The sequence below is a fragment of the Streptomyces sp. NPDC006193 genome (assembly GCF_040613915.1).
Taxonomy (GTDB): domain Bacteria; phylum Actinomycetota; class Actinomycetes; order Streptomycetales; family Streptomycetaceae; genus Streptomyces.
Genome location: NZ_JBEXTB010000013.1, coordinates 114,373 through 164,387 on the forward strand (window position 1 = coordinate 114,373; position 50,015 = coordinate 164,387).

A 50,015-nucleotide genomic window follows, 5' to 3' on the forward strand; every position below is an offset into this window, starting at 1 on the left:
CGCCGACGGCGATCTGCATCCCGGGGCGCGAGGCCTTCTTCGGCGCGAGCCGGCCGAGGTTGCCGTACAGCCGGTTGTCGGCGTTCTCCCGGACCGCGCAGGTGTTGAAGACGACGACGTCCGCGTCCCCGTCCGATCCCTCGGGGGCCCGTACGTAACCGGCTTCCTCGAGCAGTCCGGCCAAGCGCTCGGAGTCGTGGACGTTCATCTGGCACCCGTAGGTGCGGACCTCGTATGTTCGCGTGACGCCCACAGGCTGGCTCCGGTCGATGCTGCTCATGCCATAAGGGTAGGCGCTCCGCCGGACAGCCTCCGCCGCCTCGGCCGCCTCCCTGGACGGGCCCCGGGAGGGACCGGCGAGGACGGGAGGCCGCCTGTCCGCCGGGCCCCGCCACGCTGCCGCCGGCCGGTCGTGCGGCCGGGCGGCATCCGGTCGTGCGGCCGGGGCGGAGGCCGTTCCGGTGCCGGGAAGCGGGCCGTGTGCCCGGCCGGTGCGGCCCGTAGGATCGGTGATCTCGTGGGGGAGGTGGTCATGGGCAGGCGACGCCCTGGCACGCCGACGCTGGAGGAGGTGGCCGCCCACGCCGGGGTGGGGCGGGGCACGGTCTCCCGCGTCGTCAACAACGCGGCGGGTGTGAAGGAGTCCACGCGCCGGGCCGTCCAGCGGGCGATCGAGGAACTGGGCTACGTGCCCAATCTCGCGGCCCGTTCGCTGGCCGGGCGGCGCGCCGACGCGGTCGCCCTGGTCATGACGGAGCCGGACTGGCGGCTGTTCGCGGAGCCCTTCTTCTCCGAGATCGTCCGTTCGCTCGGGGACGCACTGGCGGACACCGGGCTGCAGTTGCTGCTGACCCTGGTCCGCTCGGACGCCGAGCGGCGGCGCTTCCTCGAGTACGCGCGCGGCGGCCGCGTCGACGGTGTTCTGCTGATGTCCGTGCACGGCGGCGACCCGCTGCCCGACATGCTCGCCGAGGCCCGGTTGCCGACCGTGCTGCTGGGACGCCGCTCGGGTGACGAGTACGTCAGCTACGTCGACGCGGACAACGTCGGAGGGGCCCGTGACGCCGTCGCCCACCTGCTGGCGCGGGGGCGCAGGGCCATCGCCACCATCACCGGACCGCTCGACATGTACGTCGCCCAGTGCCGGCTGCGCGGCTACCGGGAGGCGCTGGCGGGCGTGGAAGGCGAGCGGCTCCGGGTCGCCGAGGGCGACTTCACCGCGGAGAGCGGACGCCGCGCCATGACCGAGCTCCTCGCCCGGCATCCGGAGATCGACGGCGTCCTGGCCGCGTCGGACACCACGGCCGCGGGGGCGCTGGAGGCGCTGCGGGCGGCGGGACGGCGGGTACCCGAGGACGTCGCCGTGATCGGCTTCGACGACTTCCCGCTGGCGCAGCGCACGGAGCCGCCGCTGACCACGGTCCGCCAGCCGCTGGAGGAGATCGGGCGGGCCATGGTGCGGCTGCTCCTGGAGGAGATACGGGAGCCGGCCGTCGCGTGGCGTCACGTCATCCTGCGCACCGAGTTGGTGGTGCGCGAGTCGGCCTGACCGCCGTCGGTCGTCGCCCGGACCCGTTTCGGGAGCGCTCCCAGCGTCAGTCGCCGCCGGGCAGGGGCATCGTGCTCCGACTCGCCGGACGCACCGAGCCGGACGTTCGCGACCGCTCGGAAGGCGTCCGGTTCCTTCTCTTGTCAGGAACATGATCCTTCCCTACAGTCCCTGCCAGACCGAGGAGATGGGAGCGCTCCCACGACCCCCGTGGGCGAGAGGGCTCCCGCAACCACTCCCCCTCCCTTCGGAGAGGATCCGCATGCGACCGTCACCCCACCCCGCCCGCACCGCGCGCGGCCTGCTCGGAGCGCTGCTCACCTCGCTCGTCTCGCTGGCCGCGCTGCTCACCACCGCTCCGGCGGCGCACGCCGACACCACGATCTGCGAAACGTACGGGTCGACGACGATCCAGGGCCGCTACGTCGTCCAGAACAACCGCTGGGGCACCAGCGACGAGCAGTGCGTCACCGTCACCGACTCGGGCTTCCGCATCAGCCGGGCCGACGGCTCGGTGCCCACGAACGGCGCCCCGAAGTCGTACCCGTCCGTCTACAACGGCTGTCACTACACCAACTGTTCGCCCGGCACCGCCCTTCCGGCCCGGCTCAGCACCATCTCCCGCGCGCCCACCAGCATCTCCTACAGCTATGTGAGCAACGCGGTGTACGACGCCGCGTACGACATCTGGCTCGACCCCACGCCCCGCACCGACGGCGTCAACCGGACCGAGATCATGATCTGGTTCAACAAGGTCGGCCCCATCCAGCCCGTGGGGTCCCAGGTCGGCACCGCCACCGTGGCCGGGCGCCAGTGGCAGGTGTGGGCGGGCAGCAACGGCACCAACGACGTGCTGTCCTTCGTCGCGCCCTCGGCGATCACCAGCTGGAGCTTCGACGTCATGGACTTCGTCCGGCAGGCCGTCTCCCGCGGGCTGGCGCAGGACAGCTGGTACCTGACCAGCGTGCAGGCCGGTTTCGAGCCCTGGGAGAACGGCACGGGCCTCGCCGTGACCTCCTTCTCCTCGACGGTCGACACGGGCTCCTCCGGTGACCCCGGCGGCTCCTCGGCCTGCGCGGTGGCGTACACGGCCAACGTCTGGCAGGGCGGCTACACCGCCGACGTCACCGTCACCAACACCGGCACCTCCCCCGTGAACGGCTGGAAGCTGGCGTTCACCCTGCCCGCCGGGCAGCGGATCACCAGTGCCTGGGGCGCGGACGTGGCCCCGTCGTCGGGGGCCGTCACCGCGGGCAGCCTGGCCTACAACGCGCAGATCGCGCCGGGCGCCAAGGTGTCCTTCGGCTTCCAGGGCACCTACAGCGGCACATTCACCCGGCCCGCCGGCTTCACCTTGAACGGCGCCGCCTGCACCGCCTCGTGAGACATCCGGAGCCCGTCCGGCCCCGCACACCGGACGGACCCCGGATGCCATCCGGCACCCCTCGGCGTGTCGGGCAGGCCCGCACGCGGCCGGACGTACCGGCGCCCGCTCGGGCGTCCCGCCCGTCCGATCGTCCCGCCCGTCCGATCGACCCGCACCGGTTCGCGTTCGTGATTCGGAAGGAGAGAACGTGGCTCGACGCAGCAGACTCCTGTCGGTGGCAGCCGTGCTGTCCACCCTCGCGGCAGCGCTCGGCCTGGCCCTCCTGGGGCAGGGCAGCGCGCAGGCGCACGGGGTGGCGATGCTGCCCGGTTCCCGCACCTACCTGTGTTACCTGGACGCCCGCACCGCGACCGGCTCGCTGGACCCGACCAACCCGGCCTGCCGGGACGCGCTGGGCAAGAGCGGCCCGAACGCGTTGTACAACTGGTTCGCCGTACTCGACTCCCGCGCCGGAGGGCGGGGGGCCGGCTATGTGCCGGACGGCACCCTGTGCAGTGCCGGCGACCGGTCGCCCTACGACTTCTCCGCCTACAACGCGGCCCGCTCCGACTGGCCGCGGACCCATCTGACCAGCGGGGCGACGATCCAGGCGCAGTACAGCAACTGGGCCGCCCACCCGGGTGAGTTCCGCGTCTATCTCACCAAGCCCGGCTGGTCGCCCGCCTCAGCGCTGCGCTGGAGCGACCTCGATCTGATCCAGACGGTCAGCAATCCGCCGCAGCAGGGCTCGCCGGGCACCGAGGGAGGCCACTACCAGTGGAACCTTCCGCTGCCCTCCGGCCGCTCCGGTGACGCCCTGCTGTTCATCCAGTGGGTCCGTTCGGACAGCCAGGAGAACTTCTTCTCCTGCTCCGACATCGTCTTCGACGGCGGCCACGGAGAGGTGACCGGCATCCGCACCTCGGGCGGCTCGCCGACGCCGACCCCCACCCCCACGCCGACCGACCCGCACACCGGTTCCTGCATGGCCGCGTACTCCGTGGTGAACTCCTGGAACGGCGGCTTCCAAGCCTCCGTCGAGGTGATGAACCACGGCACCGCGGCGCTCGACGGCTGGGCCGTGGCCTGGAAGCCCGGTGCGGGCACCAGGATCAGCAGTGTGTGGAACGGTGCGCTGAGCACCGGCGACGACGGCACGGTCACGGTGCGCAGCGTCGACCACAACCGGGTCGTGCCGGCCGACGGCAGCACCACCTTCGGCTTCACGGCCACCTCGACCGGCAATGACGTTCCCGTGGGCTCGATCGGCTGCGTGACGCCTTAGACCGCGGAAGGCTCCACGCGATCCGGCGCCGCCCCGCGCCACGGCTTCCGCGGGGCGGCGCCGGACATGGGCGGTCTCCCCCGTCTCCTGGCGGCTCAGTCCTCCCCGGCCAGCCGGTGCAGCGCGGTGACCGTCCTCCAGTTGCGGGTGGTGGCGGGGATGCCGAGGCGGCGCTCGATGTAGGCGTTGTCGAGCTTGGTCCTGCCGTAGCCGTCCGGGACGTGCAGGTGGATCTCGTCGCCGACCAGGGTGAAGACGGCGGTCTCGCCGGCCGGCGTCTCCAGACGGGCGGCCTGCTCGGCGGCCGGCTCCCGGGCGAGGAAGGTGACGTGCAGCTTGGCCGGGTCGTCCTCGCGGGCGAGGTACGGGTTCCGGGCGACGGTGCGGGCCAGGGACTCGGCGGTGCGCAGCAGCACGGTGACGGACACACCGAGGTCGTCGGCGATCCGCTTCTCGACGGCGGCGGCGAGAGCGGCGGCGGGCCGGGGCCCGGGGGCGTCGAACAGCACGTTCCCGCTCTGCAGGTAGGTCCGGACGGCCTCGAAGCCCATGCCGGTGAACAGGTCGCGCAGGTCCTTCATGGCGATCCTGGTCCTGCCGCCGACGTTGACCCCGCGCAGCAGTGCGATGTGCTTCGTCATGACCTCAACCTCTCACAGCGCCACGGCCGGGACCGGCCCGCCGGCCTTCCGGGGCGGACCCGCTCCGGGCCCCGGGCCACGGGCCGCCTCGACCCCGGCCTCGGGCATCGGCCTCAAGCATCGCCCCCGCGCCCCGGCCCGGCCGGAGGGCGATGCGAAATCCGGTGGAGGACGTTCCCCGGCTGTGTCTAAGGTCGCGCAATGAGTACGCGAACCTTCCGGGTCACCGTCCGCGGCGCCTTCGACGCCCTCACCGAGGCGCAGCGCGCCGCGCTGCTCGCCGACGCCGCCGAACACGACGTCCTGCGGGCCGCCTTCACCCCCGAGGGCACCCTCACCCACGACATCGCCGTCCGGCCCGCCTTCACCTTCCGCTTCCTGGCCACCGGCGAGAAGGAGGAGGACATCCTCGAGGCGACGGAACGGGCCGAGGCGGCCGCGAAGGCGTGGCTGACCGAACGCGGGTACGGCTTCAAGCATCTGCGCAGCACCGCCGAGGACCTGTCCCAGGCGCCCCTGGGCAAGCGGCAGCGCCGCATCGCACGGTCCCACGGCGCATGAACTTGAGCACTCAAGGACAGGGCAAGGGATGGCGGAGGGACGCCGGTCATGAGTGAGGCCCTGGACGCCGCGCTGCGACTGGTACGGGCCCAGGCGGCGCTCGTACGGCGCCTCGACGCGAGGCTGGGCGGACTGCACGGCGTCAGCCTCGCCGACTTCACCCTGCTGCTGCGGCTGGGGGAGGCGCCCGGCGGCCGGATGCGCCGGGTGGATCTCGCCGAGGCGCTGGGACTGACCGCCTCCGGGGTCACGCGCGGTCTGGCCCCGCTGGAGCGGATCGGGCTGGTGAGCCGTGAGCCGGACGCCCGGGACGCGCGGGTGGCGTACGCGTCGCTCACGGGGACGGGCCGGCAGCGGCTCGCGGAGATGCGTGCGACGGCCGAGGAGACCGCCGAGGAGATCTTCGCCGGCTCCGCCTGGCCCCCCGAGGACATCGCCCGGCTGGCGGACCTGCTGTCCCGCCTCGGCGGGACCGGTCTGCGGTGAGGCTGGGCGCCGGACACCCCGGCGGGGCTCCGGTCGCCGGGGTGTCCGGCGCAACCGCCGTCCTGCGGCCGGCGGCTCGCCGTCGCCGCTGGACCCCGCGCGGTCGTCAGGCCGCGCCGCCGGGCGTCCAGCCCTGCCGACGCAGGACGGCCGACACGTCCGGCGCCCGGTAGTGCTCCCCCTTGAGCACCTTCCCGTCGGCCCGGCGGGCGACCTGCCCGCCGGGCCCGAGCTTGCTCATGTTGGCGCGGTGTATCTCGGCGATCACCTCGTCCAGGTCGATGCCGTGGACCAGGGCCGTGCCGTACGCCACGTAGACCACGTCGGCCAGTTCGTGCGCGAGCCGGTCCAGCGGGCCTCCGACGGCGACCTCGGCCACCTCCGCGGCCTCCTCCGCGAGCAGTCGCGCCCGGTGGGCGGCGAGATCGGGGTCCACCTCCGTCGGCGTGCTGCGGGCGTCCAGGCCGAAGGCGCGGTGGAACTCACGGACGAGGTCGGCGGGCGAAGTGCTCATGCGGCGACTGTAACGGCCGCCGCTGACAACGCCCTCCGGCCGCGGCGGCCGCCGCAGGGGACCGTCGGCCGCGTGCGCCGCAGGGTGACCCCGGCCGTGTGCGCCGCAGGGTGACCCCGGCCCTGGTCAGCGGCGTGCGTGTCCTGGCAGGATCGCCGCATGTCCAAGGTGTTCCCCCCGATCGGCAGGCGCCGGGTGCTGCAGGGCGCGGCCGCCGGCGTCGTGACCCTCGGGCTGCTGCTGTGGTGGCTGCTGCCGCTGGGCGAGAAGCCGCCGAGCGGGACGATCGTGTTCAGCACCGGTACGCCCCGCGGGGTCTACCAGGAGTACGGCGAGCGGCTGCGCACCGAGCTGGGCCGTGACATGCCCGGCCTGAAGGTGAAGCTGCTCCGCAGCGCCGGCTCGCAGGAGAACATCCAGCGGGTGGCGACCGGGCAGGCCGACTTCACGATCGCCGCCGCCGACGCCGTGGCCGCGTACGGGCTGCGCAACGGCACCGGGGCCGGACGGCTGCGCGGAGTGGCCCGGCTCTACGACGACTACGTGCACCTCATCGTGCGCCGCGACTCGGACATCACGAGCGTCGCGGACCTGCGGCACAAGCGCGTGGCGACCGGGCTGCCCGACTCCGGGGTGCGGCTGATCGCGGACCGTGTGCTGCGGGCCGCCGGCATCGATCCGCGCAAGGACCTCACGCCGGTGTCGGAAGGCATCGACACGGGCCCCGGCCGGCTGCAGCAGAGGAAGATCGACGCCTTCTTCTGGTCGGGCGGCCTGCCCACGAAGGGGCTGGTCGCGCTGGCGGAGCAGGCCGCGTTCCGCTTCGTGCCGATCGACGACGGGCTCGTCACCCGGTTGCACGGCGCGGGCGAGGGGGCGCGCTACTACCGGTCCACCAACATCCCCGAGTCGGCCTACCCGGCCGTGCAGCAGGGCGCCCAGGTGCCGACGGTCGCGGTGTCCAACCTGCTGATGACCCGTTCGGACATGGACCCCCGGCTGACCGAATGGGTGACCCGTACGGTGATCAAGAGCCGGGACGGCATCGGCGCCCACGTCCACTCCGCCCAGCTGGTGGACCTGCGCACCGCCATCTACACGGACCCCCTGCCCCTGCAGGCGGGCGCCCGGCGCTACTACCGGTCGATGAAACCCTAGGGAGAAGCCGGAGGAGCCCAAGGAGCCCGAGGAGCCGGGAGCCCAAGGAGCCCGGGGAGTTCTGGGGAGGCGGCCCGGGAGCCTCAGGGGACACCGGCCGTGTGCTCCTGCGGCTCCGCGTGCCGCGGCACCGTGACCGTCACCTTCAGCCCCCGCGGCTCGTGATGGGCGAAGTCGATCGAGCCGCCGCCGGCGGCCAACAGGGCCCGGGTGATGGACAGGCCCAGCCCCGAGCCGTTCACGTTCTGGTGCCGGCCGCTGCGCCAGAACCGGTCGCCCACGCGCGCGAGTTCCTCGTCGGTGAGACCGGGCCCGGTGTCCGTGACGACGATCGTCGAGGTGTCGCCGTCGGCGGAGACGGTCACCGTCACCGTGCCGTCCTCGGGGGTGAACTTCACGGCGTTGTCGATCACCGCGTCCAGGGCGCTGGACAGGGCGATCGGATCGGCCCAGGCGGTGGTCGGCGGGCAGTCGCCGGTCAGCCGGACGCCCTTGGCCCGGGCGGCCGGCGACCAGGCGGCCACCCGCTCCCCGGTCAGCGCGCCGACGTCGGTCAGCCGCAGGTCGGCCTCGGCGTGCTCGGCGAGCGCCAGGTCGAGCAGGTCGTCCAGGACCTGGGCCAGGCGCTTGCCCTCGGCCTGGACCGAGGCGATCTCCTCGTTGCCCTCGGGGAGTTCGAGGGCGAGCAGTTCGATGCGCAGCAGCAGCGCCGAGAGCGGGTTGCGCAGCTGGTGCGAGGCGTCCGCGACGAAGGCGCGCTGCTGCTCCAGCACGGCCTCGACGTTGTCGGCCATCTCGTTGAACGAGCGGGCCAGCCGCCTGAGTTCCGGCGGGCCGCCGGCGGCCGCGACCCGGGACTTCAGACGTCCGGTGGCGATGTCGTGGGTGGTGGCGTCCAGGATCCGGACCGGTCGGAGCACCCAGCCGGTCAGCCGGAGCGCCGCGCCCACGGCGAGCAGCATGGCCGCGATCTCACCGGTCCCGATGAACAGCCAGCCGCGCAGGATCCGGGAACGCATCGGCCCGGTGGGCGAGTCGGTCACGACGACCGCGACGACGTCCCCGTCCCGGATCACCGGCGAGGCGACGACGAGCCGGCTGCGCTGCCATGGCCACACCTGCCGGGGGTCGTGGCTGCGCCGGCTGAGCAGCGCCTCGTCGACCGCTTTGCGGACCTCCCCGGTCTTCGGCACGAACCAGTCGGCGGGTGCGTTGGCCATCGCCGAGCCGTTGCGGTAGAAGACGCCCGCGCGGATGCCGTAGACGCCGTAGTAGCTCTCCAGCTCGCTGCGCAGACTCTCCCGGCGCTCGTCCACGGTGATCCGGCGGGATCCGCCGGGCCCGTCGGTGACGAACTGCGCGAGCGCCGCGAAGCGGGCCGTGTCGTCGATCCGGTCGACCACGACCCGCTGCTGCTGGGCGGCGGCCACGCTGCCGGCGAGCGGGACGCCGAGCGCGAGCAGCACCGCCGCGAGCAGCACGATGAGCAGCGGGAGGAGCCGTGTGCGCACCCGTGCCCGCTAGGCGGCCGGGGCGACGAGCCGGTAGCCGACGCCGCGTACGGTCTCGATCAGCGCGGGCATGCGCAGTTTGGCCCGCAGGGAGGCGACGTGCACCTCCAGGGTGCGGCCGGTGCCCTCCCAGCTGGTGCGCCAGACCTCGCTGATGATCTGCTCCCGCCGGAAGACCACGCCGGGCCGCTGGGCGAGCAGCGCGAGCAGGTCGAACTCCTTGCGGGTCAGCTGGATCACCGTGCCGTCCACGCTGACCTGGCGGGTGGGCAGCTCGATCCGGACCGGGCCGAGGAGCACGGCGCTCCCGCCGTCCGCCGCGGCGTCCTCGTGGACGGTGCGCCGGCTGACGGCGTGGATGCGGGCGAGCAGTTCGCCGGTGTCGTACGGCTTCACCACGTAGTCGTCGGCGCCCAGGTTGAGTCCGTGGATGCGGGAGCGGACGTCGGAACGCGCGGTGACCATGATCACCGGGGTGGCGGTGCGTTTGCGGATCTTGCCGCAGACCTCGTAGCCGTCCTGGTCGGGCAGGCCGAGGTCGAGCAGGACGACACCGAAACCGGCGCCCTCGGGGACGAGCGCCTGGAGGGCCTCCTCGCCGCTGCGCGCGTGCGTGACGTCGAACCCGTGCCGCGCGAGGACCGCGGACAGGGCCGCGGCGACGTGGTTGTCGTCCTCGACGAGCAGCAGTCTCATCCCGGCCCCCTCCGGTTCAGCGGTCGTACGGTTTCGGTTCACATCCGCCTTGTACATCGGGCGGGCGCGTGCACCATGGCAGTGACGCCGATTGATGAGGACGGCGTCAAGAGCCTTCGGGTTGCCCGCCGCTTCCGTTATCCGGCCGATACGCGCCCGGCCGGCCGTGCCACGGCACGTGTCCGGCTGCTATCGGATCGTGATGCTCAGATCTCCCTCAGATGTGATGACGCAGGTCACAGCCGCTCACTACTGTCCTCGGAAACCCGAGGAGGACGGAGCCTGAGAGCGATGACCAAAGTATCGGTGGCCAAGGAAGACGTGGCCGCGTCCGACGACCTGGTCGTCCTGACGAGCGTCAACAAGCACTTCGGCGCGTTGCACGTGCTCCAGGACATCGACCTGACGATCGGCCGCGGCGAGGTCGTCGTGGTCATCGGGCCCTCCGGGTCCGGGAAGTCGACCCTGTGCCGGACCATCAACCGCCTGGAGACGATCGACTCCGGCACGATCACGATCGACGGCAAGCCCCTGCCGCGCGAGGGCCGGGAGCTGGCCCGGCTGCGGGCGGACGTCGGGATGGTGTTCCAGTCGTTCAATCTCTTCGCGCACAAGACCGTGCTCGAGAACGTGACGCTGGGCCAGGTCAAGGTCCGCAGGGCGGACAAGAGGCGGGCCGAGGAGAAGGCCCGGGCGCTGCTGGACCGCGTCGGGGTGGGCGCCCAGGCCGACAAGTACCCCGCGCAGCTCTCCGGCGGCCAGCAGCAGCGCGTCGCGATCGCGCGGGCGCTGGCGATGGACCCGAAGGTCATGCTCTTCGACGAGCCGACCTCCGCGCTCGACCCCGAGATGATCAACGAGGTCCTCGAGGTCATGCAGCAGCTCGCCCGCGACGGCATGACGATGATCGTCGTCACGCACGAGATGGGTTTCGCACGATCGGCTGCAAACCGGGTGGTCTTCATGGCGGACGGCCGGATCGTCGAACAGGCTGCGCCCGATCAGTTCTTCAGCAACCCGCGCAGCGACCGGGCCAAGGACTTCCTGTCCAAGATCCTGCACCACTGACGGCCCCGCCCCGGTCGCGTCACCCGCGCCGGGGCTCCGCTCCGGTCGCGTCACCCGGGCCTCAGGGACCTCGTTCCTCACCACTCAGAAGGATGTTCAGCATGAAGCTCCGCAAGGCCACCGCCGCCTCGGCCGTCCTCCTCGCCCTCTCCGTGACCGCCACCGCGTGCGGCGGCGACAAGAAGGACGAGGGCGGCTCCTCCGGCGGCGGCAAGAAGATCACCATCGGCATCAAGTTCGACCAGCCGGGCCTCGGTCAGAAGACCCCCCAGGGATACACGGGCTTCGACGTCGACGTGGCCACCTACGTCGCCAAGAAGCTCGGCTACGGCGCCGACCAGATCGAGTGGAAGGAGTCGAAGAGCGCCGACCGCGAGACCATGCTGAAGCGCGGTGACGTCGACTTCATCGCCGCCACCTACTCGATCACCCCGGAGCGCCAGAAGCTGGTCGACTTCGCCGGCCCGTACCTGCTGGCCCACCAGGACGTGCTGGTCCGCGCGGACGACGACTCGATCAAGTCGCCGTCGGACCTCAACAAGAAGAAGCTGTGTTCGGTCACCGGCTCGACCTCCGCGCAGAACGTCAAGGAGAAGCTGGCCCCGAAGGCGCAGCTGCAGCAGTACCCGACGTACTCGGCGTGCCTGACCGGCCTGCAGAACAAGGCGATCGACGCGCTGACCACCGACGACTCGATCCTCGCCGGTTACGCCTCCCAGGCCCAGTTCAAGGGCAAGTTCAAGCTGGGCGGCCTGAAGATGACCAACGAGAACTACGGCATCGGCGTCAAGAAGGGCAGCGACCTCAAGAGCAAGATCAACAAGGCTCTCGAGGACATGGTCTCCGACGGTTCCTGGGACGCGGCCGTGAAGAAGAACTTCGGCCCGGCCGGCTACAAGAACGAGCCCGCGCCGAAGATCGGCGAGATCAAGAGCTGAGGCAACGCCCGGCGGATGCGCCGTCCGTGAGGGCGGCGCATCCGGGCATCCCTACACGCGGAAGCGCGGGAGATCGTGTTCGACTTTCTTGAAGGTTACGACGTACTGGGCGCCTTCTGGACGACGGTTCAGCTGGCGCTGCTGGCCGCTGTGGGCTCCCTCGTCTGGGGCACCCTGCTGGCCGCCATGCGGGTGGGCCCGGTGCCGCTGATGCGCGGTTTCGGCACCGCCTACGTGAACATCGTGCGGAACATCCCGCTCACGGTGATCATCCTGTTCTCCTCGCTTGGCCTCAGCCAGACGCTGCAGATCAACCTGGGTGCGGACGACTTCAAGACGATCAACTTCCGGTTGGCCGTGCTCGGACTGATCGTCTACACCTCGGCCTTCGTGTGCGAGGCGATCCGGTCCGGCATCAACACCGTGCCGGTCGGCCAGGCGGAGGCCGCGCGCGCCATCGGTCTGAGCTTCACCCAGGTGCTGTTCCTGGTCGTGCTGCCGCAGGCCTTCCGTGCCACGGTCGGCCCGCTGACCAACGTGCTGATCGCCTTGACGAAGAACACCACGGTGGCGGCCGCGATCGGCGTGGCGGAGGCGGCGACGCTGATGAGGGAGATTCTCGACAAGGAGGCGATGCTGCTGCAGACCGCCGCGGTCATCGCTTTCGGATTCTGCTGCCTGACGCTGCCGACCGGTCTGGTCCTCGGCTGGGTGGGCAAGAAGGTGGCGGTGAAGCGATGACTGCGGTCCTCTACGACGCCCAGGGTCCTCGGGCCAAGCGGCGCAACGTCCTGTACACGGCGGTGTTCGTCGTCGCGCTCGCCGCCCTCGTGTGGTGGGTGTACTCGGCCCTCGACGACAAGAACCAGCTGGCCTGGGCCCTGTGGAAGCCGTTCTTCAGCGGGTCGGAGGCCTACACGACGTACATCCTGCCCGGCTTGGAGAACACCCTGAAGGCCGCGGCCCTGGCCATGGTCATCGCGCTGCCGTTGGGCGCCTTCTTCGGCATCGCGCGGCTGTCGGACCATGTGTGGGTGCGGGTGCCGGCCGCGATCGTGGTCGAGTTCTTCCGTGCGATCCCCGTGCTGATCCTGATGATCTTCGGGAACGCGCTGTACGCCCAGTACACCGACGTCAGCTCGGACGACCGTCCGATGTACGCGGTCGTCACCGGTCTGGTGCTGTACAACGCCTCGGTGCTCGCGGAGATCGTCCGCGCGGGCATCCTCTCCCTGCCCAAGGGCCAGTCCGAGGCGGCCATGGCGATCGGTCTGCGCAAGAACCAGGTGATGCGCCTCGTCCTGCTGCCGCAGGCGGTCACCGCGATGCTCCCGGCGATCGTCAGCCAGCTCGTGGTCATCGTCAAGGACACGGCACTGGGCGGTGCGGTGCTGACCTTCCCGGAACTGCTCGCCTCGGCGAACACGATGAGCGGCTACTACGGCGCCAACACCATCGCCTCCTTCACGGTGGTCGCCGCGATCTACGTGATCCTCAACTTCTCCCTGACCTCCTTCGCGAGCTGGCTGGAGGGCCGGCTGCGGCGGCGGAAGAAGTCGACCGGCGCCGTGCTCGGCGCCCAGGACGTCGCGGACATCGCGGGCACGGCGTCGACCGGCACCGCCGCCTGACGCCGGACCAGACCCGAATGCACCACCCGGAGGCAGTGGCATGATCGCCACTGCCTCCGGTCGCTTGACGCAAACTCTGCCAATGGGTTGCATACGTTCTGTGATCGTGCACCCCGCTTCACCTTCCTGTTCACCTTCTTCCGTCAGGACACCGCTGCGGGCAGGGGGCGCCACACCGTGGACCCGGTGATCATCGTCGGAGCGGGGCCCGTGGGGCTCACGCTCGCCCTGGCGCTGGCGCGTCAGGAGGTGCCGTCCGTCGTCCTGGACGAGGGACCCGGCAAGGACGAACCCCGCCCGGCGCGCACCGTCGTCCTGCGCGAGGACACGGCCGCCCTGCTGGAGCGGCTGACCGGGGTGGCGCTCGGTGACCACGGCGTGCGCTGGACCGGATGGCGGTCCTTGCGGCGCAAGCAGGTGACGAGCGAGATCGTCCTCGACGGGAGCGAGCCCGCCCCGCTGCACATCGCGCAGCACCTCCTCATGGGGTTCCTGCGCGGGGCGGCCGCCGCGGAGCCCCTGGTGAACGTGGCGGTGGACAGCCGGGTGGACGCGATCGAGCAGGACCGTTCCGGCGTCACCGCGCACACCCGCGGCCCGGAGGGCACCTGGTGGCGCGGCAGTCATCTGGTCGGCTGCGACGGCCCCCGATCGACCGTGCGCAAACTCCAGGACATCCGTTTCCCGGGCCGTACGGCGGTGGAGCGGCACGCGGTCGCCGCGCTGCGCGCGGAACTCCCCTGGGAGGGCCAGGCGCTGCTCCACCGGATGCCGCCGTGGCGGCAGTCCCCCGGGCCCTCGGCCGCCGAGGTGACCGCCCGCCCCCTCCCGGACGGCGTGTGGCGCCTGGACTGGCTGCTGCCGCCGGGCAAGGACCTGGTCACGCCCGAGATCCTGCTGGCCCGGATCCGGGAGACCCTCGCGGGCTGGACGGACGGCTCCACCCCGCCGTACGAGCTGCTCGACACCGGGGTCCACACGGTGCACCACCGCCTCGCCCGGCGGTGGCGCGCCGGCCGGGTGTTCCTCGCCGGGGACGCGGCGCACCTGCTCGGCGCGCTCGGCACCCACGGCCTCGACGAAGGCCTCCACGACGCCGAGAACCTCGCCTGGAAGCTGGCCACGGCCTGGCACCACGGCCCGCACGAGGCCCTGCTGGACAGCTACCAGACCGAGCGGCGCGCGGTGGTCGCCGCCCGGCTGCGCGCGGCCGACCAGGTGCTGCCGGTGCTGCGCGGCGGGGGCGGGCTGCGCCACATCGTCCCGGGTGCGGCCCGGGGGCACGACGCGCTGCTCGCGGACGGCCATCTGGGGCGCGGGCCGCTGGGCGCGCCCGGGTCGTACGCCGGCTCGCCGCTCGCGCCGCCGCCCTCGGAGGCGGAGATCCCGGTCGGCACACCGCCCGGCGCCCGGGTGACCGACGTACGGGTCACGGCGGAGGACGGCACCTTCGTCCGGCTGCGCGACCGGCTCGGCCGCGGTGCGCTGCTCGTCGTCCTGATCGCGCCCGGTACGGGGGTCTGGGACCGCAGGCACTGGGTGTCCGCCGGGGTGATGCCCCGGCTCGCCGCGGCCGTGACCGCGCTGCCGCATCCGGCCGAGCTGCTGGTCGCCGAGAGCTACCCGGGCGCGCCGGCGCACAGCGTGCTGCTCGTGCGTCCCGACGGGTACCTGGTCACCGCGCTGAGCGGGGTCCGTCCGGCCGACCTGTACACCGCGGCGGAGGCCGCGCTGGGCGGCACGGTGAAGGAGGAGGCGGAGGCCGGTTCGGGGGCGCGCTGACCGCGCGCCCGGTCGGCCCTCCGGCCTCGTCCGCAGTGTGACACTCGGTTGACCGATTTGCGACGGCATGCTGTACTCCCGATCGTGACCGACACCTGTGTGCGCCTGTGGCGGAGGGTCCATATGGACCTCGTCCGCTATGCGGGCTGCGTGTGTCGCCCGTCCTGCTGACTTCGCATCCCCTCCCTTCACGGGCGCCGTCGTGCGCCCGTTTCCGCGAACCATCCAGGACGGTGCACGTGTCTGTCCCCTCCCCTTCCCTGTCCGCGCCTGCCGCCGCCGTGGCCGCGCCCACCCAGGCCGACCTCCTCGACTTCGTCCGGCGCACGGCCGCCGACGCCGAACTGATCGCCTCCCTGCCGCTCGACCCGGAGGGCCGCACCTGGGTGCGGCTGGACGGGCCCGGCGGCAGCGAGGCCTGGCTGATCGGCTGGCCGCCCGGCACCGGCACGGGCTGGCACGACCACGCCGACTCGATCGGCGCCTTCCTCACCGCTTCGGGCGAGCTGACGGAGCACTCCCTCGCCGCCCGGCTGCCCACCGACGGCTGGAAGACCCTGGAGCTCACCGAGGGCGTGGACCGCACCCGGCGGCTGTCCGCGGGGCAGGGCCGCGCCTTCGGCCGCCACCACGTGCACGAAGTACTCAACGAGTCCCGTGACCGGCATGCGATCTCCGTCCACGCCTACTACCCGCCGCTGCCCCACATCCGGCGCTACAGCCGCACGGGCCCTGTGCTCCGCCTGGAGCAGGTCGAACGCCCGGAGGACTGGCAGTGACCGGCCCGGGCGGGCAGCCGGCCCGGGCGCGCGGGGGCGAACGGCCCCTGGGCATCGACGAGCTCCTGGAGCACGTGCGGTCGGGCTACCGGCGCATCCAGCCACGCGAGGCGCACGAGGCAGCGCAGGCCGGTGAGGCGCTGCTGGTCGACATCCGGTACGCGGCCCTGCGCGAGCGGGACGGGCTCATCCCCGGAGCGGTGGTCGTCGAGCGGAACGAACTGGAGTGGCGCCTCGATCCGCAGGGCAGCCACCGCCTACCCGAGGCCACCGGGCACGATCTGCGTGTCGTCGTGGTCTGCAACGAGGGCTACGCCTCCAGCCTCGCCGTCGCGTCCCTGCACCAGCTGGGTCTGCACCGGGCGACGGACCTGGTGGGCGGATTCCAGGCGTGGCGCGCGGAGGGGTTGCCGGTACGGCCGGCGAAGCCCGGGCCGTAGCGCACTGCCGCCGAGTCGGCAGCGGGCGGCGAGGGAACGGCGAGGGCGGTCCCGCTGCCGAGTGAGGCAGCCAGGAGCCGGAAGGACATCACCTCACCCGGCGGTGGGGCGCCCGGGCCGGGCGAAGCGGCGCGATCGTGCTCGCACGTTCGGCCACCGGCATGGCCAGCGTGTCGACGACGGCGATGGTCGTGGGCCAGGAGTGGTTCATGGCCCAGGTGGCCGGCCTCGGCCTCGGTGTGCGGCGGCCCGGCGTCCGTGGCGGGGGTTGCCCCCCCGCGCCGGTCGCACCGCGCGGCCGGCCCGCGCAGCGCGCCGAAGGCCCGTGCCGGCCGTGCGCTTCACGGCCGTGCGCTTCAGAAGTCCCCGTCCTCCAGGAACTCGGTGTCCTCGCCCTCCTCCTCCAGGGCCTGGCGGACGACGCGGAGGGCCATGCCCTCGGGGTAGCCCTTGCGGGCGAGCATGCCGGCGAGGCGGCGGAGCCGTTTGTCGCGGTCGAGGCCGCGCGTGGCGCGCAGCTTGCGGGCGACGAGTTCGCGGGCGGTCGCCTCCTCCTGCTCGGAGTCGAGCTGGGCGACGGCCTCGTCGATCAGTGCCGAGTCGACGCCCTTGGTGCGCAGTTCCCGGGCGAGGGCGCGCCGGGCGAGTCCCCGGCCGTGGTGCCGGGACTCCACCCAGGCGTCCGCGAAGGCACCGTCGTCGATCAGTCCGACCTCCTCGAACCGGGACAGCACCTCGTCGGCCACGTCGTCGGGGATCTCCCGCTTGCGCAGGGCGTCCGCGAGCTGCTTGCGGGTGCGGGGGGTCCCGGTGAGCAGGCGCAGGCAGATCGCCCGGGCCCGCTCAGCCGGGTCCCCCGAGGACTCCCCCCGCTCGGCCCTCGACGAGGCAGGGGCGTCTGCGTCCTCACCGGGCGCGTCGCCGGCACCGCGCCGCCGCCGGCCCCGCCCCCGGCCGCCGCGCCGCGGGCCGCCGGTGCTCCCGGACCCATGGCCGGGCGAGCCGCCCCCGAAGGTCCCCCCGTCCGCGGCTTCCGGGTGTGCGCCGTCGTCACGGCCGTGTCCGCGGGTTCCACCGGCCGCGTCGTGTCCGCCGTACTCCTCGCGCGGGCGGCCCTCGCCGTACTCGCCGTATCCGTCGTGCCGGTGTCCGTCGTCATCGTCCACGGCGGAGTGCGGACGGTCTCCGGCGCCCCTCCCCCGCGGGGCGCCGGGGGAGACGTACTCGTACTCGGCCCAGTCGGTTCGCCGTGTCACGGGTCAGCTCTTGGCTGCGGCGGCCTTGGGCTTGGTGGCCTTGGCGGCTGCCGCGGCGGACACCGGCTTGGCGGCGTCGTCGGCCGCCCCGGCGGTGACCGTCGCGTCCGCGCCCGGCTCCGCGGCGGGCTCCTCCGGGCGGACCCCCACGCCCAGCTTCTCCTTGATCTTGCGCTCGATCTCGTTGGCCAGGTCCGGGTTGTCCTTGAGGAAGTTGCGCGCGTTCTCCTTGCCCTGGCCGAGCTGGTCGCCCTCGTACGTGTACCAGGCGCCGGCCTTGCGGACGAAGCCGTGCTCCACGCCCATGTCGATCAGACCGCCCTCCCGGCTGATGCCCTGGCCGTAGAGGATGTCGAACTCGGCCTGCTTGAAGGGCGGCGCGACCTTGTTCTTGACGACCTTGCAGCGGGTGCGGTTGCCGACCGCCTCGGTGCCGTCCTTCAGGGTCTCGATGCGGCGGATGTCGATGCGCACCGAGGCGTAGAACTTGAGCGCCCGGCCACCGGTCGTGGTCTCCGGGGAGCCGAACATCACGCCGATCTTCTCGCGCAGCTGGTTGATGAAGATCGCGGTGGTCTTGGACTGGTTGAGCGCGCTGGTGATCTTACGGAGCGCCTGGCTCATCAGACGGGCCTGCAGACCGACGTGGCTGTCGCCCATCTCGCCCTCGATCTCCGCACGCGGGACGAGCGCGGCGACGGAGTCGATGACGATGAGGTCGAGGGCGCCGGAGCGGACCAGCATGTCCACGATCTCCAGGGCCTGCTCGCCGTTGTCCGGCTGGGACAGGATCAGGTTGTCGATGTCGACGCCGAGCTTGCGCGCGTACTCGGGGTCGAGGGCGTGCTCGGCGTCCACGAAGGCGACCTGGCCGCCGGCCTTCTGCGCGTTCGCCACGGCGTGCAGGGTGAGGGTCGTCTTGCCGGAGGACTCCGGTCCGTAGATCTCCACGACACGGCCGCGCGGCAGGCCGCCGACGCCGAGGGCGACGTCGAGAGCGGTCGACCCGGTCGGGATCACCTCGATGGGCTCCTTCGACCGCTCGCCCATGCGCATGACCGCGCCCTTGCCGAATTGCCGTTCAATCTGCGCGAGCGCGGCGTCGAGCGCCTTCTCGCGGTCGGTTCCTGCCATGGGTTCCACCCGATTTGCTTGAGTCGATCGCTTCACGTCAAAGACGCTAACGCCTGCCACTGACAATGCGCCCCGACGCAGGACCAGCCTGTGGATAACCGAGGTACATCTCCCCGCGAAACGGGACGAAGCACCCAGTCGATGGCCTCGCCTGAGCCCTCATAAGAATAGATGTTCGATTTTGGTGTCAAGCGCGCCACGCGGCGCGCGCCGCGGCGCGGACGGGTCCCCGGCGCCGAGGCGGCCGGGACGGACCGAGGTCCGCGGACTACGCCCGCTCCTCCCCGTCGGGGCGAGGGGCCCACAGCCCCCGCAGGCGCTGGAACGTGCCGGGGCCGCCCGGCCCCCTGCGGCGGTGCCCGTGCACCCGCGGGTCGTCCGTGACCGCGTACCGCTTCACGTACGCCCCGAGGAACGCCTGCAGCGTGGCCACCGCGGGGATGGCGATCAGCGCGCCGACGGCGCCGAGCAGGGCCGTGCCCGCGATCACCGAGCCGAAGGCGACCGCCGGGTGGATGTCGACCGTCCTGGCGGTCAGCTTGGGCTGGAGCATGTAGTTCTCGAACTGCTGGTAGACCACGACGAAGACCAGCACCCACACCGCGTACCAGGGGTCGACGGCGAACGCGATCAGCATCGGCAGCGCGCCCGCGAGGTACGTCCCGATGGTGGGGATGAACTGCGAGACCAGGCCCACCCACACACCGAGCACGGGTGCGTACGGCACGCTCAGCGCCTGCAGCAGGACGTAGTGCGCGATCCCCGAGATGAGTGCCATCAGTCCGCGCGAGTAGAGATAGCCGCCCGTCTTGTCGACGGCGATCTCCCAGGCGCGCAGCACCTCGGCCTGGCGTGCGGGCGGCAGGACGGAGCACAGGGCGCGGCGCAGCCGGGGGCCGTCCGCGGCGAAGTAGAACGAGAACAGCCCGACCGTCAGCGTCTGGAAGAGGCCGCCGAGCACCTGGGCGGACACGTCGAGGACGCCGGCCGCGCTGTTCTGCGCGTATTTGCGCAGCCAGTCGGAGTGGAGGAGGCCCTCCTGGATGTCCACCCGCTTCAGCTCCGTGTGGAAGCTCTCGTTGATCCAGTTGATCAGCGAGTCGAGGTAGTTCGGAAAGCCCTCGATCATCTTGATGATCTGGCCGGCCAGCATGGACCCGAGCAGGGTGACGAACCCGGCGGCGACGACGGTCAGCCCGAGGAAGACGAGGAACGTCGCGAGACCCCTGCGCATGCCGCGGGCCGCCATCCGGCTCACGGCCGGCTCGATCGCCAGCGCCAGGAAGAACGCGATCAGGATGTTGATCAGGAGTCCGGTCAGCTGGTGGAAGGCCCAGCTGCCCAGCTGGAACGCGGCGATCAACGCGAGCGCGAGCACCATGGCACGCGGCAGCCAGCGCGGCATCCGGCCGCCCGGAGCGACGGCGCCGGAGACCGGCGGCCGGGCGGGCGGGATCGCCGCCGCCGTCGGTGAGTGCCGGGCGGCCGGCTCGCCGCCGCCGGTCGGGGGTGCCAGGGGATCCTCGTCAGTGGGTGCCACGCGCCTTAGTCTCGCCCACGCCGCCGACAGCCCGCACCCACCCGGGATCTGTGTGGCGGTCCGGTGCCGTGCCGCCGACCGCGCCGTCGTCTCGCGCACCGGTGGGCGAGGCGTCGTGCCGCCCGGTGCGTCAGCGCTTCTCGCCGGGCACGTCCATGACCGTGCACACCACGCGCCACACGTCCTTGGCCTCCCAGCCGGCGTCCAGCGCCTCGTTCACCGTGCGTCCGCCGAGTTCGGACATGACGTGGTCGCGCGCGAAGGTGTCGGCGTACCCCGGACCGAAGTATTCCGCCATCCGCTGCCAGAAGACCGTCAACCGCATGACTCCAGTATCCCGCCCCTGGGGGTACGCCCTGCCCGGGAAGCGCTCTGCCGGGCCGCTTCGCGTCCTACGGTCTGACACATGGCCGACACAGGAGCTTCCCCACCCCCTTCCACGCCCCCGGCGCGCTCCCCGCTCCTGCGCGCCGAGCGGTTCGTGTGGCTCACGGCGCGCGTCCTGGAGCAGCGTCTGTTCGCGTACCACTTCCTGCACGGCGCCCCCGAAGCGGTCGAGACGGCACTGGACGCCTACCGCAACGAGGACGGCGGCTACGGGCACGCGCTGGAGCCCGACCTGCGCGGACCGGTGAGCCAGCCCCTGCACACCGCGCACGCGCTGCGCGTGCTGGACGCGGTCGGGCGGTGCGGCGGCCGGCGGGTGGAGCACGTGTGCCGCTACCTGACCTCCGTCTCCACCGCCGAGGGCGCGCTGCCGGCGATCCACCCCAGCCAGCGCGGGTATCCGGCCGCGCCGTTCGTCCCGGTCGTGGACGACCCGCCCAGCGATCTGCTGGCCACGGGACCGGTCGTCGGGCTGCTGCACCGCAACGAGGTGTGGCACGCCTGGCTGTTCCGGGCCACCGACTTCTGCTGGCAGGCCGTGGAGTCGCTGGAACGGTCCCACCCCTACGAGGTGCAGGCCGCCGTGACCTTCCTGGACTCCGTTCCGGACCGCCCGCGCGCGGAAGCGGCCGCCGCGCGGCTGGGCCGCCTGGTGCGGGAACAGCGGCTCGCGGCGCTGGACCCCGAGCGGCTCGAGGCGTTCCCCGTCGCCCCCGGCTACGCCCCGCGCGAGCACCACTTCCCGCACGACTTCGCGCGCACCCCGGACTCGCTCGCGCGCGCGTGGTTCACGGACGACGAGATGACGCGCGCACTGGACCACCTGGCCGCCGAGCAGCAGGAGGACGGCGGCTGGCCTCTCCGGTGGCGCCGGTGGGCCCCGGCCCCCGCGCTGGAGGCACGCTCCGTGGTGACCATCGAGGCGCTGCGCACACTGAGGGCGTACGGCCGCACCGAGGACTGACCCGGTGGCGTTTCACGGGCTGACCCGGCGTGCCGTGGGCTGGTCCGCTCGGGGTGCACGGGCTGACCCGGTCCCGCTGTCCGAGCCGGCCCTGTTCCGTGGGTCCGGGGCCGGTCCCCGCCGGGTCCTTCCGTGGGCCGCGCCCACCGCGCGGGCGCCCACGGGCCGCACGGGCCGCGAGGGCCGCAGGGGCCGCCCGCCTCACCCGCCGAGGGCCCGTACGCCCGCCGTCACCCCCACGGCCACCGCGACGACCAGGAGGAACGGTGCGCGCAGGAGCAGCGCGACGGCAGCCGCGCCGAGCCCCGCGACCCTCGCGTCCAGTGCCAGCGCGTGCCCGTCGGCGAACGTCTGCTGGGCCGTGAGCGCCGCGAGGAGGGCGACGGGCAGCAGGGCGGCGAGCCGTCGCACGAAAGGCCGCTCGATGACGCCTGCGGGCACGAGCAGCCCGGCGAGCTTCACGGCGTAGCAGCCGAGTGCGGTGGCGCCGATCGCGATCCAGGTGTTCACCGGCCGCCCTCTCCTCCGTGCGCCGCGCCCGGTCCCTCCGGGCCGTCCGGCGCGTCCCTGTCGTCCGGTCCCTCCGGGCCGGCCGGCACGTCCGTGCCGCCCGGTGCGTGCTGCCCGGCCCGGCCACCGCGGCGGCCCTCGGCGATCAGTGCGAGGGGCGCCGCCAGCGCCGCAACCAGCACCGGCACACCGGCCGGCAGGACGGGCAGCAGGGCGAGGCCCAGCACGACCGCCAGGCCGGCGACCGCGCGCTCGGTGGCCGTCGTGAGCATGGGCGCGAGCAGGGCCAGGAACACGGCGGGCCCGGCGGCGTCCAGGCCCCAGGCGCGTGTGTCCCCGATCGCCCCGGCCCCCAGCGCGCCGAGCAGCGTGGTCAGGTTCCACAACAGGTACAGACTGAGCCCGGTGACGGTGAAACCGATCCGGGCGGCCCGCCGGGTCGGCTGCGTCAGGGTGACGGCGGTGGTCTCGTCGATCACCCACTGGGCGGCGAACGGCCGTACCGCTCGCGGGAGGGCCAGCACCTGCGACAGGCGCAGCCCGTAGAAGGCGTTGCGCACGCCCAGGAAGAACGCTCCGGCGGCGGCCGTGAACGGGCTGCCCCCGGCGGCGAGGGCTCCCACCAGGGCGAACTGCGAGGCGCCCGTGAAGACCAGGAGGCTGAGCGCGCAGGTCTGCAGGAGTCCGAGTCCGCTGCCGGCCGAGGTCACCCCGAAGGCGAATCCCGACAGGCCGACGGCGACGCCGACCCCCAGTGCGTCGCGTACGACGGCCGCGTCCGGTTTCCCCACGCCGTCGCCGGCCAGGTCCGCCGGTGCTGTCTGCTGTGCCACGCCTCGGACGGTACGGGCGCCCGTCAGTCCCGGTCTTGTACGTTCTTGCGCTCGCGCCGGTACGCGCCCGGGGGCACGCCGACGATGCGGGCGAAGTGCCGGTTCAGGTGGGGCTGGTCGGTGAAACCGACGGCGACCGCCGCCTCCGCCGGGGAGGTCCCGGCGTCCAGCAGCAGCCGCGCGCGGCGCACGCGTGCGTCCGTCAGCCAGGTGTGCGGCGGCATGCCGTAGGCGTCGCGGAACGCCCGCAGCAGCGCGAACGGGCCGGTCCCGAGGTCCGCGGCCAGCCGTTCCAGGGTCGGTGGCTCGGTCATCCGTTCTTCCAGCACCGCACGCGCGCGGGCCGCGATCCGCGCGCCGGCGGTGCGGGTCCGCCGCTGGGGCAGCGGGCCCCCGTTCAGGCGCAGCAGTCTGGTCACGGCGACGCGCAGGAGTGTGTCGGCGGTCAGCGCGTCGCCCTCCTCGGCGGCGCGCAGCACCTGGTGGACGAGGCGGACGGTGCGGGGGTCGTCCAGGACGGGGCTGACGAAACCCGGGGCGCCCCGCAGGGTCGTGGTCTCCGCGGCGATCGCGGCGACCACCTCGGGCGACGGGTAGAGCGCGCCGTACCGCCAGCCCTCGGGCACGCCGGCCCGGCCGGTGTGCGGGGTGTCCGGGTTGACCAGGGCGAGGGCGCCCGCGCCGGCGGAGACGTCGGAACCGCGGTGGTGGAAGACCTCGACGCCGCCGGCTATGGCGGCGATCACGAAGTTCTCGTGGGTGTGCCGGACGAAGGTCTTGCGGATGTAGCGGGCCCGCAGCAGGTCGACGCCGGGAAGCTCCGGGTACCGCCAGTGCCGTGCCTGCTCCGCTGAACCCGCCATGCCTCCATTGTCCGCCCTGCCCGCCACCGCCACCGGTCCGCACCGCCCCGCACCACCCGGCACCGCCCCGCATCACCCGGCACCGCCGCGCACCGCCCCGCCCGCTCGAACGCCCGCCGGCCGGGCAGGGGCCGGGGCCTGCGCCGCCGCAGACCGCTCCGCGCCACCGCAGACCGCTCTGCGCCGCCGGAGGCCGCACCGCGTCACCGGGCCGGACCGCGCGGCACCGGCCGGACCGCGTCGCCGTGCCCCGCCCTGCCCGCCCGTTCCCGCAGGTCAGGCCGAATGTCAGTGGGCGGGTGCAGGATGGACGCATGGTCAGCTCCGCACACCGAGCCCTGGACGGCTTCTCACCCGCGACCCGCGGCTGGTTCACGGGGGCGTTCTCCGCGCCCACCGCGGCCCAGGCGGGCGCGTGGCAGGCCCTCCGGCAGGGCTCGGACGTGCTGGTGGTCGCCCCGACCGGCTCGGGCAAGACGCTGGCCGCGTTCCTCGCCGCCCTGGACCAGCTCGCCTCGGCCCCGCCCCCCGCCGACCCGAAGAAGCGCTGCCGGGTGCTGTACGTGTCACCGCTGAAAGCCCTGGCGGTCGACGTCGAACGCAACCTGCGCAGCCCGCTGACCGGCATCCGCCAGGAGTCGGTGCGCCTGGGTCTGCCCGAGCCCGAGGTCAGGGTCGGCATCCGCTCCGGTGACACCCCGGCCGCCGAGCGCCGCGCGCTGTCCACGCGCCCGCCGGACATCCTGATCACCACGCCCGAGTCGCTGTTCCTGATGCTGACGTCGGCCACGCGCGACGCGCTGGCGGGCGTCGAGACGGTGATCCTGGACGAGGTGCATGCGGTCGCGGGCACCAAGCGGGGCGCGCACCTGGCGCTCTCGCTGGAGCGGCTGGACGAGCTGCTGCCGAGGCCCGCCCGCAGGATCGGTCTGTCGGCGACCGTGCGCCCGGTGGACGAGGTGGCCCGCTATCTGTCGCCGCGCCGCAAGGTGGAGATCGTTCAGCCGGAGTCCGGCAAGGAGTTCGACCTGTCCGTGGTCGTCCCGGTCGAGGACATGGGCGAACTGGGCGGCGCCCCGGCGGCCGACGCGGCCGAGGGCGGGGAGCGCCCGTCGATCTGGCCGCACGTGGAGGAGCGGATCGCCGACCTGGTCCAGTCGCACCGGTCCACGATCGTCTTCGCCAACTCGCGGCGGCTCGCGGAGCGGCTGTGCAACCGGCTCAACGAGATCGCCTACGAGCGGGCGACCGGCGAGACGCTGGACGAACACCACTCCCCCGCCGAGCTGATGGGCGGCTCGGGCGCGGCGCAGGGCGCGCCCCCGGTGATCGCCCGCGCCCACCACGGCTCGGTCTCCAAGGAGCAGCGCGCCCTGGTGGAGGAGGACCTCAAGGCGGGCCGGCTGCCCGCGGTGGTCGCGACCTCCAGCCTGGAACTCGGCATCGACATGGGGGCCGTGGACCTGGTCGTGCAGGTCGAGTCGCCGCCCTCGGTCGCCTCGGGACTCCAGCGCGTGGGGCGCGCAGGACACCAGGTCGGCGCCGTCTCCACCGGTGTCGTCTTCCCGAAGTACCGGGGCGACCTGGTCCAGGCGGCCGTGGTCACCGAGCGGATGCGCTCGGGCGCCATCGAGTCCCTGAAGGTGCCCGCCAACCCGCTGGACGTGCTCGCGCAGCAGCTGGTCGCCATGACGGCGCTGGACACGTGGCAGTTCGACGACCTGCTCGCCGTGGTCCGCCGCGCGGCCCCGTTCGCCGCGCTCCCCGAGTCGGCGTTCACGGCGGTCCTGGACATGCTGGCGGGCCGCTACCCGTCCGACGCGTTCGCGGAGCTGCGCCCGCGCGTGGTGTGGGACCGCGTGACCGGCATGATCAGCGGCCGCCCGGGCGCCCAGCGCCTCGCCGTCACCTCGGGCGGCACGATCCCGGACCGCGGCCTGTTCGGGGTCTTCCTCGCCGGTTCCGATCCCAAGAAGGGCGGCGGCCGGGTCGGTGAGCTGGACGAGGAGATGGTCTACGAGTCCCGGGTCGGCGACGTCTTCACGCTGGGCACCAGCTCCTGGCGGATCGAGGACATCACCCGCGACCGCGTCCTGGTCTCGCCCGCACCCGGCGTGCCGGGCCGGCTGCCCTTCTGGAAGGGCGACCAGCTGGGCCGCCCGCTGGAACTGGGCCGCGCGGTGGGCGCGTTCCTGCGCGAGGTCGGCTCGCTGCCCGCGGACGACGCCCGGCTGCGTCTGCTGGCGGCGGGCCTGGACGCGTGGGCGGCGGAGAACGTGCTGTCGTACCTGCGGGAGCAGCGCGAGGCCTGCGGCCACATCCCGGACGACCGCACCATCGTCGTCGAGCGGTTCCGCGACGAGCTGGGCGACTGGCGGGTCGTCGTGCACTCCCCCTTCGGCGCCCAGGTCCACGCCCCGTGGGCCCTCGCCCTCGGCGCCCGCCTGTCCGAGCGGTACGGCATGGACGCGCAGGTCATGCACGCCGACGACGGCATCGTGCTGCGCCTGCCCGACGGCGATCTGATGGGATTGGACCTCCTCGACCAGGAGCCGGTGAAGGCGGGCGCCGAGTACGACAGCGAGCAGGCCCCGGTCGGCGCGGCGGACGTCGCCTTCGACAAGGGGGAGGTCGACCAGATCGTCACCGACCAGGTCGGCGGCTCGGCGCTGTTCGCCGCCCGGTTCCGCGAGTGCGCGGCCCGCGCCCTGCTGCTGCCGCGCCGCAACCCCGGCAAGCGCACCCCGCTGTGGCAGCAGCGCCAGCGGGCGGCCCAGCTGCTCCAGGTGGCCAGCGAGTTCGGTTCGTTCCCGATCGTCCTGGAGGCGGTCCGCGAATGCCTCCAGGACGTCTTCGACGTCCCCGGTCTGGTCGAGCTGATGGGCGACATCGAATCCCGCAGGGTGCGCCTGGTCGAGGTCACCACCCCGGAACCGTCCCCGTTCGCCCGCTCCCTGCTCTTCGGGTACGTCGCCCAGTTCCTGTACGAGGGCGACTCCCCGCTGGCCGAGCGCCGTGCCGCCGCGCTGTCCCTGGACTCCCGGCTGCTGGCCGAGCTGCTGGGCCAGGCGGAGCTGCGCGAACTGCTCGACGCGGAGGTGCTGACCGAGCTGGAGCGCGAGCTGCAGTGGCTCACCGAGGACCGCCGGGTGAAGGACGTGGAGGGCGTCGCCGACGTCCTGCGGCTGCTCGGCCCGCTGACCGACGCCGAGCTGGTGGCGCGGGGTGCGGACCCGCAGTGGGCGCGGGAGCTGGCCGGGGCCCGCCGGGCCGTCAGGGTGCGCATCGCGGGCGCCGACCACTGGGCGGCCGTCGAGGACGCCGGCCGGCTGCGCGACGCCCTCGGCACCGCCCTGCCGGTCGGTGTCCCCGAGGCCTTCACGGAGCCGGTGAAAGACCCCCTGGGCGACCTCCTCGCGCGTTTCGCCCGCACGCACGGCCCGTTCACGTCGGCCACGGCGGCGGCCCGGTTCGGCCTCGGCGTCGCGGTCACCGAGGGCGCCCTGCACCGCCTCGCCGCGAACGGCCGGGTGGTGCAGGGCGAGTTCCACCCGGCGGGCATCGGACAGGAGTGGTGCGACGCGGCCGTGCTGCGCCGTCTGCGCCGCCGCTCCCTGGCGGCCCTGCGGCACGAACTGGAGCCCGTTCCGCCGGCCGCGCTCGCCCAGTTCCTGCCGCAGTGGCAGCACATCGGCAAGGGCCACGGGCTGCGGGGCGTCGACGGGCTGGTGCGCGCCGTCGAGCAGCTGCAGGGCGCCTCCGTGCCCGCCTCGGCGCTGGAGAAGCTGGTCCTGCCGTCCCGGGTCGCCGGGTACACGCCCTCGATGCTGGACGAGCTGACCGCGGCGGGCGAGGTGGTGTGGGCCGGTGCGGGCGCCCTGCCCGGCAAGGACGGCTGGGTCTCCCTCTACCTGGCCGACGCGGCCCCGCTGCTGCTCCCGCCGGCGCACCCGCTGGAGCTGACCCCGCTCCACCGGTCCGTCCTCGACGCCCTCTCCGGCGGGTACGGCCTGTTCTTCCGGCAGATCGCCGACCAGGTCCGCGCCACCACGCACCCCGACGCCACCGAACCGCAACTGGCCGACGCGCTCTGGGACCTGGCGTGGTCGGGCCGGCTCACCAACGACACCCTGGCGCCGATGCGCGCCCTGCTGGGTTCCGGGCGCACGGCGGGCTCGACCGCGCACCGCGCCAAGCGCGCCGTCCCGCGCGGCCGTTACGGCTCCCTGACGGCCGCGGCCCGCACCGCCTCCCGCACCGGCCCGCCGACCGTCGCCGGCCGCTGGTCGCTGCTGCCCGCGGCCGAGCCGGACGCGACGGTGCGCGCGCACGCGCTGGCCCGCACGCTTCTCGACCGGCACGGTGTGGTCACCCGCGGCGCGGTCGCGGCCGAGGGCGTCGAGGGCGGTTTCTCGGCGGTGTACCGGGTGCTGTCCGCGTTCGAGGACAGCGGCCAGGCCCGGCGCGGCTACGTGGTCGAGGGACTGGGCGCCGCCCAGTTCGCGATGGACGGCGCGGTCGACCGCCTGCGCGCGGTGGCGAACGCCCGTGAGCGGTCCGAGGGCCTGCCCGCCCCGGCCGGGCCGAACGGCTTCGCCGAGCCGTTCCCGCCTCACCCGTTCGACGGAGCCGCGGGTACGCCGCACGGCCACACGTCCCCCGCCGCCTTCGACGGGGCCGACGGCGGTTTCACCCACCCCGGCCCGGACGGCGACGTCCTCCGGCCGCCGGAGGACCTCCCCGGTGCCGAAGGCGCCCCGGACCCGTCCCACGACCCGGCCGCCCCCTTCGACTCCCCCGGATACGGGGGACCCCGCGGCGGCGGCCCCCACGCGCCCTCCGCCTACGGCCCGCCCGGCCGCGGTCCGGGCGCGTACCGGAGCTACGGCAACGGCCGCACGGGCGCCGCGGCGCCCGACCCCCGAGCCGTGGTCCTCGCCGCGGCCGATCCCGCGAACGCCTACGGCGCTGCCCTCCCCTGGCCGGAGCCGCCGACCGGAGCCGGGCACAAGCCGGGGCGCAAGGCTGGATCGCTGGTCGTGCTGGTCGACGGCGAGCTGACGCTGTACATGGAGCGCGGCGGCAAGACACTGCTGGCCTGGCCCACGGGTCCGGACACCGACGCCCCGGACGACCCCCGCCTCCGTACGGCCGCCGAGGCGCTGGCCGCGGCGGCCCGCGCGGGCTCGCTCGGCACGGTCACCGTCGAGCGCATCAACGGCGCCCAGGCCCTGACCTCTCCCGCGGGCGCCCTGCTGGAAGCGGCCGGCTTCGTGGCCACGCCACGCGGCCTGCGCCTGAGAGCCTGACCGCCGCCCCGGCCGCCGCCCTGCCCGGCTCCGCACGACCGCCGGAATGCGCCCGCCTCACCGTGGCACTCTTGACGCATGCCCGAAGGTGACACGGTGTGGCAGGCCGCGCGACGGCTGCACGAGGCCCTCGCGGGCAAGGCGCTGACCCGCAGCGACTTCCGGGTGCCGAAGTACGCGACGGTGGACCTCGCCGGCCGCGGGGTGCTGAACACCGTCGCGCGCGGCAAGCACCTGCTGACCCGGTTCGAGGGCGGCCTGAGCCTGCACACGCATCTGCGCATGGAGGGGGCGTGGAAGGTGTTCGCCGCGGGTGAGCGCTGGCGCGGCGGGCCGGGGCACCAGATCCGGGCCGTCCTGTACACCGCCGACCGCACGGCCGTCGGGTACCGCCTGCAGGTGCTGGAGCTGCTGCGCACGGCCGAGGAGGAGCGGGTCGTCGGGCATCTCGGCCCCGACCTGCTGGGCCCGGACTGGGATCCCGAGCGCGCCCTGGCCAACGTCCTCGCCGACCCCTCCCGCGAGCTCGGCGAGGCGCTGCTCGACCAGCGCAATCTGGCCGGCATCGGCAATGTCTACAAGAGCGAGCTGTGCTTCCTCCTCGGCGTGACCCCGTGGCTGCCGGTCGGCGCGCTCCCCGCGGACCGCGCCGAGAAGCTGCCCGGCCTGGCCAAGCGGCTCCTGGAGGCGAATCGCGACCGCCCGGTACGGCAGACCACGGGCCTGCACCGGTACGACCTGTTCGTCTACGGCCGCGCGTCCCGCCCGTGCCTGCGCTGCCGCACCCCTGTCCGGGTGGCCGACCAGGGCGACGGCTCACAGGAACGCCCCACCTACTGGTGCCCCACCTGCCAGACGGGCCCGGTCCCCGCGCCGGGCGCACCCCAGCGCTGGCGGGAGAAGTACCCCCGCCGCACCGGCTGATCGCCCACCGACCCGCGCGCCCCCTGCACCACCCGTGCGCCGCCCCGTACGGCCGCCCGGCCGCGGGCCCCGGGCGGGCAGCCCCGCACGCGCTCGGCGCCCGTGCCGACGACGGGTCCGCCGAGACACGCACCGCCCGCAGCCCCGAGCCGCAGGCGGCTCCGGACCCGCGGTGCCGGCTTCCGAGCCCACTGGCCCGCCCTGCGGTCGGCCCCGGCACCGAACCCGGCGCGGCGGCCGCCACCGTGCGCCCGCCATCGGAAGCACCGCCGCTCCCCGTGCGCCGCAGCTCCGTCCGCCGACGCCCCACGCCCAGCGCACCCCGACCGCGCCCCCGGACGCTCCCACCCGCCCAGCACACCCCCGGCCACGCTTCCCGGGTGCCCCCATGCCCCCGCACCCCGCCCCAGCCACAACCACCGCACAGTGTCACCGCATGGCACCGAACAGCGCCACCGCACAGCGGCGCGCGCCCCATCCACCGAGCTCCCCCGCCACCGCGCTCCATGCGGCCGTGCCCCCGCACACCGCACCCCGAACAATCACTGCACCGACGCTCCGCCGGCACCCGCGCTCCCCCGCATCGGCGCTCACGGCAGGTCGGACGCGTCTCCCGGGCGGGAACGCGGCGGGGCCCCGGCGGTGTCCGCTGTCCGCCAGGCGGCCGTCCAGCGTCCCGCCGGCACGGCGCCGGTCGCGTCCTTCCTGGGGACACAGTGCACGGGCAGCAGGCTCAGTCCCCATCCGCCGGCCACGACGGCCCCTTCGAGCACCCCGCTGTGCTCCCCCGTGGCGAGCCGCAGGGCGGCCCACCACCAGGCCGCCCCGAGCGCGAGCGCGACCCCCCGGCGCACTATCCGCCCCACCATGCCCGCCACCACCTCCAGCCGGACGCTAGACCGTCGCCTGCCCCGTTCGGGAGGCGCACCACGGGCTCACGGGTGCAACGCCGGACCACCCGGCCCCGGGCCACCGGCCCCGGCGCACCCCCTACGCGTCCTCCCCCTACGCGTTCTCCGCCTGGAACATCCAGTGGTGCTTCTCCAGATCCGCGGTGATACCGATGAAGATGTCCTGGGACACCGGGTCCGCCTCCGCGGTCGCGTTCACGCGCTCGCGCATCCTGGTGATCACCGCGCCCAGCGCGTGCACCATCGCCCCGACCGCGTCCGTGTCCTTGATCCATCCCGCCGGCATGGTCCCTATGCCGCTGCCGGAGGCCACCGTGGCGGCACGGCCGTCGGGCGCGACGCCCAGCGCGGACGCCCGTTCGGCCACCGTGTCCGAGTGGGTGCGGGCGGAGTCGACCACCTCGTCGAGCTGGAGGTGGACGGAGCGGAAGCGGGGCCCGACGATGTTCCAGTGGACCTGCTTGGCGGCCAGGGAGAGGTCCAGCAGGTCGACGAGCGCGCCTTGCAGCGCTTCGTGGACGGTCTTCGCATCCGCGTCGGCCAGCGGGCTCTTCACGACGTACATGGCTTCCTCCGGTGCTGCGGCGCCGTCACGTCCCTCCACCATGACCGCACCGGTCCACCCCGGCAAACGCACACCACTGGAGCATCGGAACCACCCGTACGGGCACGGCGAAAGCCCCGGCCGGCCCCAGGGGACACCTGGAGGCCGGCCGGGGCTTCACTCGTACGGGGGTGGCTAGGCCGTGCGCGCGAACGTCACGCGGCGACCACGTCCACCGCCTCCGCGGGCGCCTTGATGGTCACCCGTTCCGGAGGCACACCGGTCACCGACACGGAACCCAGCATCGGTCGGACCGGCGTGCGCACGGGCTCGGTGGCCGTGGCGGACTGGGCCAGCTCGGCGAGCGCCAGTTCGTCGCTCACTTCCCGCATGAGTTCCGACATCCGTACGTCCAGCGCGTCGCAGATGGCGGCGAGCAGTTCGGAGGAAGCCTCCTTCTGCCCCCGCTCCACCTCGGAGAGATAGCCGAGCGAGACTCGGGCGGACGAGGAGACTTCGCGCAGAGTACGGCCCTGGCGTTGGCGCTGCCGACGCAGCACGTCACCCAGCAGGCGACGGAGCAGAATCATCGGTGGCTCCCTCCTCGGACCGCGTAGCCGCATCCTTCTCGCCCCACCGTACCGCCTCGCGCCGCGGCCGTGCGGGGAGCGATGTCGTGTTCACTCAGGGCTGCAAACATCAAAACCCCCCGTTCCGTTCCGTATCCTGTGCCCGCTCATTCCCAGTCTGTTCGCCCGCCAGCTGCTCCAGGAGCACTGCGAGTACGCTCCGTACACTCTCCATACGAATTTCCGTACGGCTGCCGTTCAACCGCAGACCCTCGACTTTTCCGCCACCGGCAGAACCGGCCCGCCCGGTGACGGGCCCGTCGACGGCCACGAACACCGTGCCGACGGGTTGGCCGTCCTGCGGGTCGGGACCGGCGACTCCGGTGGTCGCGATGCCCCAGTCGGCGCCCAGCACCTTGCGGACCCCGGCCGCCATCTGGCCCGCGACCTGCGGATCCACCGCTCCGCGTTGAGCCAGCAGCGGGGCCTCGACACCCAGCAGCCGGTGCTTCAGCTCGGTGGCGTAGGCAGTGACGGAGCCCCGGAACACCTTCGACGCCCCGGGCACCGCCGTGATCTCCGCCGCCACCAGACCACCGGTCAGCGACTCGGCGACGGCGAGGGTCTCGCCCCTCACTGTCAGTAGTCGCACCAGTTCGGTGGCCGCGGAACTCACGCTTCCATCTCCTCCAACGCCGCCGCGCGCTCGGCCATTCCCCGCCGGCGCAGCACAATGGCCTGTCTTACGTAGTCGAGGCCGGTGGCGACCGTGAGGACGACCGCCACGGCCATCACCCAGAACCTCAGGGTGGCCAGCCACCCCGTCAGCGCCAGGACGTACATCCCGACGGCGATGCCCTGGGTGAGCGTCTTCAGTTTGCCGCCCCGGCTCGCGGGGATCACGCCGTAGCGGATGACCAGGAAACGCAGCAGCGTGATGCCGAGTTCCCGGCCGAGGATGACGGCCGTCACCCACCACGGAAGATCGCCCAGGCCGGACAGGCAGATGAGCGCCGCTCCCATGATCGCCTTGTCGGCGATCGGGTCGGCGATCTTCCCGAAGTCGGTGACCAGGTTGTACGTGCGCGCCAGATGCCCGTCGAACAGGTCGGTGATCATGGCGATGGCGAAGGCCGCCCACGCCAGCGAGCGCCAGGCCGGGTCGTATCCGCCGCCCGCCAGCATCAGCGCCACGAATGCGGGCACCAGGACCAGCCGGAGCATGGTCAGCAGATTGGCGACGTTCCAGACGCTCGCCTGGTTGACGGCCGCAGCCGCGATCTTCCCGCCGCGCGGCGGCTTGCCGCCGCTCTCGGGAGCCGTGGCCGGACCTGGAGCTGAACCGGAGACCTCGGACGCAACGCCGTCGGCAGCGGCGGCCGAGCCACCGGCGCCCGGGGCGCCGGAGGAGCCGCCCGCGGCGGATGCCGGGACTCCGGTCATCTGCCCGCCTCCTCACTACACGCGAGCGGGCCGGCCAGCGGCTCGGCCACCAGGTCGACGCCTTCCGTGCCGACCACCTTCGCCTCGACCATACGTCCGACCCGCAGGCCCTCGCCGCTCGTGAGCAGCACCTGGCCGTCGGTCTCCGGCGCCTGGTGCGCGGCACGGCCGTGCACGCCCTCCTCCTCGTCCACGGACTCGACCAGGACGTGCACGGTCTCGCCGACGCGTTCCTCGGCGCGCTGGGAGACGAGTTCCTCGGCGAGCCGGGAGATGTGCGCCAGCCGCTCGGCGACGACGTCCTCGTCCAGCTTGTTGTCGTACGTCGCCGCTTCGGTGCCTTCCTCGTCGGAGTAGCCGAAGACGCCGATGGCGTCCAGCCGGGCGCCGTTCAGGAAGCGCTCCAGCTCGGCCAGGTCGGACTCGGTCTCACCGGGGAAGCCGACGATGAAGTTGGAGCGAACGCCGGCCTCGGGGGCCTTGGCGCGGATCGTGTCGAGCAGTTCCAGGAAGCGGTCCGTGTCGCCGAAGCGGCGCATGGAGCGCAGCACGTCGGGCGCGGAGTGCTGGAACGACAGGTCGAAGTAGGGCGCGACCTTCGGGGTGGAGGTCAGGACGTCGATCAGGGTGGGGCGCATCTCGGCGGGCTGCAGGTAGCTCACCCGCACCCGCTCGATGCCGTCGACCTCGGCGAGTTCCGGCAGCAGGGCCTCCAGCAGGCGGATGTCGCCGAGGTCCTTGCCGTAGGAGGTGTTGTTCTCGGAGACCAGCATGATCTCCTTCACGCCCTGCTCGGCCAGCCAGCGGGTCTCGTTGAGGACGTCCGCGGGGCGGCGGGAGATGAAGGAGCCGCGGAAGGAGGGGATGGCGCAGAACGAGCAGCGCCGGTCGCAGCCCGAGGCGAGCTTGACGGAGGCGACCGGGGAGCCGTCCAGCCGGCGGCGCAGGGGCGCACGGGGGCCGGAGGCGGGCGCGACGCCCTCCGGGAGGTCGGCGGGGCCGTGGCCGGGCAGCGCCACCGCCGCGGCGGATTCCTGTCGCTGGGCCGGGCTGATCGGCAGCAGCTTGCGCCGGTCGCGCGGGGTGTGCGAGGCGTGGATGCCGCCGGACAGGATGGTCTGCAGGCGGTCGGAGATGTCCGCGTAGTCGTCGAAGCCGAGCACGCCGTCGGCCTCCGGCAGGGCCTCGGCCAGTTCCTTGCCGTACCGCTCGGCCATGCAGCCCACCGCCACGACGGCCTGGGTTCTGCCGTGGTTCTTGAGGTCGTTGGCCTCCAGCAGGGCGTCGACGGAGTCCTTCTTCGCGGCCTCCACGAAACCGCAGGTGTTGACCACGGCGACGTCGGCGTCCGCGGCGTCCTCGACGAGCTGCCAGCCGTCCGCCTCCAAACGGCCTGCGAGCTCCTCGGAGTCCACCTCGTTACGGGCGCAGCCGAGAGTGACGAGTGCGACGGTGCGGCGTTCAGGCATGGGCTCAAGACTACTTCGTCCCACTGACCGCCCACGTCGACGGGGTCCGCGCCCGTCCCTCCCGGCCCGCTGCGCCCACGGTCCGCGGACGGCCGGTCAGCCCGCCACGGGGTCGCCCTTGGTGTAGGTCAGGCGCTCCACCGAGCCGGGCTTGAAGGTGTCCTCGATCTTCTTGCCGTTGACGTACAGCTCGATCGCGCCCGCGTCGCCGAGGATCAGATTGATCTTTGAGTTGTCCTGGAAGGTCTTCGACTGGCCCTGCTTCAGCAGCCCGTCGAAGAGCATGCGGCCGTTGTGGTCCTTGGCCGAGATCCAGCTGCGTCCGCCGACCGCGCTGACCTGGACGGTGACCTTGTCCTGCGGGGCGGCGGCGATGGCGCTGTCGGAGGGCTCGGCGGTCGGCTCGGCGGGCTTCTCCTTCTTCGGCGTGGCCGAGACCGCGGGCTTGCCGGCGGTCGGCGTGGCGCCGTCGGCGGCCTGCGCGGTGGCGTCGCCGTCGTCGCCGCCCTTGAACGCGGTGAACCCGACGAAGCCGATCACGACGACGATCGCGGCGACCATGGCGGCGGTCCAGTTGGGCCCGCGCCGCTCGGGCCGGATGCGCTCCGCCTCGAACAGAGGTGCGGCGGGGGTGGGCGCCGGACGGCCGCCGTGCTCGGCGTCGTACCGGGCGATCAGGGGTTCGGGATCGAGGTGGACGGCCCGGGCCAGCGTGCGGATGTGACCCCGGGCGTACACGTCGCCCCCGCAGGGGGCGAAGTCGTCCGCCTCGATGGCGTGCACGATGGCGATACGGACACGAGTGGCACGGCTGACGTCGTCCACGGTGAGCCCGGCCGCGATCCGCGCCTGCTGCAGGGCGCGGCCCACGGAGGAGCGGGCCTCCTGGGACTCGTCTCGGAACGGACGCTCGTCTTCAGGGGAGTTGCCGATGGACACGGGGGCGCCTTTCGAGCGTGTAGCCACCTGTGCTGGAAGCTCAGTCTAGGGAGGGTACGAAAGGGTGGGGCAACCGGGCGGTGAAACTTTGCACACCAACGGAACGGCCGGACAATCCGATGGTTTGACAGGCAGGTACCCCAGAATGCCGGGCCTACCTGTCCTTTCGCTCAACTGGACGTACGGTGCGGGGAAACGGTTGCCCGCCGCTCTCTAACGGGTGGATCACGACGGGAACCGCCACCCGGCGTAACCCGGGTCCGCCGGACGGCCCTTCCCGCTACCCTGCCGAGTCTCCCCGGATCATGGCGAGCACACCGTCCAGCTCGTCGGGTTTCACGAGAACGTCACGTGCCTTGGATCCCTCGCTCGGCCCCACGATGTTGCGGGACTCCATCAGGTCCATCAGCCGCCCGGCCTTGGCGAAGCCGACGCGCAGCTTGCGCTGGAGCATGGAGGTCGACCCGAACTGGGTGGAGACGACCAGCTCGGCCGCCTGGCACAGCAGGTCGAGGTCGTCGCCGATGTCCTCGTCGATCTCCTTCTTCTGCTTGCCGCCGACCGTGACGTCGTCGCGGAAGACCGGCGCCATCTGCTCCTTGCAGTGCCGGACGACGGCCGCGACCTCCGCCTCGGTGACGAACGCCCCCTGCATCCGGGTGGGCTTGCTGGCGCCCATCGGCAGGAACAGGCCGTCGCCCTTGCCGATCAGCTTCTCGGCGCCCGGCTGGTCGAGGATGACGCGGGAGTCGGCCAGCGAGGAGGTGGCGAAGGCCAGCCGGGAGGGCACGTTGGCCTTGATCAGACCGGTGACCACGTCCACCGAGGGGCGCTGGGTGGCGAGCACCAGGTGGATGCCGGCCGCGCGCGCGAGCTGGGTGATGCGCACGATGGCGTCCTCGACGTCCCGTGGGGCGACCATCATCAGGTCGGCCAGCTCGTCCACGATCACCAGCAGGTACGGGTAGGGCTGCAGTTCCCGCTCGCTGCCCTCGGGGGCGGTGACCCTGCCCTCGCGGACCGCGCGGTTGAAGTCGTCGATGTGCCGGAAGCCGTACGCGGCGAGGTCGTCGTAGCGCATGTCCATCTCGCGCACGACCCACTGCAGCGCCTCGGCGGCCCGCTTGGGGTTGGTGATGATCGGCGTGATGAGGTGCGGGATGCCCTCGTAGGCGGTCAGCTCCACGCGCTTGGGGTCGACCAGGATCATCCGGACGTCCTCCGGGGTCGCCCGCATCATGATCGAGGTGATCAGGCAGTTGATGCAGGACGACTTGCCGGAGCCGGTGGCGCCCGCGACCAGCATGTGCGGCATCTTCGCCAGCGAGTGCATCACGTACCCGCCCTCGACGTCCTTGCCGAAGGCGACCAGCATCGGGTCGTCGTCCTCCGCGGACTCCGCCAGGCGCAGGACGTCGCCGAGGTTGACCATCTCCCGGTCGGTGTTGGGGATCTCGATGCCCACCGCCGACTTGCCGGGGATCGGGCTGATGATCCGCACGTCCGGGCTGGCCACCGCGTACGCGATGTTCTTGGTCAGCGCCGTGATGCGCTCGACCTTCACGGCGGGGCCGAGCTCGATCTCGTAGCGGGTGACCGTCGGGCCGCGGGTGAAGCCGGTGACGCGCGCGTCGACCTTGAACTCCGTGAAGACCTGGGTGAGGGAGGCGACGACCGCGTCGTTGGCGGCGCTGCGCGCCTTGCCGGGGCCGCCGCGCGTGAGCAGGTCCAGGGGGGGCAGCGCGTACGTGATGTCGCCGGAGAGCTGGAGCTGCTCCGCGCGCGCGGGCAGCTCCCGCGGCACCTCGGGGGCCTTCTTGGTGAGGTCCGGGACGGACCCGGTCGTGGCCTCCTCCTGCCGGGGGCGGGCCGCCGGGGCCGGCACCGGCGCGGGGGCGTGCGCCGGAGCGGACGCGGGCGCGGGCGTCGGCACGGGCACCACGGGGGTGTCCTCGCGCTCGCCCGCGCCGACCCCCTGCGTCAGGTCGGCGACGGTCGGGGACGGCGGCATGCCGTGCAGGACAGCGCCGTCGAGCGCGGCTGCGGCGGCCGCGGCGACGTCCACGGCGTCCAGCTCACGCTGCAGGTCCGGCTGGGGCGCCGCGGAGCGCCTGGGGCGCCCGCGACGCCGGGTCAGGGCCTCCTCCTCGGCGGCGCCGGGGTCGTACGCCGCCGGCGCGCCGGCGCGCCGGCGCGGACGCGCGGGCGGCGCCTCACGCCACCGGTCGTCGTAGTGCCCGGCGTCCTCGGCGTACTCCTCGTCCTCGGGGTCGGGCAGCAGCCCCAGGTGGACGCCGAGCGTCCGCAGCCGCTGCGGGACGGCGTTGACCGGGGTCGCGGTCACCACGAGCAGGCCGAAGACCGTCAGCAGCACCAGCAGCGGTACGGCGAGCACCTCGGTCATGGTGTACGTCAGCGGGGTGGCCGCCGCCCAGCCGATCAGGCCGCCGGCGTCCCTGATGCCCTGCATGCCGTCGCTGCGCGCGGGCGCGCCGCAGGCGATGTGCACCTGGCCGAGCACGCCGACGACGAGGGCGGACAGGCCGATCACGATCCGTCCGTTGGCCTCCGGCTGCTCCGGGTGCCGGATGAGCCGCACGGCGATCACCGCGAGCAGTATCGGCGCCAGCAGGTCGAGCCGGCCGAAGGCGCCGGTCACCAGGATCTCGACCAGGTCGCCGACCGGACCCCGCAGATCGGCCCAGGTGCCGGCGGCGACGATCAGCGCAATGCCGAGCAGCAGCAGCGCGACGCCGTCCTTGCGATGCGCCGGGTCGAGGTTCTTCGCGCCCTGCCCTATGCCGCGGAAGACGGCGCCGACGGCGTGCGCGAGACCGAGCCAGAGGGCGCGCACGAGCCGGTAGACGCCCCCCGTCGGGCTGGGCGCCGGCCGCGGCGGCGCGGACTTCCTCGCCGGGGCCTTCCGGGCGGGCGCCTTCCTGGCCGGGGCCTTCTTCGCGGCGGCCTTCCTCGCCGCGGCCTTCACGGGAGCTGCCGCCTTCTTCGCGGGCTGCTTCTTGGCTGCGGAGGGACGTGAGGCCATGGGTGTGAGGTTACCGGGGGAGACGACTGCGGACACGTGTGCCCACGGCTTCACCCGTTCGTGTCGTGCCGGGAGAGGCGCCGAACTGACGCGGCCTCACCGCCCCGTGGTGTCCGGGCGCGTGTCAGGTCTGCGACGGCACCGACGCGCCGCCGCCCGTGCCCGGCTCCAGGGCGTCGAGCGCACGGCGCAGCCCGGTCAGCTTGCGCTCCAGATGGGCCGCCGTGGCCACCGCCGCCGCGTCCGCGGAGTCGTCGTCCAGCTGCTTGGACAGCGCCTCGGCCTGCTCCTCGACGGCCGCGAGCCGCGCGGACAGCTCGGCGAGCAGCCCGGCCGACTCCTTGCCGGCCTCCCCGCCCTTGCCGCCGCCCTCCAACTGGAGCCGCAGCAGCGCGGCCTGCTCGCGCAGCTGGCAGTTCTTCATGTACAGCTCGACGAAGACGGAGACCTTCGCGCGCAGCACCCACGGGTCGAACGGCTTGGAGATGTAGTCCACCGCGCCGGCCGCGTAGCCCCGGAAGGTGTGGTGCGGTCCGTGGTTGATCGCTGTGAGGAAGATGATCGGGATGTCCCGGGTCCGCTCGCGCCGCTTGATGTGCGCGGCCGTCTCGAAACCGTCCATGCCAGGCATCTGGACATCCAGCAGAATGACCGCGAAATCGTCCGTGAGCAGCGCTTTGAGCGCTTCCTCCCCGCTCGATGCCCGCACCAGCGTCTGATCGAGCGCAGAGAGGATGGCCTCCAGCGCCAGCAGATTCTCCGGCCGGTCATCGACCAGGAGGATCTTGGCCTTCTGCACCATGGCCCGCCCTCCTCGCCCCGGCGGTACACCGGGTGCCGCCCCAGGGGACGACTCCCTTTCGCCGCCCGTCCTTGTGCCGGTCATCGTAGCCGCACCCCGCCCGTCGCCACACCCTGTCACCGCGATGTCACTGTGCACGAAGCGGGAACGCGGCGGGACGCCGGATGGTTCCCGGAATCCGGCATTCCCGCGTGTCCCGGCTCCCATCATGCCGGAACTCCCCGCACCGGCCCGGAGTTCCCCCGGAGCCCGCCCCCAGTCCTGTGACGTACCTCGCCGTGCTCACTCGCCCCGCATCCACTGGCCCATCACCGACAGCAGGTGGTCGGGGTCGACGGGCTTCGTGACGTAGTCGGAGGCGCCCGACTCGATCGCCTTCTCCCGGTCGCCCTTCATCGCCTTGGCGGTGAGCGCGATGATCGGCAGCCCCGCGAACTGCGGCATCCTGCGGATCGCGGTGGTCGTCGCGTACCCGTCCATCTCGGGCATCATGATGTCCATCAGCACCACCGCCACATCGTCGTGCTGCTCCAGCACCTCGATGCCCTCGCGGCCGTTCTCCGCGTACAGCACCGAGAGCCCGTGCTGCTCCAGGACGCTGGTGAGCGCGAAGACGTTGCGGATGTCGTCGTCGACGATCAGCACCTTCTCGCCGCCGAACCGCATCCCCCGGCCCTGCTGCGACGCGCTCTCCTGCTCCGGGACCGCCCACTGCTCGGTCCGCTGCCCCTCCTCCGGCAGGCTCCGCCGGCGGCGCCTGAAGAGGGCCGCCGCGCCGTTCTGCGTCTCCTGGTACGACTTCACCTCGGCCGGTGTCTCGATCTCCACGGCCGACAGCTCCGAGGACCGGTGCGCCTCCGAGGCGACCAGGTCGCCGGCCTCCAGCGCGGGCGCGGTCTGCTGGTAGCCCTGCGGCGGCAGCTCGCTCGGGTACAGCGGCAGGTACAGCGTGAACGTCGACCCGCGGCCCGGTTCGCTCTGCGCGTGGATCTCACCGCCGAGCAGCTGCGCGATCTCGCGCGAGATCGACAGGCCGAGCCCGGTGCCGCCGTACTTGCGGCTGGTCGTGCCGTCCGCCTGCTTGAACGCCTCGAAGATCACCCGCATCTTGCCGGCCGCGATGCCGATGCCGGTGTCGGTCACCGAGAATGCGATCAGCTCGCCGTCCGGATCGGTCAGCGAACCCGCCTCCATCAGCTGCTCCCGGATGGACGCCGGGACGTCCGCGCCGGCGGGCCGGATCACCAGCTCCACCGACCCCGAGTCGGTGAACTTCACCGCGTTGGACAGCAGGTTGCGCAGCACCTGCAGCAGCCGCTGCTCGTCGGTGTGCAGGGTCGCCGGCAGCTCCGGGGAGACCCGCACCGACAGGTCCAGGCCCTTCTCCGCGGTCAGCGGACGGAAGGTGGCCTCCACGTAGTCCACGAGCTGGACGAGCGCGATGCGCGTCGGGGAGACGTCCATCTTGCCCGCCTCGACCTTCGACAGGTCCAGGATGTCGTTGATCAGCTGGAGCAGGTCCGAACCGGCGCCGTGGATCGTCTCGGCGAACTCCACCTGCTTCGGCGAGAGGTTGCCCTCGGCGTTGTCGGCGAGCAGCTTGGCCAGGATCAGCAGCGAGTTCAGCGGGGTGCGCAGCTCGTGCGACATGTTGGCGAGGAACTCGCTCTTGTACCGCATCGACACCGCGAGCTGCTCGGCACGCTCCTCCAGGACCTGCCGGGCCTCCTCGATCTCGGTGTTCTTCACCTCGATGTCCCGGTTCTGCCGGGCCAGCAGCTCCGCCTTCTCCTCCAGCTCCGCGTTGGAGGCCTGCAGCGCCTTCTGCCGGTTCTCCAACTCGGCCGACCGCTCGCGCAGTTGCTCGGTCAGCAGCTGCGACTGCTTCAGCAGCTGCTCCGTCTTGGTGTTGACCGAGATGGTGTTCACGCTCGTCGCGATCATCTCGGCGATCTGGTTCAGGAAGTCCTTCTGGATCTGCGTGAACGGGGTGAACGACGCCAGCTCGATCACCCCGAGCACCTTGCCCTCGAACAGCACCGGCAGCACGATCACCTGCGCGGGCGGGGCCTCGCCGAGCCCGGAGGAGATCTTCAGGTAGCCGCTGGGCGCCCGGTCCACCAGGATGGTGCGCTTCTCCTTGGCGGCCGTGCCGATCAGCGCCTCCCCGGGCCGGAACGACGTCGGCATGGAGCCCATCGAGTAGCCGTACGAGCCCAGCATCCGCAGCTCGTAGTCGTCGTCGCCGTCCCCGACGTCCTTGCCCTCCAGCAGCGGCATCGCCAGGAAGAACGCGCCGTGCTGGGCGGAGACCACCGGCGTCAGCTCGCTCATGATCAGCGAGGCGACGTCCTCCAGGTCCCGGCGGCCCTGCATGAGGGCGGAGATGCGGGCCAGGTTGCCCTTCAGCCAGTCCTGCTCCTTGTTGGCGATCGTGGTGTCGCGCAGGTTGGCGATCATCTTGTTGATGTAGTCCTGCAGTTCCTGGATCTCGCCGGACGCGTCCACGTCGATCTTCAGGTTGAGGTCGCCGCGGGTCACCGCGGTCGCCACGCGCGCGATGGCGCGCACCTGCCGGGTCAGGTTCCCGGCCATCTCGTTCACCGACTCGGTCAGGTCCCGCCAGGTGCCGTCGACGTCCCGCACGCGAGCCTGGCCGCCGAGCTGCCCCTCCGTGCCCACCTCGCGGGCCACGCGGGTGACCTCCTCGGCGAAGCTGGAGAGCTGGTCGACCATCGTGTTGATCGTCGTCTTCAGCTCGAGGATCTCACCGCGGGCGTCGATGTCGATCTTCTTCGTCAGGTCGCCCTTGGCGATCGCCGTGGTCACCATGGCGATGTTGCGGACCTGGCCGGTCAGGTTGGACGCCATCTGGTTCACCGACTCGGTGAGGTCCTTCCAGGTGCCGGCCACACCGGGCACGTGCGCCTGACCGCCCAGGATGCCGTCCGTGCCCACCTCGCGGGCCACCTTGGTGACCTGGTCGGCGAACGAGCTCAGGGTCTTGACCATGGTGTTGATGGTGTCGGCGAGCTGCGCGACCTCGCCGCGCGCCTCGATGGTCACCTGCCGCGTCAGGTCGCCGTTGGCGACGGCCGCCGCCACCTGGGAGATGTTCCGCACCTGCATGGTCAGGTTGTTGGCCATCAGGTTGACGTTGTTGCTGAGGTCCTTCCAGATGCCGGTGACGCCCGGCACGTGCGCCTGCCCGCCGAGGATGCCCTCGGTGCCCACCTCGCGGGCCACCCGGGTCACCTGCTCGGCGAAGCTCGACAGCTGGTCCACCATCGTGTTGACCGTCGTGACGAGTTCGAGGATCTCGCCCTTCGCGTCCACGGTGATCTTCTTCGACAGGTCGCCCTTGGCGACCGCCGTGGTGACCTCGGCGATGTTGCGCACCTGGATGGTCAGGTTGTTCGCCATGAAGTTGACGGACTGCGTGAGGTCCTTCCAGGTGCCGGAGACGCCCTGCACCTCGGCCTGACCGCCGAGGATGCCCTCCGTGCCCACCTCGCGGGCCACCCGGGTGACCTCCTGGGCGAACGACGAGAGCTGGTCCACCATCGTGTTCAGGGTGTTCTTCAGCTCCAGGATCTCCCCGCGCGCGTCCACGGTGATCTTCTGGGACAGGTCGCCGCGCGCCACGGCCGTGGCGACCTGCGCGATGTTGCGCACCTGCGCGGTGAGGTTGCCGGCCATGCCGTTCACGGAGTCCGTCAGGTCCCGCCACACGCCGGCGACTCCCGGCACCTGCGCCTGCCCGCCGAGGCGGCCCTCCGTGCCCACGTCCCGCGCGACCCGGGTCACCTGGTCGGCGAAGGCCGACAGCTGATCGACCATCGTGTTGATCGTGTTCTTCAGCTCGAGGATCTCGCCGCGCGCGTCGACGTCGATCTTCTGCGACAGGTCGCCGCGGGCCACGGCCGTCGTCACCTGGGCGATCTGCCGCACCTGGGACGTCAGGTTGCCGGCCATGAAGTTGACGGAGTCCGTCAGCTCCTTCCAGGTGCCCGAGACGCCGTCCACCCGCGCCTGGCCCCCGAGGCGGCCCTCCGTGCCCACGTCCCGGGCCATCCGCGTGACCTGGTCGGCGAACGACGACAGCTGGTCCACCATCGTGTTCACGGTGTTCTTCAGCTGGAGCATCTCGCCGGAGACGTCCACGGTGACCTTCTGGGAGAGGTCGCCGTTGGCCACCGCCGTGGTCACCTGGGCGATGTTGCGCACCTGGCCGGTGAGGTTGCGGAACGCGGTGTTGACGGAGTCCGTCAGGTCCTTCCACGTGCCGGCCGCGCCCGGCACCTGCGCCTGGCCGCCCAGCTCGCCCTCGACACCGATCTCCCGCGCGACCCTCGTCACCTCGGCGCCGAACGCCGACAGCTGGTCCACCATCCCGTTGACGGTGTTCTTCAGCTCCAGCATCTCGCCGGCCACGTCCACGGTGACCTTCTGCGACAGGTCGCCGCTGGCCACGGCCGTCGTCACGGCGGCGATGTCGCGCACCTGCGTGGTCAGGTTCCGGAAGACCGTGTTGACGGAGTCCGTCAGGTCCTTCCACGTGCCGGCCGCGCCCGGCACGTTCGCCTGCCCGCCGAGCCGGCCCTCCGCACCGACCTCGTTCGCCACCCGCGTGACCTCGTCCGCGAAGATCCGCAGCGTCTCGGTCATCTGGTTGATCGTCTCGGCGAGCTGCGCCACCTCGCCGCGCGCCGGCACGGTCACCTTCTGCGACAGGTCGCCGTTGGCGACCGCCGTCGTCACCTGCGAGATGCCGCGCACCTGCGCGGTCAGGTTGCCCGCCATCGTGTTGACGGAGTCGGTCAGTTCCTTCCACACGCCGGCCACGCCGGGCACCTGCGCCTGGCCGCCCAGGATGCCCTCGGTGCCCACCTCCCGGGCGACGCGGGTCACCTCGGAGGAGAAGGCGGACAGCTGCTCCACCATCGTGTTGACGGTGTTCTTCAGCTCCAGCATCTCGCCGGCCACGTGGACGGTGACCTTGCGGGAGAGGTCGCCCCGGGCCACCGCCGTCGTCACCAGGGCGATGTCGCGCACCTGGGCGGTCAGCCGGTTCGCCATCGTGTTGACGGACTCCGTCAGGTCCTTCCAGGAACCGGACATGCCGCGCACCCGGGCCTGCCCGCCGAGCTTGCCCTCGGTGCCCACCTCGATGGCGACGCGCGTGACCTCGTCCGTGAACGTCGACAGCTGGTCGACCAGGTTGTTGACGGTACGGCCGACCTTCAGGAACTCACCCCGCAGCGGATGCCCCGGACCGCCGTCCGGCCCCTGCGTCCGCAGCTCCATCCGCGGCGACAGATCGCCCTCGGCGACCGCGGTGAGCACCCGGCCGACCTCGGAGACCGGCCAGACGAGGTCGTCCACCAGCGCGTTGGAGTTGTCGATGGCGGCCGCCCAGGACCCCTCGCAGGCCCCGGTCTCCAGCCGCTCCGTGAGCTTCCCCTCACGCCCCACCATCCGCCGCACCCGCGACAGCTCGCCCGTGAGGTGCAGATTCCGGTCCGCCACCTCGTTGAAGACGGCCGCGATCTCCGACATCACGCCGTCCCCGGCCACGGTGAGCCGCTTGCGGAAGTTGCCGTCGCGCATCGCCACGAGAGCCGCCAGCAGCCGGTTCAGGGCGGCCGTGTCCACCTCGGTGGTCCCGCCGCTCCTGCCCAGGGACGGTCCGCCCTTCGCGCGCGTCCTCGTGCCCCGCGTCGCCGCGCCAGACTCCACTGTGTCCCTCCCGGAGGGGTAGACCGTCACTGCCGTGCTCGGCCGCGCCGGCCCGGCGTGCCGGTCGTCGGCCTACCGGTTGCTTCCGCGTACCGGTTGCTTCTGCGTACATCTGCCGGACGCAGGTCCGGCCTCTCGAGGGGCTGCTGCCCGCCGCACCCGGAACGCACGCAGCCCGGCCCGACCTCCATCACAAGCCTGCCCAGTGTTTCACCCCTGCCCAACCAGGCCATAACAGTTCGGCAGCTTCGCACATCGTCCGCGCACCGTGGGGGGTGAACACCGGCGACCGGCATCCGCTCGGACGGGGAAGGTAAGTAACCTTGCATGCGGCTGTCCAGCCGCACCGGTCCCACCGGCCTGGGCGGTGGCACCAGTACGAGCGGGCATCGGAGGGGCGGCCGCAGACCATGACCACCGGACTGATCCCCGGGGGACAGCCCCCGGAGCCACAGCCGACGGGCGAGCGGGTGCCGCAGCAGCGGCGCGAGCCGCCCGTCCAGGCAGCCCTGCACGTCGACGACCGGCCGAGGAGTTCTGTGATCACCGCGCGCGCGGCTGCCAGTTTCGAGCCCGTCGGGCGATCCGTCGCGACCGCCCGGTCCTTCGTCCGCGACACCCTCCACGGCTGGGGCTTCGCCGACATCGTCGACGACGCCGTGGTCCTCACCAGCGAGCTGGTGACCAACGCGGTCGTCCACGCCGGCACGCACGCGGAGGTGCTGTGCCTGCGCACCGAGGACGGTGTGCGCATCGAGGTCTCCGACCGCTATCCGGAGCGCGAGGTCCCCCTCCAGAGCACCGCCGTCGCCATGAGCAGCCCGGACCGCGAGGGCGGCCGCGGTCTGCAGCTGTGCGCGGCGCTCGCCGCCCGCTGGGGCGTGGACTACACGCCCACCCACAAGAACGTCTGGTTCCAGCTCGACCTGCCCGAGCGCCCGGTCGGCACCCGCGCCGCCGGCCCCGCCCTGCCCGCCGATCTCCTCCCGCTGGCCGACGGCCGCGTCCGCGTCGCGGTCCTCCAGGTGGACCCGAAGGGCACCGTCAGCGCCTGGAACGAGGACGCCGAGGAGCTGTTCGGCCACCCGGCGGGCGAGGCCATCGGCAAGCCGCTCACCGAGCTGGCGGCCTGGCCGCACACCCCGGGCACCGGCACCGGCATCGCCGAGGCCCTCCAGCTCTCCCGCTGGGAGGGCACCTACGGCATCCGCGGCGCCGACGGCCGGGTGATCCAGGTGTATGCCTCCCACCTCAGGGTCCGGGACACCGGAGGCGAGCCCTCCACGGTCTGTCTGCTGGTCCGGGACCACGAACGCGCCGTCCTGCAGACGCCGTCCCGCGGCCCGGCCACCGACCAGACCCAGTCCGCGGACGGGCAGAGCGCCGATCCCTTCGAGGTGTTCATCGGCTCGCCCGCCCCGGACGACCTCGACGGCCTGCTGCAGCGCACGGTGGAACGCGCCCGCGACATGCTCGACGGGGACTCCGCGTTCCTGCTGCTCGCCACCGACGACGAGACGGAGCTGGAGGTCCGCGCCTCCACGGGTCTGCCGTCCGCCCGCCAGCGCTTCGCCCGCGTGCCGGTCGAGGCGGGCCCCGGCCGCTACGGCTCGGCCCGCATGCCCGCCGTCCACGACGACCTCGCCGCCGTCCCCGGGGCCGTGCCGCTGCTCGCCGACACCGGCATGCGCTCGGTGGTCACGGTCCCGCTGAAGGTCGAGGGCCGCCTCACCGGCTCCCTCGGCGTCGCCGCGGAGGCGCCCGGCCGCTACTCCAACGAGGAGGCGCTGCGCCTTCAGTTCGCCGCCGACCGCATCGCGCTCGCGGTCGAGTCGGCCCGCCTCGGCGAGCTGGAGCGGCTGCGCCGCGGCTCGCTGAGCTTCCTCGTCGAGGCCTCGGACCTGCTGGCCGGCACCCTGGACCGGGACCAGACGCTGGCGCTGATGGCGCAGATGACGGTCCCGACCCTGGCGACCTGGTGCGCGGTGTACACGATCGCCGACCAGGCCTCCGAGCCGTACCTGTCGTACGTCCTGCACGAGGACGAGGAACTCATCGACGGCATCAAGTCGCTGCTGTCGAAGATCCCGCCGCCGGATCCGGTGCCGACGCCCGGCGCCCGCGTCTGGACGGCCCCGGCCGAGGTCGCGCACCAGGCCGCGCTGCGCGGCTCGATGCGCAGCCTTGGCCTGTCCGGCGGCGCCACCCCGCACGCGGCCTCCGCGATCGGCCCGACGCTCGCGACGGCCTCCGCGGTCGGCGGGGAGACGGTCGTGCTGCCCCTCGTCGCCCGCAACCGCGTCATCGGCATGCTGACCCTGGGCAAACCCGCCGACGAGCACTTCCGCCAGGAGATCCTGGAGCTGGCCGAGGACCTCAGCCGCCGGGCCGCCCTCGCCCTGGACAACGCCCGCCTGTACTCGGAGCGCACGGCCATCAGCCAGTCCCTCCAGCGCAGCCTGCTCCCGCCGGGCCTGCCGCAGATCGACGGTGTCGAGGTGGAGGTCATCTACCGCGCCGCCGGCGAGGGCAACGAGGTCGGCGGTGACTTCTACGACCTCTTCCCGATCCGCGACGGCGCCTACGGTTTCGCCATCGGCGACGTCCAGGGCACCGGCCCGGAGGCCGCGGCGGTCACGGGTCTGGCCCGGCACGCGCTCCGGCTGCTCGCCCGTGAGGGTTTCAGCGGTCCGGCGGTGCTGGAGCGTCTGAACGCCGCCATCCTCGACGAGGGCACCCGCAGCCGGTTCCTGACGCTGCTGTACGGCGAGTTGTGGCCGCAGGAGGACGGCAGCGCACTGCTGAAGGTGGTCTGCGCCGGGCACCCGCTGCCGCTGCGGCTGCGTCAGGACGGCACGGTGGAGGCGGCCGCCGAGCCGCAGCCGCTCCTCGGCGTCATCGAGGACCTGGAGCTGTACGAGCAGACGGTTGCACTCGACCCGGGCGACGTGCTGCTCTGCGTCACGGACGGGGTCACCGAACGCCGGGAGGGCAGGCGCATGCTGGGCGACGACGGCCTCGCCGACGTTCTCACCACGTGCACGGGCCTGACGGCGGGCGCGGTCGCGGCACGGATCATGCGGGCCGTCGAGCGCTTCGCGTCCGAGCCTCTCTCCGACGACATGGCCATTCTCGCGATGCGGGTGCCGGAGATCCCCACGGAGGCATGAGAAAAGGCCCCGCCCGGAAGGGCGGGGCCTTTCTTTTGGAGCCCCCAAACGGAATCGAACCGTTGACCTTCTCCTTACCATGGAGACGCTCTGCCGACTGAGCTATAGGGGCCGGTCGTTTTTCGAGGTTTCCCTCGCGGCGACGAAGAAACTGTACCCCGAAGAGGCCCGGGTTCCCAAATTCGTTCGGCACCCGCTCAGAAGGCGGGCTGGAGCAGTCCTCCCAGTGCGTTGCAGGCGGAGACGATCCGCTGCATCTCACGCTTCGTCAGTGACGCGTCCACGGGCAGCGCGAGCGTCTCGTCGGCGGCGCGTTCGGTCTCCGGGAGCGACACCCACCGGCGGTACTCCGGCAGCCGGTGCACGGGCGTCTTCACCGGCACCCGGCAGTCGACTCCCCTGGCCCGTACGGCCCGTGCGAAGGCGTCCCGGTCCGGTCGGCCGTTCCCCGGCACCCTGACGACGTACTGCTGATAGGTGTGCCCGTCCCCGCCGTCCGGTGTCCGTACGCCCCTCAGTCTGGCGTCGAGGTAGGCGGCACGCTCCCGGCGCCGGGCGGTCTCGTCGAGCGGCGCGTGGGCCTCGCCGTGCTCCAGCACGAGCAGCCCGTGCCGCTGCCCCAGCGCGTGCAGCCGCCCCAGGTCGGCGCGCCGCCCGAAGCGGTGGACGGCAACGACGGCCGCGGTGCGGGCAGTTATCGCGGCCTGGACCGCGTCGGGATCGACGCAGTAGGTCGCCGGTTCTATGTCGGCGAACACCGGAACCGCGCCGGCCAGGGTCACCGCCTCGGCCACCTCGACGTTCCCGAAGGCCGGTACGACGACCTCGTCGCCGGCTCCGACGCCGGCGGCCCTGAGCATTGCAGCAGTTGCCATGTGCTGGATGCTGGGCGCGCAACGTGAACGACACGTTACGCGGAACAGAAAAAGGTCGGACCCCGAACCGAAGTTCAGGATCCGACCTTTTCAATGATTGTTCGGCGGCGTCCTACTCTCCCACAGGGTCCCCCCTGCAGTACCATCGGCGCTGTGAGGCTTAGCTTCCGGGTTCGGAATGTAACCGGGCGTTTCCCTCACGCTATAACCACCGAAACACTATGAAACAAACAACAACCGAAGGCTGTTCGTGGTTTCAGAACCAACACAGTGGACGCGAGCAACTGAGGACAAGCCCTCGGCCTATTAGTACCGGTCACCTCCACACGTTACCGTGCTTCCAGATCCGGCCTATCAACCCAGTCGTCTACTGGGAGCCTTACCCC

The 50,015-nt window shown here is 72.7% G+C and carries 40 protein-coding genes, 1 tRNA gene, 2 rRNA genes and 1 pseudogene (1 of these 44 running past the window's edge); 18 read left to right on the forward strand and 26 right to left on the reverse strand.

Annotated elements, in window-relative coordinates; genetic code table 11:
* A protein-coding gene (miaB, locus tag ABZ261_RS15220) for a tRNA (N6-isopentenyl adenosine(37)-C2)-methylthiotransferase MiaB (RefSeq protein WP_356859180.1) crosses the window boundary here: on the reverse strand, window positions 1–280 show its 5' portion. It extends 1,238 nt beyond the left edge of the window; 280 of the gene's 1,518 nt are visible here — the first part of the coding sequence; the start codon lies at window positions 278–280; its stop codon lies beyond the left edge, outside the window.
* Between the two features lie 252 nt (window positions 281–532).
* Here miaB and ABZ261_RS15225 point away from each other — a divergent pair, with 252 nt between their 5' ends.
* The 3 genes from ABZ261_RS15225 (at window position 533) to ABZ261_RS15235 (ending at window position 4,200) form a co-directional block, all read left to right on the forward strand.
* Complete coding sequence (locus ABZ261_RS15225; RefSeq protein WP_356859182.1) at window positions 533–1,549, forward strand: LacI family DNA-binding transcriptional regulator; 1,017 nt, start codon at window positions 533–535, stop codon at window positions 1,547–1,549.
* 262 nt (window positions 1,550–1,811) lie between these two features.
* A complete protein-coding gene (locus ABZ261_RS15230; protein ID WP_356859183.1) occupies window positions 1,812–2,933 on the forward strand; it encodes a cellulose binding domain-containing protein in 1,122 nt (373 codons plus the stop codon).
* Between the two features lie 190 nt (window positions 2,934–3,123).
* The gene (locus ABZ261_RS15235; protein ID WP_356859185.1) at window positions 3,124–4,200 is read left to right on the forward strand and encodes a lytic polysaccharide monooxygenase; all 1,077 of its coding nucleotides are present in this window, start codon (window positions 3,124–3,126) and stop codon (window positions 4,198–4,200) included.
* A 95-nt stretch (window positions 4,201–4,295) separates the two neighbouring features.
* Here ABZ261_RS15235 and ABZ261_RS15240 read toward each other — a convergent pair whose 3' ends face one another.
* The gene (locus tag ABZ261_RS15240; RefSeq protein ID WP_356859187.1) at window positions 4,296–4,841 is read right to left on the reverse strand and encodes a DUF1697 domain-containing protein; all 546 of its coding nucleotides are present in this window, start codon (window positions 4,839–4,841) and stop codon (window positions 4,296–4,298) included.
* A 201-nt stretch (window positions 4,842–5,042) separates the two neighbouring features.
* Between ABZ261_RS15240 and ABZ261_RS15245 the strand changes: the two genes are divergently transcribed.
* Together ABZ261_RS15245 and ABZ261_RS15250 are read left to right on the forward strand one after the other, a co-directional pair.
* On the forward strand, window positions 5,043–5,402 hold the full coding sequence (locus tag ABZ261_RS15245; protein WP_356859189.1) for a DUF6204 family protein: 360 nt from the start codon (window positions 5,043–5,045) through the stop codon (window positions 5,400–5,402).
* 48 nt (window positions 5,403–5,450) lie between these two features.
* The gene (locus tag ABZ261_RS15250) at window positions 5,451–5,888 is read left to right on the forward strand and encodes a MarR family transcriptional regulator (protein WP_356859191.1); all 438 of its coding nucleotides are present in this window, start codon (window positions 5,451–5,453) and stop codon (window positions 5,886–5,888) included.
* Window positions 5,889–5,994: 106 nt separating this feature from the next.
* Here the strand turns inward: ABZ261_RS15250 and ABZ261_RS15255 are convergent, their stop codons facing one another.
* Complete coding sequence (locus ABZ261_RS15255; protein ID WP_356859193.1) at window positions 5,995–6,402, reverse strand: MazG nucleotide pyrophosphohydrolase domain-containing protein; 408 nt, start codon at window positions 6,400–6,402, stop codon at window positions 5,995–5,997.
* Window positions 6,403–6,561: 159 nt separating this feature from the next.
* Between ABZ261_RS15255 and ABZ261_RS15260 the strand changes: the two genes are divergently transcribed.
* On the forward strand, window positions 6,562–7,560 hold the full coding sequence (locus ABZ261_RS15260) for a TAXI family TRAP transporter solute-binding subunit (protein WP_356859195.1): 999 nt from the start codon (window positions 6,562–6,564) through the stop codon (window positions 7,558–7,560).
* An 83-nt stretch (window positions 7,561–7,643) separates the two neighbouring features.
* Here the strand turns inward: ABZ261_RS15260 and ABZ261_RS15265 are convergent, their stop codons facing one another.
* Window positions 7,644–9,071: a HAMP domain-containing sensor histidine kinase gene (locus tag ABZ261_RS15265; protein ID WP_356859197.1), complete on the reverse strand. Its 1,428-nt coding sequence runs from the start codon at window positions 9,069–9,071 to the stop codon at window positions 7,644–7,646.
* Between the two features lie 9 nt (window positions 9,072–9,080).
* On the reverse strand, window positions 9,081–9,767 hold the full coding sequence (locus ABZ261_RS15270; protein ID WP_356859199.1) for a response regulator transcription factor: 687 nt from the start codon (window positions 9,765–9,767) through the stop codon (window positions 9,081–9,083).
* Between the two features lie 291 nt (window positions 9,768–10,058).
* Between ABZ261_RS15270 and ABZ261_RS15275 the strand changes: the two genes are divergently transcribed.
* The 8 genes from ABZ261_RS15275 to ABZ261_RS15310 all read left to right on the forward strand — a co-directional run bounded on the left by ABZ261_RS15275 (window position 10,059) and on the right by ABZ261_RS15310 (window position 16,405).
* Complete coding sequence (locus tag ABZ261_RS15275; protein WP_356859201.1) at window positions 10,059–10,835, forward strand: amino acid ABC transporter ATP-binding protein; 777 nt, start codon at window positions 10,059–10,061, stop codon at window positions 10,833–10,835.
* Window positions 10,836–10,936: 101 nt separating this feature from the next.
* The gene (locus tag ABZ261_RS15280) at window positions 10,937–11,773 is read left to right on the forward strand and encodes a glutamate ABC transporter substrate-binding protein (RefSeq protein ID WP_356859203.1); all 837 of its coding nucleotides are present in this window, start codon (window positions 10,937–10,939) and stop codon (window positions 11,771–11,773) included.
* A 75-nt stretch (window positions 11,774–11,848) separates the two neighbouring features.
* Window positions 11,849–12,514, forward strand: coding sequence for an amino acid ABC transporter permease (locus ABZ261_RS15285; protein ID WP_356859205.1), 666 nt, complete (start codon window positions 11,849–11,851; stop codon window positions 12,512–12,514).
* Window positions 12,511–13,404, forward strand: coding sequence for an amino acid ABC transporter permease (locus ABZ261_RS15290; protein WP_356859207.1), 894 nt, complete (start codon window positions 12,511–12,513; stop codon window positions 13,402–13,404). The genes ABZ261_RS15285 and ABZ261_RS15290 overlap by 4 nt, the downstream gene beginning before the upstream one ends.
* A 177-nt stretch (window positions 13,405–13,581) precedes the next feature.
* Window positions 13,582–15,186, forward strand: coding sequence for an FAD-dependent monooxygenase (locus ABZ261_RS15295; RefSeq protein ID WP_356859209.1), 1,605 nt, complete (start codon window positions 13,582–13,584; stop codon window positions 15,184–15,186).
* Window positions 15,187–15,285: 99 nt separating this feature from the next.
* Window positions 15,286–15,357, forward strand: coding sequence for a putative leader peptide (locus tag ABZ261_RS15300; protein WP_309544753.1), 72 nt, complete (start codon window positions 15,286–15,288; stop codon window positions 15,355–15,357).
* A gap of 68 nt (window positions 15,358–15,425) precedes the next feature.
* Window positions 15,426–15,965, forward strand: a complete 540-nt coding sequence (locus ABZ261_RS15305; RefSeq protein ID WP_356859211.1) for a cysteine dioxygenase — start codon at window positions 15,426–15,428, stop codon at window positions 15,963–15,965.
* Window positions 15,962–16,405, forward strand: coding sequence for a rhodanese-like domain-containing protein (locus ABZ261_RS15310; protein WP_356859213.1), 444 nt, complete (start codon window positions 15,962–15,964; stop codon window positions 16,403–16,405). The genes ABZ261_RS15305 and ABZ261_RS15310 overlap by 4 nt, the downstream gene beginning before the upstream one ends.
* A 356-nt stretch (window positions 16,406–16,761) precedes the next feature.
* Here the strand turns inward: ABZ261_RS15310 and recX are convergent, their stop codons facing one another.
* The 4 genes from recX to ABZ261_RS15330 form a co-directional block, all read right to left on the reverse strand.
* A complete protein-coding gene (recX, locus tag ABZ261_RS15315) occupies window positions 16,762–17,661 on the reverse strand; it encodes a recombination regulator RecX (RefSeq protein WP_356859215.1) in 900 nt (299 codons plus the stop codon).
* 3 nt (window positions 17,662–17,664) lie between these two features.
* The gene (gene recA, locus ABZ261_RS15320) at window positions 17,665–18,795 is read right to left on the reverse strand and encodes a recombinase RecA (protein WP_356859217.1); all 1,131 of its coding nucleotides are present in this window, start codon (window positions 18,793–18,795) and stop codon (window positions 17,665–17,667) included.
* 268 nt (window positions 18,796–19,063) lie between these two features.
* Window positions 19,064–20,200 (reverse strand): AI-2E family transporter, encoded by a 1,137-nt coding sequence (locus ABZ261_RS15325; protein ID WP_356859259.1) that lies wholly within the window; start codon window positions 20,198–20,200, stop codon window positions 19,064–19,066.
* Between the two features lie 265 nt (window positions 20,201–20,465).
* Complete coding sequence (locus tag ABZ261_RS15330) at window positions 20,466–20,660, reverse strand: DUF3046 domain-containing protein (protein ID WP_356859219.1); 195 nt, start codon at window positions 20,658–20,660, stop codon at window positions 20,466–20,468.
* Window positions 20,661–20,741: 81 nt separating this feature from the next.
* Here ABZ261_RS15330 and ABZ261_RS15335 point away from each other — a divergent pair, with 81 nt between their 5' ends.
* A complete protein-coding gene (locus ABZ261_RS15335) occupies window positions 20,742–21,686 on the forward strand; it encodes a hypothetical protein (RefSeq protein WP_356859221.1) in 945 nt (314 codons plus the stop codon).
* Window positions 21,687–21,887: 201 nt separating this feature from the next.
* Here the strand turns inward: ABZ261_RS15335 and ABZ261_RS15340 are convergent, their stop codons facing one another.
* The 3 genes and pseudogenes from ABZ261_RS15340 to ABZ261_RS15350 form a co-directional block, all read right to left on the reverse strand.
* Window positions 21,888–22,196 carry an AzlD domain-containing protein gene (locus ABZ261_RS15340; protein ID WP_356859223.1) on the reverse strand — a complete coding sequence of 103 codons (309 nt, stop codon included), beginning with the start codon at window positions 22,194–22,196 and terminating at the stop codon, window positions 21,888–21,890.
* Window positions 22,193–23,029: an AzlC family ABC transporter permease gene (locus ABZ261_RS15345; protein WP_356859225.1), complete on the reverse strand. Its 837-nt coding sequence runs from the start codon at window positions 23,027–23,029 to the stop codon at window positions 22,193–22,195. Before ABZ261_RS15345 ends, ABZ261_RS15340 begins: the two co-directional genes overlap by 4 nt.
* A pseudogene (locus tag ABZ261_RS15350) lies at window positions 22,930–23,892 on the reverse strand (AraC family transcriptional regulator); the annotation flags it as partial. The pseudogene ABZ261_RS15350 and the gene ABZ261_RS15345, both read right to left, overlap by 100 nt.
* A gap of 314 nt (window positions 23,893–24,206) precedes the next feature.
* Here ABZ261_RS15350 and ABZ261_RS15355 point away from each other — a divergent pair.
* Together ABZ261_RS15355 and ABZ261_RS15360 are read left to right on the forward strand one after the other, a co-directional pair.
* A complete protein-coding gene (locus ABZ261_RS15355) occupies window positions 24,207–29,201 on the forward strand; it encodes an ATP-dependent helicase (RefSeq protein ID WP_356859227.1) in 4,995 nt (1,664 codons plus the stop codon).
* Between the two features lie 78 nt (window positions 29,202–29,279).
* A complete protein-coding gene (locus ABZ261_RS15360) occupies window positions 29,280–30,125 on the forward strand; it encodes a DNA-formamidopyrimidine glycosylase family protein (RefSeq protein WP_356859229.1) in 846 nt (281 codons plus the stop codon).
* 590 nt (window positions 30,126–30,715) lie between these two features.
* On the opposite strand, the gene ABZ261_RS15365 is transcribed toward ABZ261_RS15360, so the two are convergent.
* The 10 genes from ABZ261_RS15365 to ABZ261_RS15410 all read right to left on the reverse strand — a co-directional run bounded on the left by ABZ261_RS15365 (window position 30,716) and on the right by ABZ261_RS15410 (window position 45,584).
* Window positions 30,716–30,994, reverse strand: coding sequence for a hypothetical protein (locus ABZ261_RS15365; protein ID WP_356859231.1), 279 nt, complete (start codon window positions 30,992–30,994; stop codon window positions 30,716–30,718).
* A 136-nt stretch (window positions 30,995–31,130) separates the two neighbouring features.
* Window positions 31,131–31,601: a DNA starvation/stationary phase protection protein gene (locus ABZ261_RS15370; protein ID WP_356859261.1), complete on the reverse strand. Its 471-nt coding sequence runs from the start codon at window positions 31,599–31,601 to the stop codon at window positions 31,131–31,133.
* Between the two features lie 194 nt (window positions 31,602–31,795).
* The gene (locus tag ABZ261_RS15375) at window positions 31,796–32,170 is read right to left on the reverse strand and encodes a helix-turn-helix transcriptional regulator (RefSeq protein WP_356859233.1); all 375 of its coding nucleotides are present in this window, start codon (window positions 32,168–32,170) and stop codon (window positions 31,796–31,798) included.
* 109 nt (window positions 32,171–32,279) lie between these two features.
* Window positions 32,280–32,825: a CinA family protein gene (locus tag ABZ261_RS15380; protein ID WP_356859235.1), complete on the reverse strand. Its 546-nt coding sequence runs from the start codon at window positions 32,823–32,825 to the stop codon at window positions 32,280–32,282.
* Window positions 32,822–33,592: a CDP-diacylglycerol--glycerol-3-phosphate 3-phosphatidyltransferase gene (pgsA, locus tag ABZ261_RS15385; protein ID WP_356859237.1), complete on the reverse strand. Its 771-nt coding sequence runs from the start codon at window positions 33,590–33,592 to the stop codon at window positions 32,822–32,824. Before pgsA ends, ABZ261_RS15380 begins: the two co-directional genes overlap by 4 nt.
* Complete coding sequence (rimO, locus tag ABZ261_RS15390; protein WP_356859239.1) at window positions 33,589–35,061, reverse strand: 30S ribosomal protein S12 methylthiotransferase RimO; 1,473 nt, start codon at window positions 35,059–35,061, stop codon at window positions 33,589–33,591. The genes pgsA and rimO overlap by 4 nt, the downstream gene beginning before the upstream one ends.
* 96 nt (window positions 35,062–35,157) lie before the next feature.
* Window positions 35,158–36,000, reverse strand: coding sequence for a RodZ domain-containing protein (locus tag ABZ261_RS15395; protein ID WP_356859241.1), 843 nt, complete (start codon window positions 35,998–36,000; stop codon window positions 35,158–35,160).
* A gap of 280 nt (window positions 36,001–36,280) precedes the next feature.
* Entirely contained in the window at window positions 36,281–39,043 is a 2,763-nt protein-coding gene (locus tag ABZ261_RS15400) for a DNA translocase FtsK (RefSeq protein ID WP_356859243.1), read from the reverse strand.
* A gap of 124 nt (window positions 39,044–39,167) precedes the next feature.
* Window positions 39,168–39,845, reverse strand: coding sequence for a response regulator (locus tag ABZ261_RS15405; RefSeq protein WP_356859245.1), 678 nt, complete (start codon window positions 39,843–39,845; stop codon window positions 39,168–39,170).
* A gap of 282 nt (window positions 39,846–40,127) precedes the next feature.
* Window positions 40,128–45,584, reverse strand: a complete 5,457-nt coding sequence (locus ABZ261_RS15410) for a HAMP domain-containing protein (protein WP_356859247.1) — start codon at window positions 45,582–45,584, stop codon at window positions 40,128–40,130.
* 410 nt (window positions 45,585–45,994) lie between these two features.
* Here ABZ261_RS15410 and ABZ261_RS15415 point away from each other — a divergent pair, with 410 nt between their 5' ends.
* Entirely contained in the window at window positions 45,995–48,754 is a 2,760-nt protein-coding gene (locus tag ABZ261_RS15415) for a SpoIIE family protein phosphatase (protein WP_356859249.1), read from the forward strand.
* Between the two features lie 36 nt (window positions 48,755–48,790).
* On the opposite strand, the gene ABZ261_RS15420 is transcribed toward ABZ261_RS15415, so the two are convergent.
* The 4 genes from ABZ261_RS15420 to ABZ261_RS15435 all read right to left on the reverse strand — a co-directional run.
* Window positions 48,791–48,866: transfer RNA gene (locus ABZ261_RS15420), tRNA-Thr, on the reverse strand.
* A gap of 85 nt (window positions 48,867–48,951) precedes the next feature.
* A complete protein-coding gene (locus tag ABZ261_RS15425) occupies window positions 48,952–49,614 on the reverse strand; it encodes a DegT/DnrJ/EryC1/StrS family aminotransferase (RefSeq protein WP_356859263.1) in 663 nt (220 codons plus the stop codon).
* A gap of 114 nt (window positions 49,615–49,728) precedes the next feature.
* Window positions 49,729–49,845: ribosomal RNA gene (gene rrf, locus ABZ261_RS15430) — 5S ribosomal RNA — on the reverse strand.
* A 70-nt stretch (window positions 49,846–49,915) separates the two neighbouring features.
* Window positions 49,916–50,015, reverse strand: a 23S ribosomal RNA gene (locus tag ABZ261_RS15435); the annotation flags it as partial.

Excerpts from the sequence above, each read along its gene's own strand:
- ABZ261_RS15225 (WP_356859182.1), top strand. The coding sequence starts at position 533 with ATGGGCAGGCGACGCCCTGGCACGCCGACGCTGGAGGAGGTGGCCGCC.
- ABZ261_RS15230 (WP_356859183.1), top strand. The coding sequence starts at position 1,812 with ATGCGACCGTCACCCCACCCCGCCCGCACCGCGCGCGGCCTGCTCGGA.
- ABZ261_RS15240 (WP_356859187.1), bottom strand. The coding sequence starts at position 4,841 with ATGACGAAGCACATCGCACTGCTGCGCGGGGTCAACGTCGGCGGCAGG.
- ABZ261_RS15245 (WP_356859189.1), top strand. The coding sequence starts at position 5,043 with ATGAGTACGCGAACCTTCCGGGTCACCGTCCGCGGCGCCTTCGACGCC.
- ABZ261_RS15250 (WP_356859191.1), top strand. The coding sequence starts at position 5,451 with ATGAGTGAGGCCCTGGACGCCGCGCTGCGACTGGTACGGGCCCAGGCG.
- ABZ261_RS15255 (WP_356859193.1), bottom strand. The coding sequence starts at position 6,402 with ATGAGCACTTCGCCCGCCGACCTCGTCCGTGAGTTCCACCGCGCCTTC.
- ABZ261_RS15260 (WP_356859195.1), top strand. The coding sequence starts at position 6,562 with ATGTCCAAGGTGTTCCCCCCGATCGGCAGGCGCCGGGTGCTGCAGGGC.
- ABZ261_RS15270 (WP_356859199.1), bottom strand. The coding sequence starts at position 9,767 with ATGAGACTGCTGCTCGTCGAGGACGACAACCACGTCGCCGCGGCCCTG.
- ABZ261_RS15275 (WP_356859201.1), top strand. The coding sequence starts at position 10,059 with ATGACCAAAGTATCGGTGGCCAAGGAAGACGTGGCCGCGTCCGACGAC.
- ABZ261_RS15280 (WP_356859203.1), top strand. The coding sequence starts at position 10,937 with ATGAAGCTCCGCAAGGCCACCGCCGCCTCGGCCGTCCTCCTCGCCCTC.
- ABZ261_RS15290 (WP_356859207.1), top strand. The coding sequence starts at position 12,511 with ATGACTGCGGTCCTCTACGACGCCCAGGGTCCTCGGGCCAAGCGGCGC.
- recA (WP_356859217.1), bottom strand. The coding sequence starts at position 18,795 with ATGGCAGGAACCGACCGCGAGAAGGCGCTCGACGCCGCGCTCGCGCAG.
- ABZ261_RS15325 (WP_356859259.1), bottom strand. The coding sequence starts at position 20,200 with ATGCCGCGCTGGCTGCCGCGTGCCATGGTGCTCGCGCTCGCGTTGATC.
- ABZ261_RS15330 (WP_356859219.1), bottom strand. The coding sequence starts at position 20,660 with ATGCGGTTGACGGTCTTCTGGCAGCGGATGGCGGAATACTTCGGTCCG.
- ABZ261_RS15335 (WP_356859221.1), top strand. The coding sequence starts at position 20,742 with ATGGCCGACACAGGAGCTTCCCCACCCCCTTCCACGCCCCCGGCGCGC.
- ABZ261_RS15355 (WP_356859227.1), top strand. The coding sequence starts at position 24,207 with ATGGTCAGCTCCGCACACCGAGCCCTGGACGGCTTCTCACCCGCGACC.
- ABZ261_RS15360 (WP_356859229.1), top strand. The coding sequence starts at position 29,280 with ATGCCCGAAGGTGACACGGTGTGGCAGGCCGCGCGACGGCTGCACGAG.
- ABZ261_RS15365 (WP_356859231.1), bottom strand. The coding sequence starts at position 30,994 with ATGGTGGGGCGGATAGTGCGCCGGGGGGTCGCGCTCGCGCTCGGGGCG.
- ABZ261_RS15370 (WP_356859261.1), bottom strand. The coding sequence starts at position 31,601 with ATGTACGTCGTGAAGAGCCCGCTGGCCGACGCGGATGCGAAGACCGTC.
- ABZ261_RS15375 (WP_356859233.1), bottom strand. The coding sequence starts at position 32,170 with ATGATTCTGCTCCGTCGCCTGCTGGGTGACGTGCTGCGTCGGCAGCGC.
- pgsA (WP_356859237.1), bottom strand. The coding sequence starts at position 33,592 with ATGACCGGAGTCCCGGCATCCGCCGCGGGCGGCTCCTCCGGCGCCCCG.
- rimO (WP_356859239.1), bottom strand. The coding sequence starts at position 35,061 with ATGCCTGAACGCCGCACCGTCGCACTCGTCACTCTCGGCTGCGCCCGT.
- ABZ261_RS15400 (WP_356859243.1), bottom strand. The coding sequence starts at position 39,043 with ATGGCCTCACGTCCCTCCGCAGCCAAGAAGCAGCCCGCGAAGAAGGCG.
- ABZ261_RS15405 (WP_356859245.1), bottom strand. The coding sequence starts at position 39,845 with ATGGTGCAGAAGGCCAAGATCCTCCTGGTCGATGACCGGCCGGAGAAT.
- ABZ261_RS15415 (WP_356859249.1), top strand. The coding sequence starts at position 45,995 with ATGACCACCGGACTGATCCCCGGGGGACAGCCCCCGGAGCCACAGCCG.
- ABZ261_RS15425 (WP_356859263.1), bottom strand. The coding sequence starts at position 49,614 with ATGCTCAGGGCCGCCGGCGTCGGAGCCGGCGACGAGGTCGTCGTACCG.